This is a genomic window from Candidatus Allofournierella excrementavium, assembly GCF_048526665.1.
Lineage (GTDB): Bacteria > Bacillota > Clostridia > Oscillospirales > Ruminococcaceae > Allofournierella_A > Allofournierella_A excrementavium.
In genome coordinates, this window is record NZ_DBGFPE010000014.1 from 1 (window position 1) to 57167 (window position 57167).

At 61.2% G+C, this 57167-nt stretch carries 52 protein-coding genes and 1 tRNA gene (1 of these 53 running past the window's edge); 45 read left to right on the plus strand and 8 right to left on the minus strand.

Translation table 11 applies throughout. The features are described from left to right. Positions 1–127 precede the first annotated feature (127 nt). The 7 genes from ACMI1Q_RS03785 (at position 128) to ACMI1Q_RS03815 (ending at position 6940) form a co-directional block, all read left to right on the plus strand. On the plus strand, positions 128–1087 hold the full coding sequence (locus ACMI1Q_RS03785; RefSeq protein ID WP_052537615.1) for a helix-turn-helix transcriptional regulator: 960 nt from the start codon (positions 128–130) through the stop codon (positions 1085–1087). 77 nt (positions 1088–1164) lie between these two features. Continuing rightward, positions 1165–1779 carry a class I SAM-dependent methyltransferase gene (locus tag ACMI1Q_RS03790; protein WP_021658797.1) on the plus strand — a complete coding sequence of 205 codons (615 nt, stop codon included), beginning with the start codon at positions 1165–1167 and terminating at the stop codon, positions 1777–1779. A 454-nt stretch (positions 1780–2233) separates the two neighbouring features. Then, positions 2234–2896 (plus strand): response regulator transcription factor, encoded by a 663-nt coding sequence (locus tag ACMI1Q_RS03795; protein ID WP_419502862.1) that lies wholly within the window; start codon positions 2234–2236, stop codon positions 2894–2896. Next, a complete protein-coding gene (locus tag ACMI1Q_RS03800; RefSeq protein ID WP_419502863.1) occupies positions 2893–3933 on the plus strand; it encodes a sensor histidine kinase in 1041 nt (346 codons plus the stop codon). The genes ACMI1Q_RS03795 and ACMI1Q_RS03800 overlap by 4 nt, the downstream gene beginning before the upstream one ends. 20 nt (positions 3934–3953) lie before the next feature. Beyond that, positions 3954–4634 carry an ABC transporter ATP-binding protein gene (locus ACMI1Q_RS03805; RefSeq protein WP_419502864.1) on the plus strand — a complete coding sequence of 227 codons (681 nt, stop codon included), beginning with the start codon at positions 3954–3956 and terminating at the stop codon, positions 4632–4634. Beyond that, entirely contained in the window at positions 4631–6475 is a 1845-nt protein-coding gene (locus ACMI1Q_RS03810) for an FtsX-like permease family protein (protein WP_419502865.1), read from the plus strand. Before ACMI1Q_RS03805 ends, ACMI1Q_RS03810 begins: the two co-directional genes overlap by 4 nt. A gap of 153 nt (positions 6476–6628) precedes the next feature. Next, positions 6629–6940, plus strand: a complete 312-nt coding sequence (locus tag ACMI1Q_RS03815; RefSeq protein WP_330056474.1) for a YerC/YecD family TrpR-related protein — start codon at positions 6629–6631, stop codon at positions 6938–6940. Positions 6941–6999: 59 nt separating this feature from the next. On the opposite strand, the gene ACMI1Q_RS03820 is transcribed toward ACMI1Q_RS03815, so the two are convergent. Beyond that, complete coding sequence (locus ACMI1Q_RS03820; protein WP_419502866.1) at positions 7000–7581, minus strand: xanthine phosphoribosyltransferase; 582 nt, start codon at positions 7579–7581, stop codon at positions 7000–7002. 360 nt (positions 7582–7941) lie between these two features. On the opposite strand from ACMI1Q_RS03820, the gene ACMI1Q_RS03825 reads away from it, so the two are divergent. The 8 genes from ACMI1Q_RS03825 (at position 7942) to ACMI1Q_RS03860 (ending at position 14287) form a co-directional block, all read left to right on the plus strand. Further along, a complete protein-coding gene (locus ACMI1Q_RS03825) occupies positions 7942–9126 on the plus strand; it encodes an ABC transporter substrate-binding protein (RefSeq protein ID WP_394980890.1) in 1185 nt (394 codons plus the stop codon). Between the two features lie 201 nt (positions 9127–9327). Next, positions 9328–10215, plus strand: coding sequence for a branched-chain amino acid ABC transporter permease (locus ACMI1Q_RS03830; protein ID WP_330056480.1), 888 nt, complete (start codon positions 9328–9330; stop codon positions 10213–10215). Positions 10216–10225: 10 nt separating this feature from the next. Next, entirely contained in the window at positions 10226–11335 is a 1110-nt protein-coding gene (locus tag ACMI1Q_RS03835; RefSeq protein WP_330056481.1) for a branched-chain amino acid ABC transporter permease, read from the plus strand. Positions 11336–11338: 3 nt separating this feature from the next. Beyond that, positions 11339–12100, plus strand: a complete 762-nt coding sequence (locus ACMI1Q_RS03840; protein ID WP_177521120.1) for an ABC transporter ATP-binding protein — start codon at positions 11339–11341, stop codon at positions 12098–12100. Positions 12101–12103: 3 nt separating this feature from the next. Next, on the plus strand, positions 12104–12820 hold the full coding sequence (locus ACMI1Q_RS03845) for an ABC transporter ATP-binding protein (RefSeq protein ID WP_419502867.1): 717 nt from the start codon (positions 12104–12106) through the stop codon (positions 12818–12820). Positions 12821–12959: 139 nt separating this feature from the next. After that, the gene (locus ACMI1Q_RS03850) at positions 12960–13253 is read left to right on the plus strand and encodes a hypothetical protein (protein WP_419502868.1); all 294 of its coding nucleotides are present in this window, start codon (positions 12960–12962) and stop codon (positions 13251–13253) included. A gap of 107 nt (positions 13254–13360) precedes the next feature. Beyond that, positions 13361–13452 (plus strand) — tRNA-Ser (locus ACMI1Q_RS03855). A gap of 229 nt (positions 13453–13681) precedes the next feature. Beyond that, a complete protein-coding gene (locus ACMI1Q_RS03860) occupies positions 13682–14287 on the plus strand; it encodes a GH25 family lysozyme (RefSeq protein ID WP_419502869.1) in 606 nt (201 codons plus the stop codon). Between the two features lie 44 nt (positions 14288–14331). Here the strand turns inward: ACMI1Q_RS03860 and pyk are convergent, their stop codons facing one another. Further along, positions 14332–16074: a pyruvate kinase gene (gene pyk, locus ACMI1Q_RS03865; protein WP_419502922.1), complete on the minus strand. Its 1743-nt coding sequence runs from the start codon at positions 16072–16074 to the stop codon at positions 14332–14334. 229 nt (positions 16075–16303) lie between these two features. On the opposite strand from pyk, the gene ACMI1Q_RS03870 reads away from it, so the two are divergent. The 15 genes from ACMI1Q_RS03870 to ACMI1Q_RS03940 all read left to right on the plus strand — a co-directional run bounded on the left by ACMI1Q_RS03870 (position 16304) and on the right by ACMI1Q_RS03940 (position 33710). Further along, a complete protein-coding gene (locus ACMI1Q_RS03870) occupies positions 16304–17479 on the plus strand; it encodes a phosphopentomutase (RefSeq protein WP_419502870.1) in 1176 nt (391 codons plus the stop codon). Between the two features lie 117 nt (positions 17480–17596). Then, on the plus strand, positions 17597–18391 hold the full coding sequence (locus tag ACMI1Q_RS03875; protein ID WP_419502871.1) for a YdcF family protein: 795 nt from the start codon (positions 17597–17599) through the stop codon (positions 18389–18391). A gap of 39 nt (positions 18392–18430) precedes the next feature. Further along, on the plus strand, positions 18431–19234 hold the full coding sequence (locus tag ACMI1Q_RS03880; RefSeq protein ID WP_394981269.1) for an ABC transporter ATP-binding protein: 804 nt from the start codon (positions 18431–18433) through the stop codon (positions 19232–19234). 14 nt (positions 19235–19248) lie between these two features. Beyond that, a complete protein-coding gene (locus ACMI1Q_RS03885; RefSeq protein WP_419502872.1) occupies positions 19249–20682 on the plus strand; it encodes a hypothetical protein in 1434 nt (477 codons plus the stop codon). Next, positions 20669–22129, plus strand: coding sequence for an ABC transporter permease (locus ACMI1Q_RS03890; protein WP_394981267.1), 1461 nt, complete (start codon positions 20669–20671; stop codon positions 22127–22129). The genes ACMI1Q_RS03885 and ACMI1Q_RS03890 overlap by 14 nt, the downstream gene beginning before the upstream one ends. 124 nt (positions 22130–22253) lie before the next feature. After that, a complete protein-coding gene (locus ACMI1Q_RS03895) occupies positions 22254–23672 on the plus strand; it encodes an alanine/glycine:cation symporter family protein (protein ID WP_419502873.1) in 1419 nt (472 codons plus the stop codon). Between the two features lie 121 nt (positions 23673–23793). Then, positions 23794–24801 carry an ABC transporter substrate-binding protein gene (locus ACMI1Q_RS03900; protein ID WP_419502874.1) on the plus strand — a complete coding sequence of 336 codons (1008 nt, stop codon included), beginning with the start codon at positions 23794–23796 and terminating at the stop codon, positions 24799–24801. Positions 24802–24920: 119 nt separating this feature from the next. After that, on the plus strand, positions 24921–25868 hold the full coding sequence (locus ACMI1Q_RS03905) for an ABC transporter permease (RefSeq protein ID WP_419502875.1): 948 nt from the start codon (positions 24921–24923) through the stop codon (positions 25866–25868). Then, positions 25861–26655: an ABC transporter ATP-binding protein gene (locus ACMI1Q_RS03910; RefSeq protein WP_419502876.1), complete on the plus strand. Its 795-nt coding sequence runs from the start codon at positions 25861–25863 to the stop codon at positions 26653–26655. The genes ACMI1Q_RS03905 and ACMI1Q_RS03910 overlap by 8 nt, the downstream gene beginning before the upstream one ends. A 263-nt stretch (positions 26656–26918) precedes the next feature. After that, the gene (locus ACMI1Q_RS03915; protein WP_419502877.1) at positions 26919–27560 is read left to right on the plus strand and encodes an HAD hydrolase-like protein; all 642 of its coding nucleotides are present in this window, start codon (positions 26919–26921) and stop codon (positions 27558–27560) included. 14 nt (positions 27561–27574) lie between these two features. Beyond that, positions 27575–29365 carry an SGNH/GDSL hydrolase family protein gene (locus tag ACMI1Q_RS03920; RefSeq protein WP_419502878.1) on the plus strand — a complete coding sequence of 597 codons (1791 nt, stop codon included), beginning with the start codon at positions 27575–27577 and terminating at the stop codon, positions 29363–29365. Between the two features lie 75 nt (positions 29366–29440). Continuing rightward, a complete protein-coding gene (locus tag ACMI1Q_RS03925) occupies positions 29441–30403 on the plus strand; it encodes an NAD(P)H-dependent glycerol-3-phosphate dehydrogenase (RefSeq protein ID WP_419502879.1) in 963 nt (320 codons plus the stop codon). A 71-nt stretch (positions 30404–30474) separates the two neighbouring features. Beyond that, positions 30475–30882 (plus strand): hypothetical protein, encoded by a 408-nt coding sequence (locus ACMI1Q_RS03930; RefSeq protein ID WP_419502880.1) that lies wholly within the window; start codon positions 30475–30477, stop codon positions 30880–30882. Between the two features lie 156 nt (positions 30883–31038). Continuing rightward, positions 31039–31788: a YjjG family noncanonical pyrimidine nucleotidase gene (locus tag ACMI1Q_RS03935; RefSeq protein ID WP_419502881.1), complete on the plus strand. Its 750-nt coding sequence runs from the start codon at positions 31039–31041 to the stop codon at positions 31786–31788. A gap of 71 nt (positions 31789–31859) precedes the next feature. Further along, the gene (locus tag ACMI1Q_RS03940; protein ID WP_419502882.1) at positions 31860–33710 is read left to right on the plus strand and encodes an ABC-F family ATP-binding cassette domain-containing protein; all 1851 of its coding nucleotides are present in this window, start codon (positions 31860–31862) and stop codon (positions 33708–33710) included. Positions 33711–33768: 58 nt separating this feature from the next. Here ACMI1Q_RS03940 and ACMI1Q_RS03945 read toward each other — a convergent pair whose 3' ends face one another. The 6 genes from ACMI1Q_RS03945 to ACMI1Q_RS03970 form a co-directional block, all read right to left on the minus strand. Then, a complete protein-coding gene (locus tag ACMI1Q_RS03945; RefSeq protein WP_419502883.1) occupies positions 33769–35439 on the minus strand; it encodes an ATP-binding protein in 1671 nt (556 codons plus the stop codon). Then, on the minus strand, positions 35436–36113 hold the full coding sequence (locus tag ACMI1Q_RS03950) for a response regulator transcription factor (RefSeq protein ID WP_177521253.1): 678 nt from the start codon (positions 36111–36113) through the stop codon (positions 35436–35438). The genes ACMI1Q_RS03945 and ACMI1Q_RS03950 overlap by 4 nt, the downstream gene beginning before the upstream one ends. A gap of 222 nt (positions 36114–36335) precedes the next feature. Further along, positions 36336–37508 carry a DHHW family protein gene (locus tag ACMI1Q_RS03955; protein WP_419502884.1) on the minus strand — a complete coding sequence of 391 codons (1173 nt, stop codon included), beginning with the start codon at positions 37506–37508 and terminating at the stop codon, positions 36336–36338. A 15-nt stretch (positions 37509–37523) separates the two neighbouring features. Beyond that, positions 37524–38948, minus strand: coding sequence for an MBOAT family O-acyltransferase (locus tag ACMI1Q_RS03960; protein ID WP_394963804.1), 1425 nt, complete (start codon positions 38946–38948; stop codon positions 37524–37526). 85 nt (positions 38949–39033) lie between these two features. Next, the gene (locus tag ACMI1Q_RS03965; RefSeq protein ID WP_419502885.1) at positions 39034–39516 is read right to left on the minus strand and encodes a DUF4358 domain-containing protein; all 483 of its coding nucleotides are present in this window, start codon (positions 39514–39516) and stop codon (positions 39034–39036) included. 97 nt (positions 39517–39613) lie between these two features. Next, complete coding sequence (locus tag ACMI1Q_RS03970) at positions 39614–40081, minus strand: FMN-binding protein (RefSeq protein WP_419502886.1); 468 nt, start codon at positions 40079–40081, stop codon at positions 39614–39616. Between the two features lie 163 nt (positions 40082–40244). Here ACMI1Q_RS03970 and ACMI1Q_RS03975 point away from each other — a divergent pair, with 163 nt between their 5' ends. The 15 genes from ACMI1Q_RS03975 to holA form a co-directional block, all read left to right on the plus strand. Then, complete coding sequence (locus tag ACMI1Q_RS03975; protein ID WP_419502887.1) at positions 40245–40784, plus strand: Gx transporter family protein; 540 nt, start codon at positions 40245–40247, stop codon at positions 40782–40784. A 128-nt stretch (positions 40785–40912) separates the two neighbouring features. Next, positions 40913–41452 carry an NADH peroxidase gene (locus ACMI1Q_RS03980; RefSeq protein WP_177521245.1) on the plus strand — a complete coding sequence of 180 codons (540 nt, stop codon included), beginning with the start codon at positions 40913–40915 and terminating at the stop codon, positions 41450–41452. A 148-nt stretch (positions 41453–41600) separates the two neighbouring features. Next, positions 41601–42455, plus strand: a complete 855-nt coding sequence (locus tag ACMI1Q_RS03985; RefSeq protein WP_419502888.1) for a TraX family protein — start codon at positions 41601–41603, stop codon at positions 42453–42455. Between the two features lie 11 nt (positions 42456–42466). Next, positions 42467–43132, plus strand: a complete 666-nt coding sequence (locus ACMI1Q_RS03990) for a response regulator transcription factor (protein WP_330057154.1) — start codon at positions 42467–42469, stop codon at positions 43130–43132. Next, positions 43117–44493, plus strand: coding sequence for a sensor histidine kinase (locus tag ACMI1Q_RS03995; RefSeq protein WP_419502889.1), 1377 nt, complete (start codon positions 43117–43119; stop codon positions 44491–44493). Before ACMI1Q_RS03990 ends, ACMI1Q_RS03995 begins: the two co-directional genes overlap by 16 nt. Positions 44494–44616: 123 nt before the next feature. Next, the gene (locus tag ACMI1Q_RS04000) at positions 44617–45882 is read left to right on the plus strand and encodes an aminopeptidase P N-terminal domain-containing protein (protein WP_419502890.1); all 1266 of its coding nucleotides are present in this window, start codon (positions 44617–44619) and stop codon (positions 45880–45882) included. A 36-nt stretch (positions 45883–45918) separates the two neighbouring features. Beyond that, positions 45919–46842, plus strand: a complete 924-nt coding sequence (locus ACMI1Q_RS04005) for a diacylglycerol/lipid kinase family protein (RefSeq protein WP_330057148.1) — start codon at positions 45919–45921, stop codon at positions 46840–46842. A gap of 252 nt (positions 46843–47094) precedes the next feature. Next, a complete protein-coding gene (locus tag ACMI1Q_RS04010; RefSeq protein WP_177521251.1) occupies positions 47095–47382 on the plus strand; it encodes a co-chaperone GroES in 288 nt (95 codons plus the stop codon). Between the two features lie 39 nt (positions 47383–47421). Then, complete coding sequence (gene groL, locus ACMI1Q_RS04015; RefSeq protein ID WP_419502891.1) at positions 47422–49053, plus strand: chaperonin GroEL; 1632 nt, start codon at positions 47422–47424, stop codon at positions 49051–49053. A 170-nt stretch (positions 49054–49223) separates the two neighbouring features. Next, a complete protein-coding gene (locus ACMI1Q_RS04020) occupies positions 49224–50897 on the plus strand; it encodes a peptidoglycan D,D-transpeptidase FtsI family protein (protein ID WP_419502892.1) in 1674 nt (557 codons plus the stop codon). A gap of 308 nt (positions 50898–51205) precedes the next feature. Continuing rightward, positions 51206–53875: an alanine--tRNA ligase gene (alaS, locus tag ACMI1Q_RS04025; protein ID WP_419502893.1), complete on the plus strand. Its 2670-nt coding sequence runs from the start codon at positions 51206–51208 to the stop codon at positions 53873–53875. A gap of 71 nt (positions 53876–53946) precedes the next feature. Then, entirely contained in the window at positions 53947–54288 is a 342-nt protein-coding gene (locus ACMI1Q_RS04030) for a histidine triad nucleotide-binding protein (RefSeq protein ID WP_177521302.1), read from the plus strand. Between the two features lie 46 nt (positions 54289–54334). After that, a complete protein-coding gene (locus tag ACMI1Q_RS04035) occupies positions 54335–54877 on the plus strand; it encodes a phosphoribosyltransferase family protein (RefSeq protein ID WP_177521301.1) in 543 nt (180 codons plus the stop codon). Positions 54878–55035: 158 nt separating this feature from the next. Further along, positions 55036–56979, plus strand: a complete 1944-nt coding sequence (locus tag ACMI1Q_RS04040) for a ComEC/Rec2 family competence protein (RefSeq protein ID WP_419502894.1) — start codon at positions 55036–55038, stop codon at positions 56977–56979. Next, positions 56951–57167, plus strand: partial view of a DNA polymerase III subunit delta gene (holA, locus tag ACMI1Q_RS04045; RefSeq protein ID WP_419502895.1) — the beginning only. It continues 818 nt past the right edge of the window; only the first 217 of its 1035 coding nucleotides appear in the window; it begins with the start codon at positions 56951–56953; its stop codon lies off the right edge, out of view. The genes ACMI1Q_RS04040 and holA overlap by 29 nt, the downstream gene beginning before the upstream one ends.

Genomic DNA, 57167 nt, shown 5'->3' on the forward strand with positions numbered 1-57167 from the left:
AGAAGCCCAAGGAGTGAGTGGTCAGCCAGTTGCTCCTCTCATTGTAGCTTAGGCACGAGATGGAGGAAAAGCCGGACTGGCTGCCCGGCTTTCCTGTCCAAATTTATTGTAATAGGAGTTTGGCAGTATGCTTTTACAATGGTCCGCCCCCGAATATATGCCTCACTCTTTTCAGGTTTCCGGCCTTTCGGGTACCGTAGGGCATAAACAAACCGGCAACTGCTTTGATCTCACAAAACAGGTTGCCGATGGTTTTGTGGGTATGCAGGAGTTATCAAAAGGGCTGTTTTTGGTTCAGTCTGAAATGGCCTTTAAGCGGGAAACGGAATTGTACGAAGAATATCCAGAGCGCAAGGTCTTTCAGCTTTCCTTCTGTATGAATGGAATCTGCGAATGGGATTATCGCCAAAAGCAAGGCGAGCACTACCAGCTTTCCCCAACACAGTGCAGTTTGCAATGTGGGACGTTTTCACAGTGCGTAAGCCATTTCGGTTCCGAGCAGCCTTACCATACCTTGAGCATTTCGCTGGAGGAAGGACGTTTTTCCTCACTGACAGAAGATTTAGAAGCAGCGCATTTAATTCGGCGGGATGATAAGATTTGTACCCATGTATTTTCCACCACACCGGAGATACGCCTTGTTTTACAGCAGTTGTTGGACTGCCCGCCCGAGCGGAAGCTGCGCAAGTTGTATCTGGAAGGAAAGGTTTTAGAACTGCTGTCTTTGTTTTGTGATGAAGCGATTGGCAAGCAGAAAAATACCAAAGATATTTCCAGAGAAGATTACCGATGCTTGATGAAAGCGAGGGAAATTATCGACAATCATTTCCTCCATCCTTTGACAATCGCACAGATTGCCGAACAATGTTTTTTGAGCGAAACCAAATTGAAACAGGGGTTCAAAATCTGTTTTAATTGCACGGTTTATGAATACATCGTGGAAAAACGAATGGAGATGGCCTACCGCCTGCTGCAAAGCGGAAAGTACAAGGTAAAAGACGTGGTATGGATGGTAGGATATACCAACGCAAGCCATTTTATCGACACTTTTAAAAAAAGATATGGCGTTACGCCCGGAGAAATTTAAGTTCCTACTCTGCGGGAAAACTTTGGAGAATCGGCACTTGCCAATCTTTCGCATCATGTTAAATTAGGAGAAAAAATATGTCTTTCTTTCAAAACACCTGCAAACCAAAAGGATTCGCCGGGAAGATCATGGTCAATATGATGAACACCGGTCATGCCGCACTTGCAGAATGGGGCTTGACGCACATAAAAATCCGCGACGATGATTTCTGTCTGGATATTGGCTGCGGTGGAGGGGCTAACCTCAAACGCCTTTTGGGAAAAAGTTCAAATGGACACATAACTGGTGTTGACTACTCCGAAGTTAGTGTTCAGAAGTCGAAAAAACTCAATCGGGCAGCAATTCAGGAAGGCCGATGCGAGGTTTTGCAAGGCAATGTTATGAATCTGCCGTTTTCAGAAAACAGTTTCCACTTGATAACTGCCTTTGAAACGATCTACTTTTGGCCTGATATTCAAGTTGCTTTTCAGCAAGTATATCGTGTGCTTAAAAATAGCGGGACTTTCCTGATCTGCAATGAAGCCAATGGGAAAAATACAAAGGACGAAAAATGGACAGATATAATCCACGGCATGACAATTTATACTTCCGAACAGATTGAAAGAGCATTGGAAAATGCCGGGTTTTCAAAAATTCAAGTAGAGCAAAATGAGAAAGGTTGGCTCTGTGCGATTTGCAAAAGAGATAATTGAAAATATGATTATACAAAAAAGGTACGTCAGCATACTACGCTAACGTACCTTTTCATTTTTCCTCAACTTTATTATTTTCACAGATTGGCAAGCAATGCAAACATATACATGTTTTGCGATTTTGGCCGGATTGCACCGGCCAAAATGCTTGTTGAGGGATTCCCCCCAAGCCCCCAAGATCGTCCCCATTCGGTGACGGCTGCGCGTCCTGCGGACGCTGAAAAATTTTAAGAAGCAAAAGAAAACCTCTATGCAAATGGTTCGTCCATTCACATAGAGGTTTCATATTTCCCGTTCACTTGGCATAGGTTAGTATTTTTGCAATACTTCTTTATGCTCCTCTGCCTTTTGCTCACTCTCTTTTTTTGCGTTGCCGCCGTGTGAGTGACAATTCCGTCACCCGCGCAGGGGAAAAATAAGGTATACTGAAAAAGAGAAGAGGAGGATATGCGCCATGAACGTTTTGCTTGTGGAAGACGAAGAGGCAATCGCCCGCCCGCTGGCGACGCTTCTGCGCGCGGAGGGGTGGACCATCGAGACAGCTGCCACCGCCGCCCGTGCCCGGGAGTTGGCGGCCTCCCGTGCCTTTGACGCCGCGCTCATCGACCTGGGCCTGCCGGACGGCAGCGGCTATGAGGTCTGCCGCGCCGTGCGGGCAGCGGGGGACGCGGCGGTCATCATCCTTACCGCCCGCAGCGATGAGGACAGCGTGGTGCGGGCGCTGGAGGAAGGGGCAGACGACTATGTCGCCAAGCCCTTCCGCGCCCGGGAACTGGTCAGCCGCCTGCGGGCAGTGCTTCGGCGGCGTGGCCCAAAACAGGTGTATTCCTTCGGTGACCTCACGCTGGACGCCCGCTCCGCCCAGGTCACGGTGAACGGCGTGCCGGTGGCTCTCACCGCCCAGGAATACCGCCTTTTGCTGCTGCTGACTTCCCAGGCCGGGCGTGTTTGGGAGCGCGGGCAGCTTTTGCAGGCGCTTTGGGATGACGGCGGCGCCTTTGTGGAGGACAACACCCTCACGGTCACCGTCAAGCGCCTGCGGGAAAAACTGGGTGCCGAGGGCCGCCGCATCACCACGGTGCGGGGCATCGGCTATCGATGGGAGGAAAAGCCATGAGAAGCCGGGAGGCAAAGAAGTTTCTGGTGGGCCTGCTGCTGGCGAGCGCCGTGTTTGCGGCGGCGGGCGCGCTTGCTTTCGGCGCCGGCGCGGCCCTCACTGCCGCCCTGTGCGGCGGGACCTGCCTTGCGCTGGCCGCCGGGTTCTGTGTCTGCCGTGCCCGGGAGATCGACCGGCTCTCGGAGTATCTCGCCAGCGTCTACACCGGCGGCGAGATACTGGACATCCGCACCCAGCGGGAAGGGGAGCTGAACGCCCTGCGGGACGATATTTACAAGATAACCACTATCCTGGGCGAGCAAAAGGCAGCGCTGGAAGAAGACAAGCGCCTGCTGGCTGATTTTCTGGGGGACGTTGCTCACCAGCTGAAAACCCCCATCGCGGCCATCCTGCTCCAGACGGAACTCTGGGAGGACGAAGCGGTTCCGGCAGAAGAAAAGGACCAGTGTGCATGCCGTGTGTCCCAGGCCGCAGAGCGGATGGGCTGGCTGGTGGAGCAGCTGCTCAAGCTTTGCCGGCTGGACGCGGCGGTGGTCCGGTTCGAGCGTAAGCAAAACGACGCGCTGGAGCTGCTGCGCGCCGCCGCGCAGTCGGTCCAGCCGCTGTGCGCGGACCGGGGCGTGGCCGTGGAGTGGGCCGGGCCGCCGGTCAGCTGTTTGTGCGACAGGGCATGGACGCTGGAAGCACTGACCAACCTGGCCAAAAACGCCGCCGAGCACACGGATGCCGGCGGCAGGGTCACGCTTTCCTGTGAGGGCAATGCACTTTACACGGAGTTCGCGGTGGAGAACGACGGCCCGCCCATCCCGGAAGAGGAATTCCCGCATCTGTTCGAGCGATTCTGGCGGGGCAAGAACGCCGCTCCCGGCAGCGCGGGCATCGGCCTCGCGCTGGCAAAGGCCATCGCCCAGGGGCAGGGCGGAACGGTCCGGGCGGAAAACGGCCTCCGGGGCCCCCGCTTCACTCTGCGTTTTTACGCGGGTGACGAAGCTGTCACTGTACTGTCACCGGGCGGTCACCCGGACGCGGTATCCTGAAAACGAAAGGAAGGGATACCATGGCTTTTTTACAGGTAGAACAACTCACAAAGATATACGGTTCAGGCGACGCGGCGGTCCGCGCGCTGGACGGCGTTTCCCTCACTGTGGAGCGGGGCGAATTTGTGGCCGTGATGGGGGCCTCCGGCTCGGGCAAGTCCACGCTGCTGCATCTGCTGGGCGGAGTGGATAAGCCCACTTCCGGGCGCATCACGCTGGACGGCGTCTCCCTCTACGACCAGAAAGAGGAGGAGCTGACGGTGTTCCGCCGCCGGCAGATCGGCCTTGTGTACCAGTTTTACAATCTGGTGCCGCTGCTCACAGTGGAGGAGAACCTCACGCTGCCCCTGCTTCTGGACGGGCGCACCGCCGATCCGGCCCGGGTGCTGGATCTGCTGGCCCGTCTGGGCCTGGAGGGCAAGCGGCGGGCTTTTCCCGCCCAGCTTTCGGGCGGGCAGCAGCAGCGGGTGGCCATCGCCCGCGCCCTCATCACCCACCCGGCACTGCTTTTGGCGGACGAGCCCACCGGCAACCTGGACTCGGCGGCCAGTGAGAGTGTGATGCGCATGCTGGTGCAGCTCAACGAGACCACCGGCCAGACCATTGTGATGATCACCCACGACGAAGCGCTGGCCCTGCAGGCCAAGCGCATCCTCCGCCTGCGGGACGGCCGCATCGTGAAAGACGAGGTGCGGGCATGAAAGCGATGTTCCTCGTCACCTGGCGGCAGTGGCTGCGGGGCGGTGCGCGCACCTGGTTCGTGGCCTTCTCGGCCCTCGTGTGTTCCACGATGCTCGCGGCGGTGCAGTTCGGCGGCTTCTCGCTGGCGGATTCTTTTAAAATGGTGTCTGCCTTTTCTCAAATCGTGCTGGCGGCATCCCAGCTGGTGGTCGCGCTGCTGGTGGTGTTTCTCGCTGTGCTGCTGCGGGGAGCCTTTTCCATGTCGCTGGCTCAGCGCACCCGCATGCTTGGCCAGCTGGCCAGTGTGGGGGCGACCCGCCGCCAGCTTCGGCAGAGCGTGTGGCTGGACGCGCTGTTCCTGTCGGCGTTTGCCGCCCCGCTGGGCGTTTTGTGCGCCGCAGGGGGCCTTGCCGTCACATTCCGGCTTCTGCGGCCTTTCATGGACGCGCTTGCGGCGCGGGGAGTGCGGGAAATCCATCTGGTCATAACGCCCGGCGCGGTGCTGCTGGCGCTGGCCTGCCCGGTGGTCACCCTTTTGCTGGCCGCCAGCGGAACGGCACGGCGGGCGGCGCGCCTTGCGCCCATCGAGGCGGTGCGGGGCATGGCGGAAACGCCGCCCCGACGCGTTCGCCGGCGGGAGCCCCGGCAGGCCCCCGCGCTGCTGGCCAGCCGCAGCGTGCGGCGCGCGGGCGGGCGCTTTCGCACCCAGGTCAGCGTCATCGTGGTGTGCGCGTTGCTCGTTTGCATGGTGAACGGCTTTTCCCGCGGCCTTCTGGCGGGATACTCCAGTCAGTTCGCCACCTACACCTACCGGGTCTATCTCTGGGCGGTGAACACCGACACGCAGCAGCTGCTCGGCCGGCTGAAAGACACAGCCCAACAGACCACCGGCGCCGACGTCTGGGCCACCGAGCGCACCGGCTGGCGCGTATGGGAGAGCCCGGCCCGCAGCTCGGTCCTCATCACCCTGGACGATGAAAGCTTTGCCCGGTGGTATGGCGGTCCGCTGCCCGAAGTGCAGGGCGGCCTTGCCTGTGTATACGCGCCGCCGGAGGAAGGCGTGATGGCATTCGCAGCCGGTGAGCTGCTGAACCAGGGGACGGAACAGGCGCTTGCGGTGGCGGACGTCTGCACCGCGCCGCTGCCCGACGGGGTGCTCTGGCAGGACACCTATATGGCCATGTACCCCAATGGCGTGCTCATCACCAGCCAGAGCGCCTTCGATGCATTGCGGGGCACCGAGGTCACCGGCGAGGACAAGCGGGAATTCGAGTTTTTTGTGGACGCGGAGGATTCCTCCCGGCTCACCCCCGCCCTGATACAGACCCTGACGGAGCTGGGGGCCAGCGAGCGCTACGCCGGCGGCCAGACGAACACCGGGTGGCAGATCGAGGACCTCACCCCCACATCGCCCACCCGGATCTATCAAAAGGCGGTGCGGGTGCTGCTGAACGTCTTTGCGGGTGGTTTTGAAGTGCTGACGGCGCTGGGCTGCGGCGCGGCCCTGCTCGGCTCCATCGGGGCGGAGACCCAGCTGCGCCGCCGGGAGTTCGCCCTGCTGCGCAGTGCCGGCATGACCAGGGGCGATGTGGCGGCCATGCTGCGGCGGGAAACGCTGCTGCGCTGTGCCTGGGGCCTGGGTCTCGGGCTGCCGGCGGGGGCGGCCCTCTGGCTGGGCACCGCCCGGTGGCTGCTGGGCCGCTATATGTTCAGCCAGACGCGCACCACACTTTTGCTGTCCGTGCTGGGCTGCGCCGGGGCCATCGCGCTGGTAACGCTGCTGCTCTGCCTTGCGGCGGAGCGGGCGGCGCTGAAGGCGGCTCTGCACAGCGATATTCGCAGCGACCTTATGCGGGAGTGACCCAGCGTTTGAAAAAGAAGGGGAGAGGCCCTTGTTTTCGTGCACCTGCCACAAAAGGGGACGGTTTGTTTTTTCGTTCGATGCCTTGCAATCTGCAAGAGATTGTGATAGACTTTAGTTGAGTAAAAGTCTGAAGGATGTGCGAGGTGTATCATGGTCGAGAAAGCTCGTCTAAAAAATCAAACCACCAAAGCCCTGTTTGAAGCGATCCTTTCGCTGGAGAATATGGAAGAGTGCGATACCTTCTTCGAGGACCTGTGCACGATGAAGGAACTCGCTGACATGGCGCAGCGGCTGGAGGCCGCCAAAATGCTGCTGGACGGCAAGACCTACGAACAAATCGTCCGGGAGGTGGAGATCAGCACCGCCACCATTAGCCGCATCAACCGATGCATCCAGTACGGCAACGGAGGATACGCGTTGATCATCAACCGGCTCAAGGAAAAGGAAAAAGAGCAGGCCTGAGGCAAAAAAATCGGCCAGCCGCCCGAAAGCGGCTGGCCGTATTTTTTTGTTTGTTCCGTTTATTGCTGAGAACGGAAGCGCAGGTTGCCCTCGTCGTCCATGTAGTCCACGATGGCAAGGCTGGTCAGCTTGTAGCCCTGGCTGCGCAGGGTCTCGCCGCCGGGCTGGAAGCCCTTCTCAATGGCGATGCCGATGCCGCCCACCGTGGCGCCCGCCTGCTTGCACACGTCCAGCAGGCCGTGCATGGCTTTGCCCACCGCCAGGAAATCGTCCACGATGAGCACCTTGTCCTCGGGCCCGAGGAACTTCTTGGAGAGGGTGATGTCGTAGTCCTTGCCGTAGGTGAAGGAGTGAACGGTGGAGGTGTACACATCCCCGTCGATGTTCTTGCTCTTCGCCTTCTTGGCGAACACCACGGGCACGCCGAAGTGCCACGCGGTCATGCAGGCGATGGCGATGCCGGACGCCTCGATGGTAAGGATCTTGTTGATGCCGTCGTTCTTGTAGACCTCGTAGAAGACTTTGCCGATCTCGTCCAGCAGGGCAATGTCCAGCTGGTGATTCAGAAAACAGTCTACCTTTAAAACATTACCGGGGCGCACCTGACCATCCTGAAGGATCCGCTCTTCCAGCAACTGCATGTTATCCATCTCCTACTTCTGTATTGTACCATTGAAATAATATCCCTATTATGACAAAAAACGCTCTCTTTTTCAATGCCCTTTGGCAAGAAAAACGTCTTTTTCAAAAACCTGACGGACTTATACAATCAAAAACGTGCTTTGAAAGCCCCGCTTTGGCCGTGATGATCAATAATCGGGGAAAAAGCACTGTGAATTTATGCAAAGTATCCACTATGACGCTTTACAACGTTAAAAAGTATGTAAAAATAGCGAATTGTATCTTGCGGCGAATGTGTTTATAATTTTAGGAAACAAAAGACCCGGAAAGGCGGCGGAGGAGAGCCTGCCTCCCGGGTCGCACAACAGGAGGGAACATCTATGAAAAAGTTTTTGAGTGCCGCTCTTGCGGCTGCCATGGCGTTCAGCCTGGTCGCCTGCGGCTCCACTCCTTCGTCCACCGCTGGTTCTGACCCCGCTTCTGCGGGCACTTCCACCGCGGGCTCCACTGCCGGCGTGTTCAAGATCGGCGGCATCGGCCCCACTACCGGCGGCGCCGCCACCTACGGCAACGCTGTGAAGAACGGCGCCCAGATCGCCGTGGACGAGATCAATGCCCTGGGCGGCGTTCAGTTCGAGCTGAACTTCCAGGACGACGAGAACGACGTTGAGAAGGCGATGAACGCCTACAACAACCTGAAGGACTGGGGCATGCAGGTCCTGCTGGGCACCGTTACCACCCAGCCCTGCCTGACCGTTGCCCCCGAGACCGCGGCGGACAACCTGTTCCTGCTGACCCCGTCCGCTTCCAACCCGGACGTCATCGCTGAGGACAATGCTTTCCAGGTTTGCTTCACCGACCCCAACCAGGGCATCGCCTCCGCTGACTACATTGCCGACAACGGTCTGGCCACCAAGATCGCCATCATCTACGACAGCTCCGACGCCTACTCCACCGGCATCCGCGACAAGTTCGTGGAAGAGGCCGCCAACAAGGGCCTGGAGATCGTGACCAACGAGGCCTTCACTGCCGACAGCAAGACCGACTTCTCCGTGCAGGTCCAGAAGGCCAAGGACGCCGGCGCCGAGCTGGTGTTCCTGCCCATCTACTACGCCGAGGCCAACCTGATCATCCAGGAGATGGATAAGCAGGGCTTTGACGCGCTGATCTTCGGCTGCGACGGTCTGGACGGCCTGCTGACCATCGAAGGCGCTGACCTGTCCCTGTTCGAGGGCGTTATGCTGCTGACCCCCTTCGTTGCGGACGCTGACGACGAGGCCACTCAGGCTTTCGTTTCCAAGTACCAGGAGAAGTACGGCGAGATCCCCAACCAGTTCGCCGCTGACGCCTACGACGGCATCTACACCATCCTGGCTGCCATCGAGCAGTCCGGCGCCACCCCCGACATGGACGCTTCCACCCTGTGCGACGCTCTGAAGGCTGCCATGACCGAGATCACCGTGGACGGCCTGACCGGCGAAGGCATGCAGTGGGAGGCCACCGGCGAGGTGAACAAGGCTCCCCGCGCCATGAAGATCGAGAACGGCGCTTACACCGCGATGTAATTGCGGCGTTTCCCAATGCACCAAAGGGGGTGCCGGCCAGATGTGCCGGCACCCTCTTTTTGACAAAAAGGCGGTTTTCCCGCAAAGTTTTTCTTGTGTGCACTTTAGAACAGTGCTATAATGAGTAGGATATTTGCGGGTCGGGCTCGCCGCCGCCGAAGGGCGGGGGAGAGGCCGGCTTAAGGAAAAGGGGAATTGGGCATGGAGTTTATATCCTATCTGATCAATGGCATCAGCCTCGGCAGCGTGTATGCCATTATCGCCCTGGGCTACACCATGGTCTACGGCATCGCCAAGATGCTAAACTTTGCTCACGGTGACGTTATCATGGTGGGCAGCTACATCGTGTTCATCGCGGTCAACCAGATGGGGATCCCGCCGTTGGTGGCGATCCTGATCTCTATGGCGCTGTGCACGGTGCTGGGTCTGGCCATCGAGCGCTTCGCATACAAGCCGCTGCGCGGCGCCTCTTCGCTGGCGGTGCTGATCACGGCCATCGGCGTGAGCTATCTGTTGCAGAATCTGGCGCTGCTGATCTGGGGCTCCGACCCGAAGAACTTCACCTCCGTGGTGTCCATCCCTGCGCTGGACCTGCATCTGGCGGGCGGCAAGATTGTTATCTCCTCCGAGACGGTGATCACCATTGTTTCGGCGGCGGTCATCATGGTGGGCCTGAGCCTTTTCGTCAACCACACCAAGCTTGGCCATGCGATGCTGGCGGTCTCCGAAGACAAGGGCGCGGCCCAGCTGATGGGCGTGAACGTGAACTCCACCATCGCCCTCACCTTTGCCATCGGCTCTGCGCTGGCTGCTGTGGCCGGTGTGCTGCTGTGCTCGGCGTATCCCTCGCTGACCCCTACCACCGGCGCGATGCCCGGCATCAAGGCCTTCACGGCTGCGGTGTTCGGCGGCATCGGCTCCATTCCCGGCGCGATGCTGGGCGGCGTGCTGCTGGGCATCATCGAGATCATGAGCAAGGCGTATGTGTCCACCCAGCTGGCGGATGCCATTGTGTTCGCCGTGCTGATCATCGTGCTGCTGGTGCGGCCCACGGGTCTTTTGGGCAAGCCCATGAACGAGAAGGTGTGAGGTGGCTGTGATGAACGCATTGAAAAACATGAAAAAGACCACGCGCAGCAATCTGATCACCTACGGCATCGTCGTGGTATTCTATATCGTCGTGCAGGCGCTGACCGTGGGCGGCGTGCTGAACAACTCCATGAAGGGCATGCTGGTGCCCATCTGCACCTATGTGGTGCTTGCTATCTCGCTGAACCTCACCGTGGGCATCCTGGGCGAGCTGAGCCTGGGCCATGCGGGCTTTATGAGCGTGGGCGCTTTCTCCGGCGCGGTGTTCTGGGTCGTCACCGGCTCTGAAATGCCCTCTGTGCTGGGCTTTGCGCTCTCCATGCTCATCGGCGGTGTGGTGGCCGGCGTGTTCGGCTTCCTCATCGGCATCCCGGTGCTGCGTCTGCGAGGCGACTATCTCGCCATCGTGACCCTGGCTTTCGGCGAGATCATCAAGAACGTGCTGAACACCGTGTATCTGGGCCTTGATTCGAACGGCTTCCACTTCTCCATCAAGGACTCCGCCTCCATGGGCCTTGCGGCGGACGGCGACGTTATCATCAACGGCGCCATCGGCATCAGCGGCATGAAGAAGGCGTCCACCTTCCTGGCGGGCATCATCCTCATCCTCATCACCCTGTTCGTGATTTTGAACCTCATCAACTCCCGCGCGGGCCGGGCCATCATGTCCATCCGCGACAACCGCATCGCCGCCGAGGCCACCGGCATCAACGTGACCAAGTACAAGCTGATGGCCTTCATCATCTCCGCGGTGTTCGCGGGCATGGCCGGCGTTCTGTATGCGCTGAACTTCTCCGCGCTGGCGGCCAAGAAGTTTGACTACAACACCTCCATCCTGGTGCTGGTGTTCGTGGTGCTGGGCGGCATCGGCAACATCCGCGGTTCCATGATCGCGGCCACCGTGCTCTACGTTCTGCCTGAGCTGCTGCGCGGCGTGGCGGACTACCGCATGCTGGTGTACGCCATCGTGCTGATCGTGATGATGATCTTCAACCAGAGCCCCCAGATCGTGGCCTGGCGCGCGCAGATGGCCGACAGGATCGCTGCAAACCCGAAATTCCGCAAACTGGCGGCCCGCTTCCAAAAGAACGGCCCGCAGGGCAAGAAAGAGGAGGCGTGAGGCATGGCACTGCTTGAAGTAACCAACCTGGGCATCGCCTTCGGCGGTCTGCAGGCTGTGGCCCAGCTGGACATGAAGATGGAAAAAGGCCAGCTCTACGGCCTCATCGGTCCCAACGGCGCCGGCAAGACCACGGTGTTCAACATGCTCACCGGCGTGTATCGTCCCACCGAGGGTGACATCATCCTGGACGGCAAGAACATCACCGGCCAGCAGCCGGCCAAGATCAACCAGGAGGGCATCGCCCGTACCTTCCAGAACATCCGTCTGTTCGACCAGATGAGCGTTCTGGACAACGTGAAGATCGGCCTGCACAATCAGGTGAAATATTCCATGTGGACCGGCATCTTCCGCCTGCCCGGCTTCCGTGAGAAGGAACGCCAGATGAACAAGCAGGCGATGCAGCTGCTCAAAATCTTCGACTTGGACAAAGAGGCCGACCTGCCCGCTTCCAGCCTGCCCTACGGCAAGCAGCGCAAGCTGGAGATTGCCCGCGCACTGGCCACCAACCCAAAGCTGCTGCTGCTGGATGAGCCCGCCGCCGGCATGAACCCCAACGAGACCGAAGAGCTGATGAACACCATCAAGGCGGTGCGCGACCGCTTCGATCTGGCTATCCTGCTCATCGAGCACGACATGAACTTTGTCATGGGCATCTGCGAGTACATCTATGTGCTGGACTATGGCCGTGTCATCGCCCAGGGCACGGGCGAATCCATCCGCAATAACCCCAAGGTCATTGCAGCGTATCTGGGAGGTGATTGAGCCATGGGTGAAATGCTTCGTGTACAGGACATCAACGTGTTTTACGGCTCCATCCATGCCATCCGGGATATTTCCTTCCATGTGGATGAGGGCGAGATCGTCACCCTGATCGGCGCCAACGGCGCCGGCAAGACCACCACCATGCACGCTATCTCCGGCCTGCTCAAACTCAAGGGCGGCGAGATCGACTTCATGGGCCAGAAGATCAGCCAGATGGAGGCCCACAAGATCATCCGCCTGCGCCTGGCTCAGGTGCCGGAAGGCCGCCGTGTGTTCAGCCACCTGTCGGTGCAGGAGAACCTGGAGATGGGCGCCTTCACCCGCAAGGACTCCAAGGACGCCATTGCCGACGATTTGGAAATGGTGTTCGAGCGGCTGCCCCGCCTGAAAGAGCGGCGCAAGCAGCAGGCGGGCACCCTGTCCGGCGGCGAGCAGCAGATGCTGGCCATCGGCCGCGCGCTGATGTGCAAGCCCAAGATGCTGCTTCTGGACGAACCCAGCATGGGCCTGTCGCCTCTTCTGGTGAAGGAGATCTTCCACATCATCGAGGACGTGAACCGGGACGGCGTGACCGTTCTTCTGGTGGAACAGAACGCCAAGATGGCGCTGGAAATCGCCGACCGTGCCTATGTGCTGGAGACCGGCACCATCAAGATGGAAGGCCCTGCCGACGAGCTGGCCAACAACATCGAGGTGCGCAAAGCCTATCTGGGCTGCTGAAAAACAAAGAGCAGGGGAGAAACATGCCCCTGCTCTTTTTCCTTTTCCGGGTGCGCGGAACAAAACACAGACGGCGGCATATAGTGGGATAGTCAGCACGAACGTGTTGCAACACACCATTTTTCAGGAGGTATGCCTTATGTCCATGCCCGTTATTTCCATGCATCCCAATCCCATCACCATGTGCCAGGCGGTCACCGACCTGCTGGAGAGCATCGCGCTGGAGGAGACGGCTCTCAGCCACATCCTCAACGCTGAGGGCGAGAAGCTGCAGTGCGTCATCGGTATGGAGGACGTGAACTTCTGCCAGCTGATGGAGGTCAACGAGTCCGTGGCCAACATGGTCAACGTCGTGGCCACCATGGAGCAGGCGCTGAAGGATAAGCTGGAGTTCATCAGCAACAACCTGTATTATCCCGCCCGCGTGGAGTGAAACAAAAAAATGCCTGCTGAAAGCAGGCATTTTTGCATTTTGGGGCTTGACAGGAAGCCCTCTTTTCGGTATTATATATAAGCGGCTTTGAGGGCCGCAGAGAGAATGGAAAGATGGCTGAGCTGGTCTAAGGCGCACGACTGGAAATCGTGTGTGGGCTATAAACCCACCGAGGGTTCGAATCCCTCTCTTTCCGCCATAACCGGGCAGACGCCGTGCGTCTGCCCGGTTTTGTTTGTGAGGTGAGCCCGATGAAGCTGTTTCCTGCGTTCAGGCGCCAGCCCCACGGCGCGGCAAGGCGCATTGCCGGAGCCTGTCTTTTTGCGGGCATCGTCCTGGCGGCCGCCGCGGCGGTCGTGCTCTTAAATGACGGACCGCCTCGTCTGAACGCGCCCTCCCGAAACCGGTATCCAGTGCGCGGCGTGGATGTGTCTGTCTATCAGGGCGAGATCGACTGGCAGGCGCTGGCGCGGCAGGGCGTTTCCTTCGCGTTCATCAAGGCAACGGAGGGCAGCGGCTCACAGGACCCGAACTTCCGGCAGAACTGGCAGCAGGCGCGCCAGAGTGGTCTGCGGGCCGGGGCCTATCACTTTTTCAGTTTTGAAAGCGGGGGAGACACCCAGGCGGAAAATTTCATCCGGGCAGTGGAACCGTTCGACGGGATGCTGCCGCCCGTGGTGGATGTGGAGCTCTATGGCAGCAAGAAGCTGCATCCGCCCGCCCGAGAGGAAGTGACCGAGCAGCTCACGCTGCTTTTGAAGCGGCTGGAGGAGCATTATGGCATGCGCCCGGTGCTCTACGCCACCGGCAGCGCCTATGGCCGGTATCTGGCGGGGGGTTACGAAGGATACGATATCTGGATACGGAACGTCTATTTCACCCCTCGCCTCAAAGACGGCCGGGACTGGACCTTCTGGCAGTACACCGACCGCGGGCAGCTGGACGGATACGCCGGCGAAGAGCCTTATATCGACCTGAACGTGTTCAACGGCACAGAAGAATTCGCGGCCTATCCTGAAAGCCAAACGAGATAAAGCAAGCCCCGGGAACACTCCCGGGGCTTGCTTAATTTGCGCGTTCAGTCCGCCATGCTCTGCACGATGCCGCGGCCGCAGTCCACCGAGACCATCGCGCCGTCTTTCAAAACGCGGGTGGCGCCGGAAGCGCCCACCAGGACCGCCTTGCCCAGCGTCAGGCCCACGATGGCGGCGTGGCTGTTCAGGCCGGCCTCCTCCACCACAATGGCGCTGGCGTCACGCATGGCGTCCAGCATCTCATTGTTGGTGTAGGGGACCACCAGCACGTCGCCCTTGCGGAACTTGGTTGTTACGTCGTGGTTGCTGCGGCAGATGCACACAGGGCCTTTGGCGTTGTGGTCGCCGATGCCCACACCGTTCAGCAGGGAGTCGCCCACCATGTGCACCTTGAGCATGTTGGTGGTGCCGGAGATGCCCACCGGCACGCCGGCGGTCACCACAACCAGGTCGCCGGTGTGCACAAGGCCGGCCTCCTCGGCGGTCTTGACCGAAAGGTCGATGAGTTCATCGGTGTTGTGGGCGTAGGGCATCAGCAGGGGAGTGACGCCCCAGGACAGGGACAGATGCCGCTGCACCCAGTCGTCCACCACGCAGGCGATGACCGGGGTGGAGGGGCGGCCCTTGCTCACCAGGCGGGCGGTCTCCCCGCTCTTGCTCACGGTGATGATGGCGGCGGCCTTCACGTCGGCAGCGGTGGTGCCCGCCGCATGGGCGGTGGCGCCCACGATGCTCATGCGGGAGTCCACAGGGGCTTTGCGCATGCGGCTGAAGTAGCTGGCGTCATTTTCGGTGCGCTCGGCAATGGCCGCCATGGTGCGCACGGCCTCCACAGGGTACTTGCCGGCGGCGGTCTCACCGCTGAGCATGATGGCGCTGGTGCCGTCGTAGATGGCGTTGGCCACGTCGGTGATCTCGGCACGGGTGGGCCGGGGATTTTCGATCATGCTCTCCAGCATCTGGGTGGCGGTGATGACCGGCTTGCCGCTGGAGAAGCTGTGGTAGATGATCTCCTTCTGAATGACCGGGATCTCGGTGAAGTCGATCTCCACACCCATGTCGCCGCGGGCCACCATCACCGCGTCGGCGGCGGTCAGGATCTCGTCGATGTTGTCCACGCCCTCGCGGTTCTCGATCTTGGCGATGATGCGGATGTGGGAGTTGTGGCTGTTCAGCAGGCGGCGCACTTCCTGAATGTCCTGGGCGCTGCGGGTGAAGCTGGCGGCGATGAAGTCAAAGCCCTGCTCGATGCCGAAGAGGATGTCGTCCTTGTCCCGCTGGCTCATGTAGGGCATGGACAGGGAAACGCCGGGCACGTTCACGCCCTTGTTGTTGCTGATGGGGCCGCCGTTCTCCACCTTGCAGGTGATGTCTGTGTCGGTGAGCTTGGTGACGGTCAGGCTGATGAGGCCGTCCGCCAGCAGCACGGTGCCGCCCACAGAAAGGTCGCCGGGCAGGTCCTTGTAGGTGATGGAGCAGATCTCGCTGGTGCCCTCCACATCCCGGGTGGTGAGGGTGAAGGTTTGGCCGGCCTTCAGCTCGGTCTTGCCGCCGGCGAATTGCTTCAAACGAATTTCAGGACCCTTGGTGTCCAGCAGGGCGGCCACAGGCTGATTCAGCTCTTCGCGCAGGCGCTTGAGGGTGTCCAGCCGGCGCTTGTGCTCTTCATGAGTGCCGTGAGAAAAATTGAAGCGGGCGACGTTCATGCCGCTCAGGATCATATCCCGAAGCACATCCTCCCGGTCCGTGGAAGGGCCCAGGGTGCACACGATCTTGGTTTTACGCATTCTGTTCATAAGGAACCTCCTGAAATGATAGAACCTCGAATTTTTACCAGCATATATTATACACCTGAATGCAAGCGCGTCAAAGGCCCAAAAGCAATTTTTAAAAGTTTTAACATCCCTGTGCAAACGAGGGGAGAAAACTTCTCTCTCCGGCTTAACTTCCTGTGGGGAATATTGTATAATGGAATCACTCTTAGACATAAGACCATTCCAAGGAGGGAATATCACCATGACAAAGCGCGTTTTTCTGATCGTGCTGGACAGCTTCGGCATCGGCTACGAGCCGGATGCGGATAAATTCGGCGACGTGGGGGCCAACACCCTTGCCTCCATCGCAAAGGACCCTGGTTTTGCGGCGCCCAACATGGCCTCTCTGGGCCTGTTCAATCTGGACGGCGTGCAGTGCGGCGCGCCGGTGCATCCTGTGGCGGGCAGCTGCGTGCGCCTGCAGGAGGCCAGCAACGGCAAGGACACCACCATCGGCCACTGGGAGATCGCCGGCGTGGAAAGCGAGCGGGCGCTGCCCACCTATCCCGACGGCTTCCCCCCCGAGGTGATCGAGCAGTACGAAAAGCTCACCGGGCGCAAGGTGCTGTGCAACAAGCCTTATTCCGGCACCGAGGTGCTGAAGGACTACGGCGAGGAGCACATGCGCACCGGCGCGCTCATCGTGTACACCTCGGCGGACAGCGTGTTCCAGGTGGCCGCCCACGAAGAGGTGGTGCCGCTGGAGCAGCTGTATGAATACTGCCAGATGGCCCGGGATATGCTCAAAGGCGAGCACGGCGTGGGCCGCGTGATCGCGCGCCCCTTCGTGGGCAGCTGCGCGGCGGATTTCAAGCGCACTTCCAACCGCCACGACTACTCCCTCAAGCCCCCCGCAAAGACCATGCTGGACCATCTCAAGGCCGCCGGCAAGGACGTGATCGGCGTGGGCAAAATCTACGATATTTTCGACGGCGAAGGCCTGACCGAGAAGATCCGCACCAGCGGCAACACCGACGGCATCCGGGTGATGCTGGAGCTGGCGGACCGGGACTTCGAGGGCCTTGCCTTCATCAATCTGGTGGATTTCGACATGATCTACGGCCACCGGCGCAACATCCCCGGCTATGCGGCGGCGGCGTCCGAGTTTGACCGGGGCCTGGGCGTGCTGCTTCAGAAGCTGCGCCCGGGCGACGTGGTGATGATCACCGGCGACCACGGCTGTGACCCCGGCTTCACCAAGACCACCGACCACACCCGCGAGTATGTGCCGCTGCTGGTGGCAGGCCCCGAGGTGAAGAAGGACAATAACCTTGGCACTGTGCTGGGCTTCGGCGCCATCGGCAAGACCATCTGCACGGTGCTGGGCGTGGATGCAAAACTGGACGGCCAGGACCTGGCCGCGAAAATTTTCGACTGAACTCTCACGACGGGTGAAATAAAATTCACGCCCGATTCGTTTACGCTGTGAGACTCTTTTGAATCGGGACCGCCGGCCCGCAGCGGAAAGTGAGAAATTCCATTGAAAAGGAACAAAATGCAGATCAAAATCATCATCGTGTGGGTGCTGGCAGTCGTCCTTTTGGCCGATAGCGTGCTGCGCAGTTTTCGCTCCAACTTCAACTTCGGCCTTCTCCTGATGTATCTCCTCACGGCGGCGCTTTGGGCCTATGCCGTGTTCCACCGCCCCATCGACGCTTTCTGTGCGGACGGTGTGGGCCGCTGGCTGAAGATCCTGTTCTTCTGCGGTGTGGGCGTTTTCTGCCTGCTGCTGGGCTTTGTGGCTGTCAGCGGCTACGCAGGCGCGGCCTCCGGGCAGGAAAAGGCCATCGTGGTGCTGGGTGCGGGCCTGCGAAAGGACGTGCCTTCCGACCTGCTGCGCCGCCGCCTGGACGCGGCTTATGCCTATTACCTGGAAAATCCCGAAGTGGTGATCGCGGTCACCGGCGGGCAGGGCAACGGCGAGACCATCCCGGAAGGGGTGGCGATGGCCCGTTATCTTGAGGAGAAGGGCGTGCCGGAGGAGCAGATCGTGGTGGAGCAGAAGAGCACCTCCACCGAAGAGAATCTGCTGTTTGCAAAAGAATTGCTGGAAGAGCGGGGCATCGGCGCGGACGAACCCATGGCCGTGGTGACCAACGCCTTCCACTGCTACCGCGCCCGCTGCTACGCCCGGTTGGTGGGCTTTGAACAGGTGAGTTCCATCCCCGCGAGCATCGGCCTCAACTCGGTGCTGCCCTGTTACATGCGGGAGGTCTTTGCCGTGCTTTACTACTGGGTGTTCAAAACGAGCCAGAGCGGCTGGATCAGCCCGCTTGTGGGTATTTTATGAAAACGGCGGCCCGAAAGGCCGCAGCGAAGAGGTGAAAGAATGGCGCCAATCATCTGCGTGGAACATCTGCGCAAGGTGTACCGGGTGGGCAAGGAAAAGGTCATCGCCCTGAACGACGTGAACCTTGCCATCGAACCCGGTGAGATCTGCTGCATCGTGGGCCCTTCGGGCAGCGGCAAATCCACCCTGCTCAATCAGCTTGCGGGGCTGGAAAAGCCAACAAAGGGCAGTGTGTACATAGGCAAGCACGAGATCAGCGCGATGAACGAAAACCAGCTGGCGAAATTCCGTCAGGCGCATCTGGGATTCATCTTCCAAAGCTACAACCTGCTGCCCAACCTCACCGCCGCCGAGAACGTGGCGCTTCCGCTGATGTTCAAGGGTGTGCCCCGCAAAAAGCGGCTGGAAATGGCCAAGGCGGAGCTCAAGCGCATGGGTCTGGGCAAACGTGCGAACCACAAGCCCACCGAGATGAGCGGCGGCCAGCAGCAGCGCGTGGGCATTGCCCGCGCGTTCGTGGCAAAGCCCAAGGTCATCTTCGCCGACGAGCCCACCGGAAACCTGGACTCGTCCACCACCCGTCAGGTGCTCTACCGCATGCTCACCATGGCGAAGGAGAACAACATCACCTTCGTGATGGTCACCCACGAGCGTGACCTAGCCGATGTGGCGGACCGGGTCATCACCATCCGGGACGGCATGGTGGAGAGCAACATCCTTCTGGACGAACAGGAAAAGGCGAAAAAGCAGGCCGAACTGTTCAAGGATATTCTGGAATCGAAACAAGAGGCGCCGCCGGAGCCTCAAACCACCGTACCGGCAGACAGTATCACCGACGAATGAGAGGAATCATATCCATGAAACAGATGAAGAACAAGATCATCAGCCTGTCCCTGGCGCTGGCTCTTGCGCTGGGCGTGTTTGCCGGCGCGCCGGTGTATGCGGAAGGCGAGGAGACTCAGCCCGACGGGCAGACTCCCGGTACCATCACAAATACAGACCAGACTGGCGGCGGTGAAGGGGGCGGTTCAACCTCAGAACCTTCCCCCACGGAGATTAGTATCGTGAACTACGACATTGGCGGCAGCTTCGGCGCCCATCTGCGTCCCGGTGAGAAGGCCAACATCAGCATCACCGTGTCCGATGAATGGGCCCAAGGCAAAAATGCTGGCCTTCGCGGCCGTATCAACACCAGCAGTTTTTCTGGCAAAGACGCCATTGCGGAAAAGCGCAGCGACGGTACATACAAATTTGTGTTTACGGATGTGACCTACAACGGCGGCAGCAACGAATTCAGCTTTGACGTGATCACCGAGGGTGGTGACGAGCCCCGCGAGGTCCAGCAGCTGACTCAGACCATCATCCAGTGCGCCGAGGCCATCGAGCCCACTCCCGCGCCCACTCCCGCGCCTGCCGAAGTGCCCAAGATCATGGTGAAGGACTTCACCTTCGGCGGCAACAGCGTGGAGGCCGGCAAGGAGTTCACCCTGGAGCTGACCCTGTTCACCACCAGCGGCAACACCAACCTGGAGGACGTGATGGTGGGCCTGACCTTCCCCACGGACTCCAAGAACGTCAGCCTCGCCAGCGGCAGCATGAACACCTATGTGGGCGCGATGGCTCCCAACGAGACCCGCACCATCAGCTACAAGATGGTCACCGACGCCACCATGGAGCCCGGCTCTGTGAACATCACCGTGCAGCTGACCAGCAAGAACGGCGAAGCCGCGACCTCTCCCATTTCCATCCCCGTGACCCAGCCCGAGCGCTTTGAGATCACCAATGTGGAAGCTCCCGAGACCATGATGATGGGCGAGGAGGGCTACCTCTCGGTCACCTTCGTCAACAAGGGCAAGAGCGCCATCAACAACCTCACCGCCGAGATCCAGGGCGAGAACCTGGCCAACCCCGGCCAGAGTCAGTTCCTGGGCAACGTGGCCGCCGGCACCGAGAACTCGGTGGATTTCAGCGTGATGGCTTCCGCCGAGGGCGTCATCAACGGCAAGGTCATCCTGAGCTATGAGAACTCCAAGGGCGAAGTGGCCACGCTGGAGAAGGAATTCTCCTGCACCGTGGAGGCTGCGCCTGTCATCGACGACCCGGGCATGATGGATCCCGGCATGATGGACCCCACCATGGGCGAGGATGTGAGCACCGGCATGCCCATCTGGGGCTGGGCCCTCATCGTTGTGGGTGTGGGCGCTGTTGTTGCGGTCGTCGTGGTGGTGATCCGCAAGAAGAAGGCTGCGAAGAAACTGGCAGAGCTGGAGGACGAAGATGAAGATATCTGATCTGCTGCGCCTCAGCACGGATAATCTTCGGCGGCGCAAAGGCCGCACAGCCCTGACCGTTATCGGCGTGGTGGTGGGCACCTTCGCCATCATCGTTATGATCAGCCTTGGCATCGCCAGCAATGCCCAGAACGAAGCCATGCTGCAAAGCTGGGGCGATCTGACCCAGATCCAGATCTATAACTATTCCTACGGCGCCGCAGGCGACGTTCCCAAGCTGGACGACGAAATGCTGGAAACATTCCGCAGCCACGAGCATGTGGTGGCGGCCACGCCGTTCTATTCCTCCAACTCCATGAACGGCAATGTCTACGCCGGCAAGGGCGACCGGTATGAAGCGTATCTGTGGGATTGTTACGGCGTGGACATGAACGCGTTGGAGGCCATGGAGTTTCAGCTGCAAAGCGGCAGCTGGATCGCCGATGACGTGAACCTGGGCAAAAAGAAGATCCCCGTGCTGGTAGGCGCCAATTTTGCCTATCAGTTCCAGGATACCCGAAAGAGCTACAACAGCGGCAAGCGCCAGCGCTGGGCGGGTCAGACCGACTCGCTGGGCAATCCCATCCCGCCCTTTGTAGACGTCAACAAGGACAAACTCACCCTGAAACTCACCGCTTATGACAACAATGGCAACGAGAAGACCAGTGAGTTCCAGCTGGTGGTGATGGGCACCTTTGTGTCAGACACGTCCAAGCACTATTTCACCGAATCGGGCATCGCCATGCGCGTGTCTGATATGAAGATGCTGGAGAAAGAGTATCAGCGCCTCAGCGGCAAGAAAAACAATTCCAGCGGTGGCGTGATGATCTCCAACGGCACGGTCATGCGTGAGCAGGACAACGGCTATCAGGAAGTCTACGTCAAGGTGGACGACGTGGAGAATGTGGGAGAAGTGGAAGAGTGGATCCACGATTTGGGCTATGAGCAGACCAACTCTCTGACACAGATCCGCGAGGAGATGCAGGCCAGTGTGGTGAAGAGCCAGATGATTCTGGGCGGCACTGCCGCCGTGGCTCTGCTGGTGGCGGCGCTGAACATCGCCAACACCATGATGATGTCCATCTACGAACGCACCAAAGAGATCGGTGTGATGAAAGTGCTGGGCTGTGAGGTGGGCAAGATCCGCAACATGTTCCTGGTGGAGGCGGGCGCCATCGGCCTGCTGGGCGGCATCATCGGCGTGGCCCTGAGCTATGCCGCGTCGGCCATCCTCAACAACATCAACACCATTGCTGCGCTGTTCGGCGGCGGAGGCATCGACCTGAGCGGCCTTTTGAACAGCATCGGCGGCATGTACGGCGGCATGGGCGGCCAGATCTCCATCATCCCCCCGTGGCTGGTGCTGCTGGGGCTTGGGTTCTCCACCCTGGTTGGCATCCTGTCCGGCCTGTGGCCGGCGGTGAAAGCCACCCGCATCAGCGCGCTGGAGGCCATCCGGCACGAATAAAAAATGTCTCAGCGAGGCTCCCTTGAACGGGAGCCTCACTTTTTTTGTTTTTCGGCGGGCACATCCCCGGGCCGGGCCGCCGCATATACATGTCCTGAAACTCTTTCAAAAAAGGAGAAGGAACATGGAGACTGTGGAACGGGCACTGGGGTTTGTGATGAAGGTGCTCCATCAGCTGGCCTGGGGGTCGGGCACCATCTGCCTGCTGGCATTGTGCGGCGTGGTATTCAGCACGGCCACAGGCTTTTTTCAGCTGCGCGGCGTGCGCTTCTGGCTGGGGCGGACACTGGGCGCGGCGTTCAAAGGAGGGAACAAACGGGGCGCGACCACCGCCTTCCAGTCTGCCTGCACGGCGCTGGCCGCCACTTTGGGCACAGGAAACATCGCCGGCGTGGCCACCGCGCTGGTGGCGGGAGGGCCGGGGGCGGTGTTCTGGATGTGGCTCTCGGCCCTGCTTGGCACCATGACCGCCTATGCCGAGAACGTCCTCGCCGCCCTCTACCGGGGCGCGGACCACAGAGGCGACCCGGTGGGCGGGGCGATGTTCTACATCGAAAAGGGCCTGCACAGCCGCCGCCTTGCGGCGGCGTTCAGCTTTTTCTGCCTGCTGGGATCATTGGGCATGGGCAACATGGCCCAGGCAAACTCCATCGCCGAGGGCCTGCGGGACGCTTTCAACATCCCGCCTCTGGCCACCGGGCTTGTGGTCGCGGGGGTCATAGGCCTCACCATCGCCGGGGGTGTCGCCCGGGTGGGACGGGTCACCGAAAAGATCGTGCCCTTCATGGCCCTGGCCTACACCGGCGGGGCGGTGCTCATCGTGCTGCTCAACATTCAGCGGCTGCCCGGTGTGCTGGCCATGATATTCCGGGAGGCCTTTTCTCTCCGGGCAGGCCTTGGCGGGGCGGCAGGCTACGGCCTTGCCAGAGCGCTGTCGGTGGGCGTAGCCCGCGGGGTCAGCTCCAACGAGGCGGGGCTGGGTTCCTCGGTGATGGCCAACTCCGCCGCCGGGTGCACGCCGGTGGAGCAGGGGATGTGGGGCATCATGGAAGTGGCGGTGGACACCCTTTTCATGTGCACTCTCACCGCTCTTGCCATTTTGTGCAGCGGAGCCTATGACCTGGAAGCCTATGCCGGGGCAGGGACCCGGGGGCTTTTGGAAACGCTGCCCAACGGCGCGGCCCTCACCGCCGATGCATTTCGCACTGCCTTTGGTCCCTGGGGCGGCGTGTTCCTGGCGGTCAGCCTGTCCCTGTTTGCCTTTTCGACCCTGCTGGGCTGGAGCTGCTACGGCGCGCAGGCGGCGGAATATCTGTGGGGCGGCCGGGCGGCCGGGGTCTACAAGGCGGTGTTCGTGGCGGTCATCGTGCTGGGCTGTGTGATCCGGCTGGAACTGGTGTGGGAGATCTCCGACACCTTCAACGGCTTCATGGCTCTGCCAAATCTGGCGGCGCTGCTCTGGCTCAGCCCGCAGGTCATCCGGGAGAGCCGCCGCAGCCTGCCCGCTCGAAAAAAGACGCGTTTTGAACAAACAGCGGCATAATGGAAGAAAACCCTTGCAAGGCGGGGGATTCGGTGGTATACTTTAGTGCAGTAACACATTGCGGCAATAAACTGGCCGCGGATGTGAAGGGCCGCTTGGCCCGAACAGGAGGGAATTGACCATGAAAAAGCTGATTTGTGCATGCACGGCGGCGCTGCTGGCCGTCTCCATGCTGGCGGGCTGCGGCGGCCAGACGTCCACCCCCGCTTCCGACGGCGGTTCCACGCCCGCTTCTCAGGGTGCTGACGGCGCCTATGTGGTGGGTGTGTGCCAGCTGGCCCCCCACGATGCGCTGGATGCCGCCACCCAGGGGTTCCAGGACGCCTTGAAAGAGGCCCTGGGCGACCAGGTGACCATCGAAGTGAAGAATGCCGCCGGTGATTCTCCCACCTGCGCCACCATCGTCAACGGCTTTGTTTCCTCGGGTGTCGACCTCATTATGGCAAATGCCACCGCCAGCCTGCAGGCTGCCGTGGCCGCCACCTCCGACATCCCCATCCTGGGCACCTCGGTCACCGAGTACGGCGTGGCCCTGGGCATTGAGAACTTCTCCGGCACCGTGGGCACCAATGTGTCCGGCACCTCTGACCTGGCCCCGCTGGACCAGCAGGCCGCCATGCTGCAGGAGTGGTTCCCCGACGCCAAGAATGTGGGCCTGCTCTATTGCTCGGCCGAGCCCAACAGCCAGTATCAGGTGGACGTCGTGCAGGCGGAACTGGAAAAGCTGGGCTACACCTGCACCCAGTACGCCTTCTCTGACACCAACGACATGGCTTCCGTCACCCAGAACGCCGCCGACAACAGCGATGTGATCTATGTGCCCACCGACAACACGGTGGCCAACAACACCGGCGTGGTGGATAACATCTGCCGTCCCGCGGGCGTGCCTGTCATCGCGGGTGAAGAGGGCATCTGCTCCGGCTGCGGCGTCGCCACCCTGTCCATCAGCTACTACGACCTGGGTGTTGCCACCGGCGAGATGGCGGTGAAGATCCTCACCGGCGAGGCCAACGTCTCCGAAATGCCCATCGAATATGCGCCCCAGTTCACCAAGAAATACAACGAAGCCATCGTGGCCGATCTGGGCCTGACCGCTCCGGAGGGCTACGAGCCGATCGCTGCCGAATGATTTGCTTTGATCGAGCGAAAAAAGCAGAGGAAAAGGCTTTCCTTTTCCTCTGCTTTTTGTTATAGTAGTAGGGTAAAGCATCACCGGGGTGAAGTTTCACCCCGCAGGAGGGAAGACTCATGGATTTTCTCAACGCGCTGCCGGGCGCCGTGTCCCAGGGGCTGATCTGGGGCATCATGGCCATCGGCGTGTACATCACGTTCCGCATCCTTGACATCGCGGACCTCACGGTGGACGGCTCTCTGTGCACCGGTGCGGCGGTGTTCGCGGTGCTGTTCACCGGCGGGGTCAACCTGTGGCTGGCCATGCTGGCGGCCACGCTGGCGGGCATGGCGGCGGGCCTTGTCACCGGCCTGCTGCAGACGGCCTGCGGCATCCCGGCCATTCTGGCGGGCATCCTGACCCAGCTGGGGCTGTATTCCATCAACATGGCCATCATGGGCATGAAGGCCACCGTGGCCATCAACGTGACCACCAACGAAATGCTGGACAAGCTGCTGGTCTCCCTGCGTTTCGTCACCGACGTGGCCAAGGGCACCCGCCCGTTCTGGCGGCATCCCATCTTTGTGGGCGGCCTGTTCACCCTGGCCATCATCGCCGTGCTCTACTGGTTCTTCGGCACCGAGCTGGGCTGCTCTCTGCGCGCCACCGGCGCCAACGCCAACATGGCCCGCGCCCAGGGCATCAACACCAACTTCGCCAAGGTGCTGGGGCTGGTGGTCTCCAACGGCTTGGTTGCCCTTTCCGGCGCGCTGCTGGCCCAATACAACAGTGCCAGCGAGATCAACATGGGCCGCGGCGCCATCGTCATCGGTCTGGCCGCCGTTATCATCGGTGAGGTCATTTTTGGAAAGGTGTTCATCAATTTCGCCCTCAAGCTGTTCGCAGTGGTGCTGGGCTCCATCATCTACTACATCGTGCTGCAGGCGGTGCTGGCGCTGGGCCTCAACGCCAACTACCTCAAGCTGCTGGCGGCGCTGGTGGTGGCGCTGTTCCTGTCGGTGCCCTACTGGAAGGACCGCCATTTCTCCAAATCGGTGAAGAAGGGAGGCGCCCGCAATGCTTGACGTCAAGAACATCTCCAAGACCTTCAACGCCGGGACCGTCAACGAAAAAGTGGCGCTGAACGGCCTGTCTCTGCATTTGGACGAGGGCGACTTCGTCACCGTCATCGGCGGCAACGGCGCGGGCAAAAGCACGCTGCTGAACGCGGTTGCGGGCGTGTGGCCGGTGGATTCCGGCACCATCATGATCGACGGCGTGGACATCACCCGCCTGCCGGAGCACAAGCGGGCAAAGTACATCGGCCGCGTGTTCCAGGACCCCATGATCGGCACCGCCGCCACCATGCAGATCGAAGAAAATCTGGCCCTGGCGGCCCGGCGCGGCCAGCGGCGCGGCCTTGGCCCCGGCATCACCCGGGAGGAACAGGAAGAGTACAAAGTGCAGCTCAAGATGCTGGGCCTGGGCCTTGAGAACCGGCTCACCAGCAAGGTGGGCCTGCTCAGCGGCGGCCAGCGTCAGGCGCTCACGCTGCTGATGGCGTCCCTCAAAAAGCCCAAACTGCTCCTTCTGGACGAGCACACCGCCGCGCTGGACCCCAAAACGGCGGCCAAGGTGCTGGAGCTCTCCGCAAAGATCGTGGCGGAGCACAACCTCACCACGCTGATGATCACCCACAACATGAAGGATGCCATCCAGTACGGCAACCGGCTCATCATGATGCACGAGGGCCGCGTCATCTACAACGTGAGCGGCGAAGAGAAGAAGAATCTGAAAGTGGCGGACCTGCTTCTGAAATTTGAACAGGCCAGCGGAAGCGAACTGGACAACGACCGGATGCTCCTTTCCTGAATATGCGATTTTTTGCCCGGCGCGGCGACGCGCCGGGCATTTTGCAATATTTGGGAGAAGCTTATCGTATTATAAGCGTGGTCTGGTGAAATTCCACACCTTTGCGTTGTGTCGGAACAGGAAAAATGGTATAATAACTGTGCCGGTGCCGCCCCGGGTCCTCCCGGTCTGTTCTTTGTGAACGGCAGGCGGCGCCTGCGGCGCGGCAGGAAAGCCGCGCCCAACACAGGAAAGGCGGTGCCAGCTTGGCTTGTTTTGACGCAGTGCTGTTTGATGTGGACGGCACATTGATCCATTCCAGTCCCGGTATCCTCGCGACCATGGAGTACACCTTCCGCACGGTGGGCATCGACCCTGCGGGGATCGACCTCACCCGTTACCTCGGGCCTCCGCTCCGGCGCAGCTTTGCCGAGCATATGCGCAGGGAAGAGGATGTGGAGCGCATGGTGCGCATCTATCGTGACCGCTATCACGAGGTGGGCCAGCATCTGTGCCAGGTGTTTCCCGGTGTGCCGGAAATGCTGCAGCGGCTGAAAAGCGCAGGCGTGAAGCTCTACACCGCCACCTCCAAACCCACTTCGGTGGTGACCCCTATCCTGCACGAACAGGGGCTGGCGCATTATTTCACCTTCATCGGCGGCGCCAGCGAAGACAAAAGCGTGGACACCAAAACCGCTGTGATGCGCACGGTGCTGGTGCGCCCGGAACTGCAGGGCGCGCGGGTGCTCATGGTGGGCGACCGGGCCGACGACATGCACGGCGCGGCCGACTGCGGCGTGCCGGTGGCGGCGGTGCTGTACGGATACGGAAGCAGGGAAGAGCTGCTCCCCTTCGAACCGTGCTTCGCGGCTCAGACCTGTGAACAGCTGGCTGATTTTATCCTCGGCCAGGGAGCAAATGATTAAAGGAGGGCAATCGAATGCCTCAGAACAGACGCAAGTCCCGTGGCGGCTCGGCGCCGCTCACCCCAAAGCAGAAGCAGGCAGCCATCGTGCTGGGCATCTGCGCTCTTGTGCTGATCATCACCATTGTGGTGGTGAGCGTCATCGTGTCCAAAGCCGGCGGCGGCAAGCCCGATTCGGGCAGCAGCAGCCAGACTTCCTCCAGCACCAGCCAGGTTGTGACGGGCGGCTTTGACGCCAGCAAGTACGGCGACGCAGTGCTGGGTGAGACCGAGGACGCCGGCAAGACCTACATTGACGAAACCATCTTTGTGGGCGACTCCAACACTTACCGCTACTACCAGTACGGCCTGCTGGAGCTGGATCAGGTGGTTGCCGTGGAGGGCCTGGGCATCCAGAACTTCACCACCGACAAGTCCATCTATTTCAAGAACGACGACAACGGCTATTCCATCCCCGATGCGCTGGCCAAGATGAAGCCCCGCCGCATCATCGTGATGATGGGCACCAACAATGCCGACGGCACCATGAGCGCCTCTGACTTCGCCTCCAACTACCGCACCGCGCTGGAGGCCATCAAGACGGCCTATCCCTACACCGACATCATTGTCTCTGCCGTGCCGCCCATCCCTGAAGATCACTCCAGCTATCCCAACATGAGCATGGAGACGATCAACGAGTTCAACGATGCGCTGGCCCAGATGTGTGTTGACAACGGCTATAAGTTCCTGAATGTCAACGATGTGCTGGTGGGCGACGACGGCTACGGCAAGTCTCAGTACTTCCTGTCCGGCGACATCCATCTGAAAAAGGATGCGCTGACTGCCATCATGGAGTACGCCCGCACCCACGCCTACCTGGGTACCGAGGACCGCCGGCCCGACACCGACAACATTCCCGAGCGCCGCAAGACCGGCTCCACCGGCACGGTGACCTCCACCCCGACCCCCTCGCCGGATGAAAAGACCTACACCGCCCAGTACAATGTGGACAAGAACGTGGGCGGCACCCTTACCAGCGGCGACAAGAAGGGCGTCACCAGCCTGAGCTTCAAGGACCTGACCAGCAAGAGCAGCGTTTCGGTGACCGCCGTGCCTGCCGACGGCTATGAGTTCCTCAAATGGAGCGACGGCAACACCAGCGCCACCCGCACCGACAAGGACTTCAAGCAGAACGTCAACGTGACCGCCATGTTCGGAGCGAAACTTGTGGTGAGCATCAAGGAGGGCAGCTCCGGCACCACTACAGTTGGGCAGAGCGTCACCCTGCACGCAAGCGTGAGCGACCGTTCCAGCATCAATGTGGACAACGACATTTACTGGACCGTCAACGGAACCGAGTTCCGCCGCGGCATCAGCGCCGGTTACACTCCGGACAAAGAGGGCACCTATGAGATCAAGGCGAACGTGACGCTGAACGGCAAGACTTACAGCGCCACCTACACCCTGACCGCAAAGGCGGCAGCTGCCACGCCCGCGCCCTCGCCGTCTCCCACGCCTCACGAACACAAATACGTGGAGGAGAGCCGCGTGGAGGCGACCTGCACCGAGGCGGGCAAGATCATCTACAAGTGCAGCTGCGGTGAGCGCAAAGAAGAGGCCATCGCTGCGCTGGGCCACAGCTGGGGCGAGTGGTCCACTGTGACCGAGGCCGGCCCCGGCACGGAAGGCCTGAAAAAGAGAGTTTGCTCTCGCTGCAAGCTGGAACAGACCGAAGTCATCCCCGCTTTGCCGGTGAGCTCCACCACGCCTCCGGCGTCGTCCACCGTGCAGACGCAGAACACCACCGGAAAATCCGGCGACGAATAAATCCGAATAGCCAAAAGGCCGCCCTGTTCGGCAGGGCGGCCTTTTCACGAATCAAAACAGCAAGGAGAACGCACCATGAAACTTTCCGTCCTGGGCTGCGGCCGTTGGGGCACTTTTCTGGCCTCCTATCATTGCGCAAAGAACGAGGTCCTGCTGTGGGGCCGCCCCGGTTCCCGCGGGCTTGCCCAGCTGCGGGCCGAGCGCAGAAACGAATATCAGACTCTGCCGGATTCTCTTCTTTTGAGGGATGATCTGGCCGCCGCGCTGGCCTTTGGGCCGGTGGTGGTCATTTCCATCAGCGCCCAGCAGCTGCGGCAGCTGGCGGCGCAGATCCAGCAGTTTGATGTGAAGGGAAAGACCTTTATCCTTTGCATGAAGGGCATCGAGGTAGCCACCGGCAAGCGCCTGACCCAGGTATTCCGCGAAGAGGTTACCCAGCCGGTGAATGTTGCGGTGTGGGTGGGGCCCGGCCATGTGCAGGATTTCTCTGCCGGGGTGCCCAACTGCATGGTGGTGGATTCGGACGACCGCGCCACCACCGACTTCATCGTGGATAACCTCAGCAGCGACCTCATTCGCCTGTACAAAGGGCGCGACCTCATCGGCACCGAGGTGGGCGCCGCCGCCAAAAACGTGATCGGCATCGCCGCCGGCATGCTGGACGGGGCGGGTTACACCAGCCTTAAGGGCGCGCTGATGGCCCGGGGCGCCCGCGAGATCGCCCGGCTCATCCGCGCCATGGGCGGCAACGAGCTCTCGGCCTATGGCCTGTGCCACCTGGGCGACTATCAGGCAACCCTCTTTTCTTCCCACAGCCACAACCGGCAGTTCGGCGAGAGCTTCATCAAAGGCGAGCCCTTTGACCGCTTGGCCGAAGGCGCTTCCACGGTGCAGGCGCTGGTGCGGCTGGGTGAGGAATACAAGGTGGACCTGCCCATCTGCCAGACGGTGAACGATCTGCTGTACAACGGCCTTTCCGCCAACGAAGTCATTCCGCGCCTGTTCAGCCGCTCGGTGAAGGGCGAATTCGACTACTGAGCGCACTGCCTGCCTCCCGCGCACACCCCTTGATGGGGCTGCATACATTGGGGCAAGGGAGGCGTTCAACAATGACTGATACAAGCAAGTGCCTGAGAGCATACGCCGTGGGTGACGAAGACGTGATCAACGGCAGTGTGGAGAACTACGATTTCGACTGGGGCGAGCCGGTGACCACACCGGACTGCAGATGCACCGAATGTTCCGGCTGCGGCAGCCGCTGCTCCTGCAATTGCGGGAACTCCTGCGGCTGTCAGAACCGCTGTGGCTGCCAGGGAAGCTGCGGGTGCGGCGCCTGCGGCTGCCAGAACCGCTGCGGGAATTGCTGCGGCTGCCGGAACTGCTGCAACTGCGGGGACGCCTGCGTCTGCACGCCGGAGCCCGAGCCGGAACCTGATCCCGACCCTGTGGAATGCACCAGCAGCCGTTGTAGCTGTACGGCGTCGGACGAAGGCACTTATCCCATCATCGACCTGTGAGCACGGCGGCACCCGGACAGCGGCTTCGGCCTGTCCGGGTGCCGCTGCGTCTGCGTGCCGCTTCCCTTGACGAACGGGGCGGAATAAGCGATAATAGACAAGGTACACGCCGCCGGAAAGGGCGGCAAAGGATAATCAAGAGGGAGAGATTGACCCATGGCATATTATCATTGCCTCTTGCTGGATGTGGACGGCACCATGATGGACTTTTCCGCCGCCGAGCACAAGGCGTTTCACGAGACGATGAGCGAGTTCGGCCTGCCCGCCACCGACGAGGTGGAGCACACCTACCACACCATCAACAAGGGCCTTTGGGCCGCGTTGGAAAAGGGCCAGATCAAGCGGGAGAAACTGGTGGTCCGCCGCTTTGAGGAACTGCTGGCGGCGCTGGGAGCCACCGGCGACGCGGCGCGGATGAATGCCTTCTATCTGGACCGCCTGAGCGAGCACCCCGACCTGATGCCCGGCACACTGGAGGCGGTGAAGGAACTGTCGGAGGTGGCCACGTTGGCGGTGGTCACCAACGGCGTGGAACATGTGCAGGAAAAGCGCCTGAAAGAGTCCGGCCTGGGCGAGTATATGGACGGGGTGTTCATCTCCGAGTGCATCGGCGTGGAAAAGCCCAATCGCCGCTTTTTCGAGACGGCCCTGCGCAGCCTGGGCATCGAGAACCGGGACAAAGTGCTGGTGGTGGGCGACAGCCTCACCGCCGACGTGAAGGGCGGCCAGAACGCCGGGCTGGATACCTGCTGGTTCAACTGGGAAGGCAAGGAAGCTCCCGCCGAAAACGGGCCGACCCACACCGTGCGCAGCTGGGAGGAACTATACGCCATCGTCATGGAGCCGGATGAGCTGGAAAATGTGGGCCAGACCCGGCGCAAACATCAGTTTGAGCAGGGCGGCTGAGACGGCTCTGCCAAAGAAACGGAACGAACATGGTACTATCCTTACAAAACATCGGAAAAAGCTTTGGCGAAATGGTGGTCCTTGAGGGCATCAACGCCACGGTGGAGCAGGGGGAGCGCATCGGCATCGTGGGTGAAAACGGCGCCGGCAAGACCACTCTGCTCAAGATCCTCTGCGGCGAGTATCAGCCCGACGAGGGGGAAATGCAGCTGACCCGGGGCGTGACCCTTGGGTATCTGGAACAGAACAGCAAGCTGGACCCTCAGCAGGACGTTTACGGCGAGATGCGCAATGCCTTTGCGCCGGTGCTGGAAGCGATGAACCGCATGCATCTGCTGGAGAAAAAGCTGGAAAAGGACCCCCACGACCAAGAGGTCCTGGCGGAGCACGCCAAGCTCTCGGCGGTCATTGACGCGGCCGACGGCTACAACATGGACGTGAATATCAAAAAGGTGCTCAGCGGCATGAGCTTCGGGCCGGAGACCTATCAGAAGAGCGTGGCGGTGCTCTCCGGCGGCGAGCACACCCGTCTGTGCCTTGCGCGGCTGCTGCTCCAGCGCCCGGATGTCCTGATTTTGGACGAGCCCACCAACCATCTGGACTTCATCACCATGGAATGGCTGGAAAATTATCTGAAAGGCTATTCCGGCGCGGTGCTGGTGGTCAGCCACGATCGCTATTTTCTGGATGAGGTGTGCACCCGCATCTGGGAGGTGGAGGGCCACGGCCTGACCAGCTACAAAGGCAATTACTCCGCATTTCTGCCTCAGAAAGAGGCGGCGGTGGCCTTGCAGCAGAAACAGCACGACGCCGATGTGGCCAAGGCTCAGAAGCTGGAGGACTACATCGCCCGCAATCTGGTGCGCGCTTCCACCACAAAAATGGCTCAGAGCCGCCGCAAGCAGCTGGAAAAGCTGGAGATCACCGAAAAGCCCTCCAGCGGCCCCCAGCAGCTGAAATTCCGCTTTGAGTTCGACGTCACGCCTTACAACGAGCTGCTCACTCTCAAGAACCTCTGCGTCAAAATAGAGGGCCGCACGCTGCTGGAGCCCTTCGATTTACAGGTGCTGCGGGGCGAGCGGCTGGTCATCGCCGGCCCCAACGGCGCGGGCAAATCCACCCTGATGCAGGTGCTGGCCGGGCGGCGCAAACCCAGCGGGGGAATGGTGCGGCTGGGCGCCGGGGCAAAGGCAAGCGTCTTCGAGCAGCAGCAGCTTCGCCGCGGCGGCCGCGTCATCGACGCGATCTGGGACAAGTGGCCCCGCATGACCGAGCTGGAAGTGCGCAGCCATCTGGCCCGCTTCGGCTTCAAGGGCGAGGACGTGTTCAAACCCTGCAGCGCTCTTTCCGGCGGCGAGCTTGCGCGCCTGCGCCTTTCCGAGATCGTGCTGGAACGGCCCAACCTGCTGTTCATGGACGAGCCGACGAACCACTTGGACATCTACACCCGCGACAGCCTGACCGAGGCCCTCACAGCCTACGAGGGCACTCTGCTGCTCATCACCCACGACCGCTATCTGATGAACAGCCTGGCCTGCCCCATCCTCTACATCGAGAACGGCAAGGCCACCCTGTATGAAAGCTACGAAAAGATGATGGGCCGCGGCCAGACGGCTCCCGAGCCGACCCCCGCCGCCCAGAACGCCACTGGAGGCAAAGCCTCCTACGGCAAGGAGCAGCGCCGCCGCCGCGCGGAGCTTCGCGCCCGCATCAAGGCGGTGGAGGATGAGATAGAGGCCATCGGCGCCCGGGTGGTGGAGCTGGAAAACTCCATCAATGACCCGGAGGTGCTGCGGGACCACATCCTCTTGCGGGACACCTGCGACGAGCTGGAGGACACCCGCTTCCACCAACAGGAGCTTTTCGACGAGTGGGAAAAGCTGCTGGAAGAGCAGGAACAGTACGAACAGGAAGAAGAGTAAAACAAACCCCTGACAAGTCGTTTGACTTGCCAGGGGCTTTTTCGCATGAACGGGGGCTTCAGAAGGAAGCGTTTTTCGGGAAGATGATGCGCACAGTGGTGCCTTTGTCCAGCGCGCTCTCCAGTTCCACCTGGGCATGGTGGAAGGCCGCGCCGTGCTTTACGATGGAAAGGCCCAGGCCGGTGCCGCCGATCTCTTTCGAGTGGCTCTTGTCCACCCGGTAGAACCGTTCAAACACCCGGCTGTGATGCTCCGGGGCGATGCCGATGCCGGTGTCCGCCACTTCCAGAGTGACGTGGGCGGCGTCCGAGCGCACGGTCACGGTGACGCTGCCGCCGGGTTTGTTGTACTTCACCGCGTTTTCGCAGAGATTATAAACCATTTCATCCAGGATGGCGGGCACCGCCTGGATGACCGCCTCCTCGCCCTCCAGAAGCAGGGTGACGTCGGCGGCGTCGGCGGCGCTTTCCAGCAGGCTGAGGTTGCGGGCGGCGCACTTTTTCAGTTCCACCGGCACCGGGGTGTCGTGGATATTGTTCTCGTCCAGCTGGGAGATGCGGATGATGTCCCGCACAAGCTGGATGAGGCGCTGGGATTCATCGTAAATTTTGCCGGCAAAGTGGGGGACGTCCGCGGGGGCGATCATGCCGCTCTTCATAATTTCGGCGATGCCGGCGATGGAGGTGAGGGGAGTCTTGAGCTCGTGGGACACATTGGCGCTGAACTCCCGCCGCAGACCCTCCCGTTCCTGCTGTTCGGTCACGTCCAGCAGCACCAGCACGATGCCGGTGAGGGTGCTTTCCTGATAGACGGGGTTGGCAAACAGCTGGCAGATGCGCCCGTGCAGGGGAACAAGGCTCTCCACATGCTCGCCCTCCTGGGCGCCGTGCAGGCTCTCCAGAAAATCGGGCTCGTCGGTCAGTTCTCGGATGTTGCGGCCGTCCAGCGGCTTTTCCGGCTGCAAAAGGCGGGTGGCGCTGGAATTGTAGGAGAGCACCAGCCCGTCGGCGTCCAGCACCAGAAACCCCTCCCGCATGTTGTCGGTGATGGCGGTGAACTGGCGTTTTTGGGCCTGCAGCTGCTGGATCTGCTCGCGTATCTGCCGGTTCTGGTGGTGCAGGCGGCGCAGAAGGGGCTTGAGCTCATCGTAGGGCGCCTGATTCACCTGGGGATGCTCCAGGTCGATTTCGTTGAGGGGCTTTGTGAGCCGCTGGCTCAATTTGTAGGCGATGGTCACCGCCACCAGAGCCGCAAAGATCAGCACCAGCAGCAGGGAAGGCGTGAGGCTTGCCAGCAGCGCCATGCTGGAATACTGGGTGCTGGAGATGCGAAGCACCTGGCCGTTTTCCAGCAGTATGGCGCAGTTGATGGTTTTTTCGGTCAGCGTTTCGGAATAACGGCTGCTTTCGCCGGCGCCCTCGGCAATGGCCTGGATGACTTCCGGCCGGTCGGCGTGGTTTTCCATCTGCGTGGGGTCGGCGTCGCTGTCAAAGAGAACGGTGCCGTCGGCGTCGATGAGGGTCAGCCGGTTCTGCCCGTCGCCCAGGCGCTCCAGATAGCCAAGGCCGTCCCGTTCCACATTGGGGGCAAGGTATTCCAGCTCGTTCCTCAACTCGTCGGAAAGCTGCGTTTCAAAATAGGGAAACAGGATGGCGATGAACAAAGCCATGCACACGAGCAGGGTGGTGAGAGTCACCGCCATCATCGCTTTGAAAATACGTTTGCTCATTGTTCGTTCTCCCGGATGCGGTAGCCGGAGCCCCGCACCGTTTCGATGCAGCTTCCGCACTCGCCCAGCTTCTGGCGCAGGGTGCGCACATGCACGTCCAGAGTGCGGCTCTCGGCGTCAAAGGTATAGCCCCAGACCTCCCGGAGAAGCTGCTCCCGGGTGAACACGATGCCGGGCGACTGGATGAGCAGGCTCAGCAGCTCGAATTCCTTGTGAGTCAGGGTGACGGGGCGGCCGTTCGCCAGCACCTGATGCCGGGCGGGGCAGACGGAAAGACCGCCCGCCTTGTACTCCATGACCTGCTCGCCGGGAGCGGTGCGGCGCAGCAGCGCGTTGACGCGGGCCACAAGCTCCATCATACCGAAGGGCTTGGGGATGTAATCGTCGGCGCCGCTGTCCAGCCCCAGCACTCGGTCGTATTCACTGCCCTTGGCGGTGAGCATGATGACCGGCAGCTTGCGGGTGGCGGGCTCCGCCCGCAGCTGTTTCAAAATTTCGATGCCGTCCTGCTCGGGCAGCATGATATCCAGCAAAAGCAGGTCGGGCGCGGCTTTTGCCATCTGCGCCCAGAACTGGCTGGGCAGCCCGAATCCCTGGGCATCGTGGCCGGAGTGGTTCAGCGTGTACACCACCAACTCGCGGATGCTGTTGTCATCTTCCAAAACATAGATCACGGACATGGATGCTCTCCCTTCAAATCGGTCCGCGCCCGGGCTGCCGGCCCTGCCTCGAAAAGGCGGGGCCGCGGCGGGGGCCGCGCGGATCTCATTCGATTCAAGTATAAAGCATTTGCGCCGGTTTTCCCACCCCGAAATGTAAAATGTCCGTAAAAAGTGGGCTTGTCAGGGGAAAAATCAACGCCCCTGCACAAACCGTGCAGGGGCGTTGGAAAGGCTTCAGCCCTCGCCGGCCGAGGCGGCAAGGTAGCTGGAGATATTCGTGGTGGAATAGGTCTGGAAACTGAACAGCAGCAGGACCTGATCGAACTGCTCCCGCTGCATCAGCGCGTCGATGCTGTTGCGGTAGCTGCGGGGGTCGATGACGCAGATCTCGGCGTAGTTCTCGATGAGGTAGGGGACCAAGCTGTTGGCATAGCTGTCTTTCACCACCAGCACACGGCCCTCGCCGCGGCCTTCGATGGTGACGTAGCCCTGGTTGCCGTAAAGGAACATGGAGTACTTGTCGGCGGTCCCGGCCTTTTCCATCTCATACAGGCCGCTGGTGAACTGCGGTTCGGTGGCCTCGCCCCTGGCGTTGGTTTTCCAAACGGTCATCTGATCGGGAATGTCCAGGTAGGAGATGGTGTCCGGCGTCTGATCCCACCGCAGGCACTTGGAGTAGGTGGTGCCATAGAAGTCCGGCACCTGGCCAAAGTCCCCGGCGCTCACTTCCATGGGGGTCAGGCCCAAAGAGCGGCAGTATTCCTGATAGGCCAGATACGCGCCGCCGTCGGTGGTCCAATGGTGGTCGGTCTTGTAGTAGAGCTGGGTATCCTCCGCGGCAGCACTGAAAGCTTCCCGCAGATCGATGCAGTTGGCGCCCTCGTGCATAGAGAAAATGGTGTCCAGCAGCGCGTTTTCATCCAGCAGGGGGGCGTTGGCGGGCAGTTTGTCGGGATAGATCACGCTCGCGGAAGGCGTGATCATCAGGGTGACCTTGCCGGGGTAGCGCAGCGCGAACGAAGAACTCTGCTGGATGTTGCTTTTCAGGATGCGCTCCTCGGTGGGCTTGAGGGCCAGCGTCTGGGCGAAGAGCATCTCGTCATCGCCCAGCAGCGCGCCGCCGATCTCCTGCTTTTGGAACAGCAGGCTCTCGCTGCGGCTCTGCAGGCGCAGCCACATGTCGCGGCCCACCACCTGGTCTTTGGTGTAGTTGTCGTACTCGCTGGTCCACACATTTTCAAAGAGTTTTGTCAGGCTGAATTCCGGCACCTGGGCCAGGTCCCGGCGCTCCAGGTCGCTGTATCCCCGCTTGGGCCAGGCCATGTCCAGAAACATGAACCCGAACAGGAACACGAAAAACAGCACCAGCAGGGGATACTTTTTCAGTTCATTCCATTTTTCCTTCATCAGTCTCGCACCCCCTTAGAACCGGAAATAGAGGAACGGCGTGTTGGTGGACGCCACGATATACGCGATGCACAAGACCAGCAGCAGCCCCACCAGCGCAATGCGCATGAAGGTGTTCTCCTTGATCCTGTCGTAAATTTTCAGCGGCAGGGGAGTGCAGCAGGCGATGCATACCGCCAGCAGCACGCCGTAATTGCGCAGGAAATACAAACAGCCAACGCCGCCGCTGGGGATGAACAGCTTCTGGAACAAAAGCGAAAGGCCCACGCCGCTCTCGTTGCCCACGAACAGCGCCCAGCCCACCGCCACCAGGAACAGGGTGTAGACATGGGGCCAGACCTTGCCCTTTTTCAGCTTGTCCAGCAAAAAGACCTTTTCAATGGTCAGCAGCACGAAGTAGTAGACGCCCCAGAGCATGAAGTTCCAGTCGGCGCCGTGCCAGATGCCGGTGAGGGACCAGACCACAAACATGTTGAAGATCTGGCGCTTGATGCCGCGGCGGTTGCCGCCCAGGGGGATGTACACATACTCCTTGAACCAGCTGGAAAGGGTCATGTGCCACCGGCGCCAGAAGTCGGTGATGCTGCCGGCAATGTAGGGCAGATTGAAGTTCATGGGGAAGTCGAAGCCCAGCATCTTGCCCATGCCGATGCCCATCAGGGAGTAGCCGGAGAAGTCGAAATACAGCTGCAGGCTGTAGGCCAGAAGCCCCAGCCACGCAAGGGGCGTGCTGGCGTTTTCCAGGCCGACGCCGGCGATCTCCAGCGTCCCGCCGGACCACTGGCCGATGATGTCGTACCACAGCTGGCTGATCATGTCCGCCAGCAGGACTTTTTTGGCCAGGCCGAACACGAACAGGCAGATGCCGTCCTGTATCTGGGAAAGGCGGTAGCGGTTTTTATACACATGCAGCTGGGCGGCCACGTCCCGGTATTTCACGATGGGGCCGGCGATCAGCTGGGGGAACATGACCACATAGGCGCCAAAGTCGATGATGCTGTGTTCGGCGGGCACATCCCGGCGGTAAACGTCGATGGAATAGCTCATGGTCTGGAAGGTATAGAAGCTGATGCCAAGCGGCAGCACCGTGGCCGCCTCGATGAGCCCGATGGACAGCCCGAACAGGCTGTTTACAGTGCCGATGAGGAAGTTTGAGTATTTGAAGAACACCAGCATGGACAGACTGCCCACGATGGATGCCACCAGCAGCACCCGCCGTGCCCTGACGCTGTGGTCAAACTTTTCCATCAACAGGCCGCAAGTATAGTTGATGAGGATAAGCACCACCATCACCGGGAAGAATTTGACCTCGCCCCAGGAATAGAACACAAGGCTGCACAAAAACAGCGCCAGATTCTTCAGTTTTGCCGGGGCAAGATAATAAAGCGCCAGCGTGATGGGCAGAAAACGGAACAGAAACAAAATCGTGCTGAAGATCAAAAAACGGCCCTCCCTTTCACACAAAAGGCCGGTACCTGGAAAACGCAGGTATCGGCCTCATTTTCAAAGCTCAGCGCGGTGTGCCTTATTTCAGAGCCTCGTCCAGCGCGGTGTCGATTTCAGTGTAGTCGGCGCCCTCGGTATTGGCGACCACCATCACCAGATAATCTCCCTTCGCAATGATGCGGGCGTCGGCGGCCATGGCCTCCTTGTCCGCAAATTCAGCGTACAGGCCGCCGGTGGAGATGCTGGTTTTGTAGGCGTTCAGCTCTTCCTCCACGGCGGAAGCCTTGCCCTCCACCGCCTTGATGGCCACGATCAGCGCGCTGTTGCTCTGGTCGCTGCTCACCTTGCCGGCGTACTCCTCGATGTTTTCAGGAGTGAGCAGCATATCCAGCTGGATGAAATTGTCGTCCACATCGCGGGAGTTGCTCACCGAATTGGCCTTTTCCACGGTGGCGACGATGTCGTCCAGGTTATACGAGGCGGTCTCAGACCCGCCGCCGCAGCCGGCCAGGGCAAGCGCACAAAGGGAAACTGCCATGAGCAGCGAAACGATCTTTTTCATTTGTCGTACTCTCCTTTTTGAAAGCCTTATGGGAATTCTACACTATATCCCGGTGGAATGCAAGCCTCAGTGCAAGTGTGTGCCAAATTTTAACACATTATTCACCGATGCCTTCCTCCGGCGAAAATTCCGGGATGTCCGCCACCACCACGGGCGAGATCTCGCCTTTTTTCATGGGCGATTGCAGCGCCTGCCACAGCGCTTCAAAGTGCTGCGCCGACACCGTCGCGCCGCTGACGCCGTCGGCCTCCAGATCCTTTGGGTCATCCAGGCCGGTCAGGGCGTCGCTGTAATATTGGCGTATCCCGGCCGGGTCGGTGCCGCAGAGGGGGCGCATCCGACCGGCGTAGGCTTCATCCTCGCTTTTCAGGCCGCCCGATTCGTTCACCCCGTCAAACTGCGCGGCGGTGATGACGCCGTCCTCCACGGTGATCTGGAGCCGGTCCTTGTATCCCAGGCTGTCAAAGCTTTGAAATTCGGCTGTGTATGTTCCGTCCTTGAAGCCGCAGCCGACCAGCAAAAGGGCAAAGCCGCAGCAAACCGCTGCCAGAAGCGCGCGGCGCATGAGACCACCTCCGTTGCGTCGCTACCCAAGCGGGGAGCGCGTTTGCACCTATTATAAAAGATATTGCGAAGAAGGTCAATTCCGGCGCTTTTTTCTTGACAGATGGGGCAAAGCGGCTTAGACTGATAACCAGCCAAAACCTTATTACTAAGGAGAGAACGCCATGCGAAACAACAAAACCCGCCAGGTGGCGCTGTCCGGCCTGCTGTTTGCGCTGGCCATGGCGCTGTCTTTCATGGAGAGCGCCATCACGCCGCTGCTGGGGCTCATCCCCGGCGTGAAAATAGGCCTGGCGAACATCGTGGTCATGTATGCGCTGTTTTTCATGGGCTTCCCCCAGGCGCTCACCTTAACCGTGCTCAAGGCCTTTTTTGTCGCGCTGACCCGGGGCGCCACCGCGGGGCTTTTATCCCTCAGCGGGGGCCTTGTTTCGGTGCTGGTGATGTGGCTGCTCTACAAACTGCCCCGCCGCCCCACCTACTTTATCCTGTCGGTGTGCGGCGCGCTGGGCCACAACATCGGCCAGCTCATCGCCGCCAGCTTTCTGCTCAGCAGCGCGCTGGCCCTCACCTACGCCCCCATCATGATCGTCTGCGGCCTTGGCATGGGCCTTGTGACCAGCTCCAGCCTGGCCGCCCTGCTGCCGGCGCTGGGCAAAATGGGCTTTTCCACCCAGCCGCAGGACCAGCGCAAAAATTCATAGGTTTTTCATGATTTTTCTGTTGACGAAACCTTTTTGTTGTGCTATACTGTGAACATAACAGAGAATGATTCCTATTTACAGGGACCGCTTCAATGCAAAACTTTTAAAACGATTTGGAGGAAGAGAAAATGTCTAAGTTCGTTTGCACCGTTTGTGGTTACATCGCCGAGGGCGCTGCCCCTGAGTTCTGCCCCGTCTGCAAGGCTCCCAAGGACAAGTTCGTGGAGAAGACCGAGAACACCTACGTCACCGAGCATGTGGTGGGCATCGCCAAGGAGGGCGTGCCTGAGGACATCATTGAGGGCCTGCGCATGAACTTCAACGGCGAGTGCAGCGAGGTGGGCATGTACCTGGCCATGAGCCGCGTGGCCGACCGCGAGGGCTACCCCGAGATCGCCGAGGCCTGGAAGCGTTATGCATTTGAGGAGGCCGAGCACGCCGCCAAGTTCGCCGAGCTGCTGGGCGAGGTTCTGACCGACAGCACCAAGAAGAACCTGCAGATGCGTGTGGACGCCGAGTGCGGCGCCTGCAGCGGCAAGATGGATATCGCCAAGCGCGCCAAGGAGCTGGGCCTGGACGCCATCCACGACACCGTTCACGAGATGGCCAAGGACGAGGCCCGTCATGGCCGCGGCATGCAGGGCCTGCTGGAGCGTTACTTCGGCTGAGCCGCTCAAAACACCCCCATACAGTAAGCACAAAGCCCTCCGGGTCCGCCCGGGGGGCTTTCCCTTTGAGAAAATGCCCGCGCCCTTATACTTTCCTTAGAAATGGTTGTTACCATGGCAAAAGAAACCTTGAGAGGAGCGTTTTGCAATGGAAACAACAGAATTGATCCCCAAGCGGGGCATCACGGAGACAGGGCTGAAATGGATCGCCCTTGTGACGATGGTGCTGGACCACATCCATTACTTTTTCGGTTTCACCGGCGTTATCCCGGAGTGGTTCAGCATGGCGGGACGGATCAGCGCGCCGCTGTTTTTGTTCTGCCTGGTGGAGGGCTTCACCCACACCCGCAGCAGGAAAAAGTATTTTTTGAAAGTCTATGCCATCTCTGCGGCAATGTCGCTGCTGTATTATCTCATGGCCTTCGGCGGCCTGCCGGTCCGGCCGGACGGCTTTTTCCCCGCAAACGGCATGATGACCACCTTTGTGATCCTGATGGTGGTCTGGCAGGGCATCGACTGGCTGGGGCAAAAGCGGCTTTTGCCCGGCCTTGCGGCGGTGCTTCTGCCCCTGGCCTGGCCCTTCGCGGCCACCTTGCTGGTGGCGGTGTTCCCGGCGCTTTCCGGCCTGCCGGGCTTTGTCTGCTATTCGGTGGTGCCGCTCTGGGGCATGACGGGCGACAGCAGCTGGCCGGTGCTGGTAATGGGGCTGGTGCTCTATCTTTTCCGCAAGCGCAGGGGTGTGCAGGTGGCTGCCTTTACAGTCTATTATCTTCTGTACGGCGTGGTCTATATGGGCCTTATGGTCTCCAATATGCCGGGCTTTGTGTGGACCCAGCTCTTCACTGTATACTACGAGATCTACGGCGTTCTGGCGGTGCCCCTGATGCTGTGGTATAATGGCCAGCGGGGCAGGGGACACAAGGCGCTTTTCTATGTCTTTTATCCCGCCCATGTCTATGTTTTCTACGCCCTTTCCTGGGGGCTGTATCTCCTTTTGAACTGAGGTGACGGCAAATGGCACACATCCTGGTAGTGGATGATGACGGGGACCTGTGCGCCCTGCTCAAGACCGCCCTGGAGCGGGATGGCCATCAGGTCTCGGCCTGCCGGGACGGGCGGCGGGTGGACGAGGCGGCCTGCCGCTGGGCGGACTGCATCCTGCTGGATGTGATGATGCCCGGCGAGGACGGCTTTGCCCTCTGCCGCCGCATCCGCGATCTGGCGGACTGCCCCATCCTGTTCCTCACCGCAAAAACGCAGGAGGCAGACGTGCTCACCGGTCTGGGTGTGGGCGGGGACGACTATCTGACAAAGCCCTTCCGCATCGCGGAACTGCGGGCGCGGGTGGCGGCCCATCTGCGCAGGCAGCAGCGCCCGCCCCACAGCCTTCTGCGCCGGGGCGGGCTGGACTTTGACCTGCGCCAGCGGGCGGTGCTGTGGCAGGGGCAGCCTCTGCGGCTCACCAAAAGCGAGTATGCCATCTGCGAGCATCTGGCCATGCATCCGGGGCAGACCTTTTCCAAAGAGCAGCTTTATGAGGCCGCCTTTGGGTTCGACGGCACCGCGGATGCCGCCGCCGTGACCGAGCACATCAAAAACATCCGGGCCAAGCTGCGGGCGGCACAGGCAGACCCGATCGAGACCGTGTGGGGAGTGGGCTACAAATGGAAAAGCGAATGAAGCGCCGCCCCGGCCTTGCGGCCCTGTTCTGGCGGTATCTGCTCACCACAGGCACAGTGATGGTCCTTCTTGCCGTTCTTTGGTGGGGGGCGTTGACCTGGCTCATGCGCTGTGGTTTTGTCTACCCGGCCTCCACCGCCGCAAACGGCCTGGAAGTGGTCGTGCCTGCGCTGGAAAACGGTTCCCTTGCCCCGGAGCAGCTTCCGCATTATTACCGCTGGGCCGTTTTTGACGAAGGCGGGGAACTGCTGCGCTCCGGGCCGATGAGCGAGCGCCGCCTGGAATACGCCCGGCAGGCCCTGACGGGCGACCTTTCGCCCAAAGGCGTTTTTTATGCCCAGTATCACAAGGTGGCGCGCCTGCCCGACGGGACCGACTGCGTTCTCCAATATGACTATTCCATGCCCTACGGCACGGCGGGACTCCAGCGGCGCATGCCGGAGTTCCAGACCTGCGCCTCCCTGCTTCTTGTGGCAGCCTGGCTCGTCGCGGGGGCGGCGGCAACCCGCCATTTCGCGGGTCTTCTTCGGCGGGACGCCGCCTTGCTCACCGATGCGGCCCGCACCATCACCGACCGGCGGCTGGACCTGCCCTTCGCCGCCCACGCCCGCGTGCGGGAGTTCGACGAGACCCTGCAGGCGATGGAGACCCTGCGTGCCAGCCTTGCCGAATCGCTGAAAGAGCAGTGGGCCATGGAACAGCAGCGAAGCCTGGAACTGGCCGCCCTGACCCATGACCTGAAAACGCCTCTCAGCATCGTCAGCGGCAATGCGGAACTTCTGGCGGAGGACGCGCTCACCGCCGCCCAGCGGCAGAATGTCGAGGCCATCCTCCGGGGTTCGCAGCGGCTGGAAGACTACGTGGCGCAGCTGCGGACGATGACCGCCTCCGGGACGGAGAGCGAAGGGGCGAATGAAGCGGTGGAGATACGGCAGCTGGCGGAAGGTTGGCAGAGCGCCGGCCGTGGCCTTTGCGCCGCAAAGCAGATCGCCTTTCGGTGCGGAGATGTGCCTGCGGGCAGCGTGACGGTGCACCGCGTCAGCCTTGACCGGGCGGTGGGCAATCTGCTGGACAACGCGGTGCGCTACACGCCCCACGGAGGCGAAATATCCCTGACGCTCCATGCCGCCGACGGGTGCCTTTCCGTCGCGGTGGAGGATTCCGGCCCCGGCTTTTCCGCCGAGGCGCTGGCCAAAGGCGACCAGCCCTTTTTCACCAGCGACGCCAGCCGCCCCCAAAGCGGCCACCTGGGGCTCGGCCTTTATTTCGCCGCCCGGGCCGCCCGCAGCTGCGGCGGGGAACTGCGCCTTTCCAACACCGGCCGCGGCGGCAGGGCGGAACTTCTCCTGCCCCTCGGCTGAAACACATGGCTCAAACGGCCCAGCCGCTCCCGCAAAGGGAGGGGGCGGGGCCGTTTTTGTGTTGGAATGCGCGGGCATCTATGGTAAAATAAGCCCATAAAGACCGCAAGGGAGGAAAACCGCATGGTCAGCAAGGAGTTCCACGCATCCCGCCGCAGGCTGTATGCCGAATTGATGGAGGATGATTCCGTCGCCTTTGTCTTTGCCGAAAACGAGCTGCCGGACAAAGGGGATGAATTCCACCCCTTCACCCCGTATGCGAACTTTTATTATCTCACCGGGTTCGACGAGCCGAAAGCGGTGCTGAAAATGACCAAGCGCGGCGGCCGGGTGCAGGAAGTGCTGTACATCCGGCGCACGGACGAGCGCATGAAGCGCTGGCTGGGCGTGTTCAGCACCAAAGAGAGCGTGCAGGCCCAGACGGGCATCGAGTGCGTGGAGTATCTGGACTGCTTCCGCGACGAGGTGACCCTCTTCGGATGGCCGGGAAGCATCAAATGCGTCTATGTGGACATGGCCAACTGGAGCGGTGAGGACCACCTGACCCAGGCGCAGAAGTTCGCGGCGGAGATACGCATGAAATACCCGGACATCCCCATCCGCAACACCTTCAATGACCTGGCACTCATCCGGCAGGTCAAGACCGATGAGGAGATCGCGTTCCATCGCAGGGCCTGCGATGTGACCGCCGAAGGCGTAAAGTGCATGCTGGCCCACCTGCGGCCGGGCATGTATGAATACGAGGCGCAGGCGTATTTTGACTTCGTGCTCAAAAAGGCCAACGCCGGCCATGCCTTTGCCACCATCGCGGCCAGCGGCGCCAACGCCTGTGTGATGCACTACACTGCCAACGACCGCCAGATGCAGGACGGCGAGATGATCTTGTTCGACCTGGGCGCGGAGTGCGGCTATTACGCGGCGGACGTGAGCCGCACCTACCCTGTGAACGGCAGGTTCACCGAACAGCAGAAGGCGCTGTACAACGTGGTGCTCAAGGGCCTGGAGGCCGCCATCGCCGCCGCCCGCCCCGGCCAGCCGAAGAACGAGCTTGCCGGCATCAGCAAGGACGTGATGGCCCGGGAGCTGGTGCGCCTTGGCATGATAGAACGCCCGGAGGAGATTTCCAAATACTATTTCCACGGCTCCGGGCACTACATCGGCCTTTACACCCACGATGTGGGCAACGACGACGCGCCCCTGGAGGAGAACATGATGTTCACTCTGGAGCCGGGGCTCTACTTTGACGAACTGCAGCTGGGGATACGCATTGAGGATACCCTTCTTGTGACCCGCGACGGCTGCGAGGTGCTGACGGCCTCCATCCCCAAAACGGTGGAGGAGATAGAAGCCTTTATGCAGGCGAACGGCAAAGCCTGCGCCATGCCCTGACGGGCCGAAAATACTGTGAGATAAGGGGCGCTGAAAATGCGGCATGTGTTCATCGTCAACCCCGTTTCCGGCAAGGCAGACGCCAGCGGCACGCTGGTGCCGCAGATCATCGACGCGGCAAAAAAGCTTGGCGCGGACTATGAGATACTGCTCACCGAATACCCCGGCCATGCTGTGGAACTGGCCGCCGAACAGGCCGAAGCGGGGGAGGAGGTGCGGCTGTATGCCTGCGGAGGCGACGGCACCTTCAACGAGGTGCTTCGGGGCGTCCGGGGCCGCGCCAATGCGGCGGTGGGCTGCATCCCCTGCGGCAGCGGCAACGATTTTGTGCGCAACTTCGGCGGCAGAGAGCCGTTCCTCGACCTTGAGCGCATGATGCGCGGCCCCGCCGTGAACATCGACTTGATACAGACCGAAAAGGGCATCGCCACCACCATCTGTTCCGCCGGGCTGGACGCCCAGGTGGCCTACGGCATCCCCAAGTTCCGCCGGCTGCCCTTCTGCGGCGGCACGATGGCCTATAACCTTTCCATCGTGCAGTCCATCTGCGGCCCGCTGGGCCATCACCTGCGGGTGCAGGCGGACGACGAGGTCATCACCGGCGACTTCCTGATGCTGGCCATCTGCAACGGCAGGGCCTACGGCGGCGGCTATGTGGCCGCGCCTGAGGCGGATATGCAGGACGGCCTGCTGGATCTTGTTCTCATTCGGAAAATAGGCCGCGTCGCCGTTGCGCGGGTCATCGGCGGCTACAAAAAAGGGGCGCATATCCAAAACGGACAGGTCACGCCGCCCTACCAGAACATAGCGCTGTTCCGCCGGGTGCGCCGGGTGGAGGTGGAAGTGCTGGACGGGCGGCCCATCGTCGTCACCGAGGACGGCGAATGTGAGGAGCGCATGGGTCTGTCGGCCCATGTCTGCCCCCTTGACGCTCGCATCCTTCTGCCTGCCAAAAACTGACATGTTCCGCCCGGCCCGGCGCCGGGCGCACAGGGCCGCTCCCAATACGGGGGCGGCTCTGCTTTTTGCCCTGAAACACCGCGCCGCGGCGGGGGAGAAGCTATGGGAAACTGTTCACAAAAATTTTTTAATTTACCCTCTTGATTTTTGGAAGGCAAGTGGATAAAATATATATTAGCACTCGGGAGCAAAGAGTGCTAAACAAATCGCGACAATGCAATTTATTTTATAGTTCGAACAGGAGGCATTCTTATGCAGATCAAACCCTTGGCTGACCGCGTTGTGATCAAGACCGTGGAAGCCGAAGAAACCACCAAGAGCGGCATCATTCTGGCGGGTTCCGCCAAAGAGAAGCCCCAGGTCGCCGTTGTGCTGGCTGTCGGCCCCGGCGGCATGGTGGACGGCAAGGAAGTGGAGATGCTCGTCAAGGTGGGCGACAAGGTCCTCACCAGCAAGTACTCCGGCACCGAAGTCAAGGTGGACGGCGAGGAATGCACCATCGTGCGTCAGAGCGACATTCTTGCCATCGTCGAAGAATAAGCTTTCTTTTGAAACCAGATAAAAAGGAGATAGAGCATTATGGCTAAACAGATCCTGCATGGTGAAGCGGCCCGCAAGGCCCTGAGCGCCGGCATTGACACCCTGGCGGATACCGTCAAGATCACCCTGGGCCCCAAAGGCCGCAACGTGGTGCTGGGCAAGAAGTTCGGCAGCCCCGTCATCACCAACGACGGCGTGACCATCGCCAAGGAGATCGAGCTGAAGGACGCCTTTGAGAACATGGGCGCGCAGCTGGTGCGCGAAGTTGCCACCAAGACCAACGACGCTGCGGGCGATGGCACCACCACCGCCACCGTGCTGGCCCAGGCTCTGGTGAGCGAGGGCATGAAGAACGTTGCCGCCGGCGCCAACCCCATGGACGTGAAGCGCGGCATGCAGAAGGCCGTGAAGGCCGCTGTGGAGGCGTTTGCCGCCAACAGCCAGAAGGTCAACGGCTCCAAGGACATCGCCCGCGTGGCCACCGTGTCCGCCGGCGACGCCACCGTGGGTGAGCTGATCGCCGAGGCCATGGAGAAGGTGAGCGCCGACGGCGTCATCACCATCGAGGAGAGCAAGACCGCCGAGACCTACTCCGAGGTCGTGGAAGGCATGCAGTTCGACCGCGGCTACATCACCCCCTACATGGTCACCGACACCGAGAAGATGGAGGCTGTCATCGACGACGCCTACATCCTGATCACCGACAAGAAGATCAGCGTCATTCAGGACCTGCTGCCCCTGCTGGAGCAGATCGTCCAGAGCGGCAAGAAGCTGGTCATCATCGCTGAGGACATCGAGGGCGAGGCTCTGTCCACCCTGATCGTCAACCGTCTGCGCGGTACCTTCACCTGCGTGGCTGTCAAGGCTCCCGGCTTTGGCGACCGCCGCAAGGAGATGCTGCAGGACATCGCCATCCTCACCGGCGGCCAGGTCATTAGCGAGGAGCTGGGCTATGAGCTGAAGGACGCCACCGTGGACATGCTGGGCCGCGCCCGTCAGGTGAAGGTCACCAAGGAGACCACCACCATCGTGGACGGCAGCGGCGACAAGAACGCCATCAAGGACCGCGTGGCTCAGATCCGCGCTCAGATGGAAGTCTCCACCAGCGATTTCGACAAGGAGAAGCTGCAGGAGCGTCTGGCCAAGCTGGCCGGCGGCGTGGCCGTCATCAAGGTCGGTGCTGCCACCGAAGTTGAGATGAAGGACAAGAAGCTGCGCATCGAGGACGCTCTGAACGCCACCAAGGCTGCCGTGGAAGAGGGCATCGTGGCCGGCGGCGGCACCGCCCCCATCAACGCCGTTCCCGCGGTCAGCAAGGTCTGCGAGAGCCTGGAGGGCGACGAGCGCACCGGCGCCAAGATCGTGCTGAAGGCTCTGGAGGCTCCCCTGCGCCAGATCGCCAAGAACGCCGGTCTGGAGGGCAGCGTCATCATTGACAAGATCCTCAGCGCTGGCAAGATGAACTACGGCTTTGATGCCCAGAACGAAGTCTACTGCGACATGATCGAGGCCGGCATCGTGGATCCCACCAAGGTGACCCGTTCCGCCCTGGAGAACGCCGCCAGCGTGGCCAGCATGGTGCTGACCACCGAGAGCCTCGTGGCCGACGAGCCGGAGCAGCCCGCTCCCGCCGCCCCCGCAGGCGACATGGGCATGGGCGGCATGTACTAAGCACCGCTCCCCAAATCAGCAAGCATTACCCGGGCCCGCCTGGAATTCCAGGCGGGCCCGGGTTTTTCTATTGCACAAGCGCGCTGTTTGAGCTTTTGCATCCGGGCCCATACTGCTTTCAAAGGCACGCCGCACACCGCGGCGGCTGGACGCAAAGGAGGCGCTGCTTTTTGACGACACGGCGCATCGTTGCCCTGTTCGGGGCGTTTCTTACCGCCTTCGCTGTGGTGATGGGCCGGCTGTTCCTGCTGGCCCGCAATCAGGATTTTGCCGACACCGCCCAGGCCCAGACGGTCACCACCCTGCCGCTGGATTACTCCCGGGGTGACCTCTACGACTGTAAGGGCCGCAATCTCACGGCCTACGGGGTGGAGTATTACGCCCTGTCCATCCCCGGCGAGAGCAGCTATGCCCAGCTGTTCGACCACGTGCCCTATGCCCAGCAGTCGCTGCTTTACAGCCGGCGCAATTCCCACGAACCCTTTCTGGTGCAGGTGGACCAGGATCTCTCCTCCCTGGGCATCTACACCTACGCGGTGCCCAGCCGCTATTTCCCGGTGGCCGTGGCGCCCCATCTGGTGGGGTATGTGAACGGCGAGGGGGAAGGGGTCAGCGGACTGGAACTCGCTTTTGAAGAGGTGCTGGGCAGCCAGCGCACGCTGGAAAGCGTCCAGTGCGTCACCACCGCCCAGGGAGACCTTGTTGGCGGCAGTGAGCCGCAGCTCATCACCCAACAGGGCCAGTCCACGGGGGTGATGCTCACCCTGGACGAGACCATCCAGCGCGCCTGCGAAGGGGTGGCCCAGAAAAACATGACCCAGGGCTGCGTGCTGGTGCTGGAGGTGGACTCTGCCCGGGTGCGGGCCAGCGTCAGCCTGCCGGAGTTCGACCCCCGCGCCGTGGAGAAGAGCATCGAAGCCCAGGACACGTCGCTGCTCAACCGGGTGCTCTGCCAATACAATGTGGGCTCGGTGTTCAAGCCGGTGCTGGCGGCCGCCGCACTGGAAAAGACCTGGGACTGGTACACCTATGACTGCGAAGGCTCGGTGGACCTGAACGGGCACGTCTACCGCTGCGCCCTCAGCCGCGCCCACGGGCAGATGAACCTGACCAGCGCTTTGGAAAAAAGCTGCAACTGCTTTTTCATCGAGCTGGGCCTCAAGCTGGGCGGCGAAGCGGTGAGCCAGGCCGCGGAGGACTTCGGCTTTGGGGACGCTGTGTATCTGGCGGGCGGCCTGCAAAGCGCCGCGGGCAATCTGCCAAACGCCCAGCGCCTGCAGGACCTGGGCCAGCTGGCCGGCGTCAGCTTCGGCCAGGGCGAATTGCTGGCCACGCCGGTGCAGGTGGCGGGCGCTTTCAATGCCATCGCGGCAAAGGGCGTCTGGCGCACCCCCAGCTTTCTGGAGGCGGTGATCGACGAGGACAGCGGCGAAACGGTCCAGTCCCTCTACGCACCCGAGAGCCGCCGGGTGATGTCAGAGGAGAATGCCGTCCTTCTGCAGGAAATGCTGGCCAGCGTGGTGGAGCGGGGCCTGGGCAAGGATGCCCAGCCGCTCCTTGGCAGCGCGGCAGGCAAAACAGGCACCGCCCAGACCGGCACCTACAATGAGGCGGGGGAGGAGCTGATGAACTATTGGTTCGCCGGCTTCTGGCCCGCGGAGGCCCCCCAGTACACCATCGTGGTCATGCAGGACGGCACCCCCGAGCCTGCCGTGAGCTGCGGGGAGATATTCGCTCAGGTTTGCGAGGCGCTTTACTGGCTGGACCCGGGCGGCTACACCGGGCTCAAAACCGCTGACGAGGCGGCTTCCCAGGCCGAAAACAGTGTTGACAACGGCGCTTGAGGGCGGTATAATTGCAACGTAAAAAATAATAAAATGGCTGTGATAGGGCCAACAGCGTGCGGGGCATGCAGAGAGGGGACCGGCTGGTGAAAGGTCTCTGCCAAAAGCGCGCTGCAGCCACCCTTGAGCCCCCGGTGATGAACCGGGCGTAGGCACGGCGTTAACGGGCGCAAAAGCGGCGGTCCTTTCGGGCCGCAATCTGGGTGGTACCACGGAGCATTTTCAGCCTTCGTCCCTGCAAAGGGGGACGAAGGCTGTTTTTTTGGGCCGTGCCGCCTAAATCCATCAAACAAGAGGAGATTTGAACGATGCAATGGACCGGTCTGAATGAACTGCGAGAGAAATATCTCTCCTTCTTCGAGAGCAAGGGCCACCTGCGGCTGGGCAGCTTCCCGCTGGTGCCCAAGAATGACAACAGTCTGCTGCTCATCAACAGCGGCATGGCCCCCATGAAAAAATGGTTCCTGGGCCAGGAGGAGCCGCCCCGTCACCGGGTGACCACCTGCCAGAAGTGCATCCGCACCCCGGACATCGAGCGCGTGGGCATCACCGCCCGCCACGGCACCTACTTTGAGATGCTGGGCAACTTCAGCTTCCAGGATTACTTCAAGACTGAGGCCATCAGCTGGGCCTGGGAATTTTTGACCAAGGTGCTGGAGATCCCCGCCGACCTGCTGTACATCTCTGTCTATGAGGACGACGACGAGGCCTGGGACATCTGGACCAAGCAGGTGGGCATCCCCGAGGACCACATGGTCCGCTTCGGCAAGGAGGACAACTTCTGGGAGCACGGCTCCGGCCCCTGCGGCCCCTGCAGCGAAATTTACTTCGACCGCGGCCCCGAGCACGGCTGCGGCAAGCCTGACTGTAAGGTGGGCTGCGACTGCGACCGCTACATGGAGGTCTGGAACCTGGTGTTCAGCCAGTTCGACTCCGACGGCAAGGGCACCTACACCCGGCTGGAGAAGCCCAACATCGACACCGGCATGGGCCTGGAGCGTCTGGCCTGCGTGATGCAGAACGTGGGCAACCTCTTCGAGGTGGACACCGTGCGCGCCATCCTGAACCATGTGGAGCGCATCAGCGGCCACATCTACGGCCAGGACGAGAAGACCGACATCTCCATCCGCGTCATCACCGACCACATCCGCTCCACCACCTTCATGGTCAGCGACGGCATCCTGCCCTCCAACGAGGGCCGCGGCTACGTGCTGCGCCGCCTGCTGCGCCGCGCCGCCCGCCACGGCCGGATGCTGGGCATCGACCGCCCCTTCCTCACCGAGCTGGTGGACACCGTCATCCATGAGAACAAGGCCGGCTATCCCGAGCTGGAGGAGCACGCCGACTACATCAAGAAGGTCATCGGCACCGAGGAAGAGCGCTTCTACAAGACCATCGACCAGGGCCTGAACATCCTGAACGGCCTGATCGACAACATCACCAAGGCGGCGCTTTCCGGCAAGGAGAAGATCCTCTCCGGCATCGACGCTTTCAAGCTGAACGACACCTTCGGCTTCCCCCTGGACCTCACCCGTGAGATCGCCGCTGAGGCGGGCATCACCGTGGACGAGGAGAACTTCCAGGCGGAGATGAAAAAGCAGAAGGAGAAGGCCCGTCAGGACCGCCTCTCCCGCGACATTTCCGGCTGGAGCGCCGACCTGTTCGGCGAGCTGAACGCCGAGCCCACCGTGTTCACCGGCTATGACGTGCTGGAGGACAAGGGCACCGTGCTGGCCCTCTCAGACGGCGAGGAGCTGCTGGAGGCTGTTTCCACCGACGACGGCGCCAAGGAAGGCGTGCTGGTGGTTCTGGACCGCACCCCCTTCTATGCCGAGAGCGGCGGTCAGGTGGCGGACACCGGCACCATCGTCACCGCCTCCGGCGCACGCCTGGAGGTCAAGGCTGTCAAGAAGACCCCGAAGGGCTACTTCGTCCACACCTGCACCCTGACCGAGGGCACCGCCATCGTGGGCGAGACCGCCACCGCCAGCGTGTCCAAGGGCCGCCGGCGCGCCATCGCCCGCAACCACACCAGCGCCCATCTGCTGCAGAAGGCGCTGCGCGAGGTGCTGGGCAGCCATGTGCATCAGGCCGGTTCCTATGAGGACGACGAGCGGGTGCGCTTCGACTTCACCCATTTCAGCGCGGTGACTCCCGAGGAGCTGGCGCTGGTGGAGCACATCGTCAACCAGAAGATTTTTGAGGCGCTGGACGTCACCGTGCAGAACATGCCCCTGGCTGAGGCCAAGAAGATGGGCGCCATGGCCCTGTTTGGCGAGAAGTACGGCGAGATCGTGCGCGTGGTGGACATCAACGGCTGGTCCACCGAGTTCTGCGGCGGCACCCACGTGAGCAACACCGCTCAGCTGGGCTGCTTCAAGATCCTCAGCGAGTCCAGCGTGGCCGCCGGCGTGCGCCGCATCGAGGGCACCACCGGCTTCGGCGTGCTGCGCCTGCTGGACGAGCGCACCGAGATGCTGCACAAGGTGGCCGGCAGCCTGAAGGTGAACAACCTGAAAGACCTGCCCCTGCGCGCCGAGGGCATGGCTGCGGAGGTCAAGAGCCTGACCAAAGAACTGGAGCAGGTCAAGGCCGAAGTGGCCGCCAGCAAGATCGACGGCCTGTTTGAGAACGCCGCCGAGGTCAACGGCATCCACATCGTCACCGCTTATCTCTCCGGCACCGCCCCCGAGGCGCTGCGCGGCATGTGCGAGAAGATCCGCGACAAGGCTCCCAACGTGGTCAGCGCGCTGGTGGGCAGCACCGACGGCAAGATCTCGCTGGTGGTCTGCTGCGGCAAGGGCGCGCAGGATGCCGGCCTCAAGGCGGGCGTTCTGGTCAAGCAGATCGCGGCCATCGCCGGCGGCAACGGCGGCGGCAAGCCGGACCTTGCCATGGCCGGTTTGAAGGACGCCACCAAGATCGACGAAGCCCTGAACGCTGTGCCCGGCATCGTTGCGGGCATCCTGCAGGCTTAAAAAGTTTTTGCAAAGCGGTGCGCCGGGCAAAGGGTCTGGCGCACCGACCCTTGGAAAGGAGGAACCCACCGATGGACGATTGTCTGTTCTGCAAGATCGCGGCAGGTCAGATCCCCTCGAACAAGCTGTTTGAGGACGATAAGATCCTGGCGTTTTACGACATCGACCCCCAGGCCCCGGTCCACTTTTTGGTGATCCCCAAGACCCACATCGACTCCGCCGCAAAGCTGGGGGAGGAGGACGGCGCTCTGCTGGCCCATGTGTTCGCCACCATCGCCCGCCTGTGCGATGAGCTTGGGTGCGAAAAGGGCTACCGCGTGGTCACCAACGTGGGGGAGGACGGCGGTCAGAGCGTGCGCCATCTGCACTTCCACGTGCTGGCAAAGCGCAGCCTCGCCTGGCCTCCGGGCTGACAAAATGTGTTTCGCCTCTTCAAATGTGATACAGGAGGGATCTTGAATGTCTGAAAAAACTTATACGCTGCATGTGGCCGGGCTCACCCGCGAGCTGCCCATCTGCGCCATCAACGAGCACCTGGACATCGCCGCGTTCATCATGTTCAGCGACGTGGAGCTCACCGTGGCCTGCGCCGAGGAACTGCTCAAGCGCTGCCCGGAATTCGATGTGATCGTCACCGCTGAAGCCAAGGGCATCCCCCTGGCTTATGAGATGAGCCGTCAGAGCGGCAAGCTGTACATTCCTGCCCGCAAAGCCGAAAAGCTTTACATGAGCGAGCCGGTGATCGTGGAAGATGAATCCATCACCACCAACGGCAAGCAGAAGCTGGTCATCGACCGCAAGGACCTGGATGCCATGAACGGCAAACGGGTGCTCATTGTGGACGACGTGATCAGCACCGGCGGCTCTCTGCATGCGCTGGAAGGCCTTGTGGCCCGCAGCACCGGCACTGTTGTTGCCCGTGCCGCCGTTCTCGCGGAGGGTGATGCCGCCGACAGGACGGACATCGTGTATCTGGAAAAACTGCCCCTGTTCCCGCACTGATCGTCATGCGGCGCCCGGCAGCCGCCTTTGGCGGTGTATATGTTCTCACTCAGCTGGCTGCTGTCACTCTGCCGCCGGCGGCTTTTCTGCCGCTTGCGGCAGTTTTTGTTTGCGGCGGCATCATTGCCTGGGCAAGGGGAAAGCGCGGCCTTGCCCGTGTGCTGCCGCTGGCGATCCTGGCAGGATTTATTGTACAGTGCGCTGGCTTTACACTTCATGCCCGGCCGGCGTTTTCCCTCGCAGGCCGCCAAATGGATGTTTTGGCCGAAGTGGTGAGCGCGGAACCCGGCTTTGCCGAGAATACGATGCGGGTCCGGCTCAAACTGCTGGAAAACAGCGAAACAGGAGAACGCCTGCCGCACGTTCTTGTTTCGTTGCCGGTCTTTCCCGGTTGCCGGGAAGGGCAGCAGTTCCGCGTGTCCCTTGATCTTGAGTCACTGGAAAAGGACGAATATTTCTATTCCAGTCTGGCGGACGGGGTGTATCTGCAGGCGGAATACCGGGAAAGCCCTGAACTTGTGGGGGAGAGCAATAGTTTCCGGTATACCTTGAGCCGCTTCCAGGCGCAGTTCGCCTCGAATGTTGCCCGCTATCTGCCGGCCAATGAAGGGGCGGTGCTTGCGGCCATGGCCAGCGGCGACAAAAGCCGTCTGCCCGACAAAATCACCGATGGCTACCGGGATGCGGGCATTTCCCATCTGCTGGTGGTGTCAGGTCTGCACCTGAGTCTTGTGTGCGGCGTGTTTGCGACCCACACCGGCCGCTTCCGGCGGCTGAGGTCAGCGGCGGCCATTCTGCTCGTTCTGTTCATGATGGGGCTCACCGGCTTTTCGCCCTCGGTGCTCAGGGCAGGCATCGGCGCGCTGATCCTGCATCTGGGCAGTCTGTTCCTGCTTTCCGCCGATCCGCTCACCTCCATGGCCCTTGCGGCTGTTCTCATCAGCTTTCAAGGGCCTTATGCCGTGTGCGATTTGGCGTTTCAGCTGTCTTTTGCCGCTGCCCTCGGCGTGGTGCTTGGGGGCGAAGCGCTGAAAATGATGCAGGCAAAGCAGCCGGACGACATAAGGCCGCCGCTTTGCCGGTTGAAGGAAGGAGCGCTCTCTCTTTTGCTGCCCACGGTGTTCGCGGCGCTCTTCACCCTGCCGGTACAGTTGATGGGCGGTCTGTCGGTGAGCGGCGTGACCGTGCTCTCCAACCTGCTGTCCCTGCCCCTTGCGGGATATTGCGTGGTGTTCGGCATGCTGGCCGGTGGGTGCGGCTTCATTCCCGGGCTGGAGTTCGCCGCGCGGTCCTTTTCGCTGGTGGGCGGGCTTTTGGCAAAACTGCTCAACGCCGTGGCCGCGTTCTGCGCGGGGCTGCCTCTGGCCCGGCTGCCGCTGCCCCGGGACTATTCCCTCATCGTGCTTGCCGCATCGGCGTGCGCCGTGCTTTGCGCTTGGAGATTGGGGTTCAGGCGGTTTGCATGGCTGACCGCACTTCCGCTGGTGGCTTTGGGCGTCGTCTGGGCACTGGTGCTGGAACAGGGGACGGTGGAGCTGGCAGTCCTTGGCAGTGCGGCCAGCCCCTGTGTTGCCGCCGTGCAGGACGGGCACGCTCTCGTGGTGTTCCGCGGCGGCGAGACCAACGCCGGGCAGGTGCAGGAATATCTTCAAAGCAAAGGCATCGACCAAGCAGAATGGGTGATAGACCTGCGCACTGACGCATCCTCCGCCGCGCCCGATGCGGTACATACTCTTTCGGTGGAGGATTTTGCGGTGAATGAACCCCAAACCCTCTCGGTTTGTGATATAATGGCAACAGTCATCCGCCTGCGCGGCGGCAGTCTGGCGCTGCTGGATGTGGACGGATACAAAATCGCCGTGCCCGCCGGGACGGCGAATACCGGCACGCCGGTAAAGGCTGACCTTGCCGTGACCGGAAGCACGGAACCTTCCAGCCTGCAGGCTGAGACGCTGATCGTCTGCGCTGCCTACGAATGGCAGGCTCTGCAGGGCAGCGATGTGTACTTTGCGCCCCGCGGCGCGCGGGTGCTGATACGCCCGGGCCGGGCGGTGGCGCTGAAAGGAGGAAGCTATGCTTTACAACAAAACGCAGTGGCGTGAGGCGCTGGAAAAAGGCGCTTCTGCCTACTATTTCTATTCCTCCGATTCCTTCCTGGCCCGCACCGCCGCCGAAAAGACCCTGGCGGAACTGGCCGCCGCCACCGACGGGGAAGTCACCGTGCTGGACGGCCCCGCCCCCAGCGTGGAAGAGATGGTGATGGCCGCGGGCACCATCTCCTTTTTCGGCA

Excerpts from the sequence above, each read along its gene's own strand:
- ACMI1Q_RS03790 (WP_021658797.1), top strand. The coding sequence starts at position 1,165 with ATGTCTTTCTTTCAAAACACCTGCAAACCAAAAGGATTCGCCGGGAAG.
- ACMI1Q_RS03805 (WP_419502864.1), top strand. The coding sequence starts at position 3,954 with ATGGCTTTTTTACAGGTAGAACAACTCACAAAGATATACGGTTCAGGC.
- ACMI1Q_RS03840 (WP_177521120.1), top strand. The coding sequence starts at position 11,339 with ATGGCACTGCTTGAAGTAACCAACCTGGGCATCGCCTTCGGCGGTCTG.
- ACMI1Q_RS04030 (WP_177521302.1), top strand. The coding sequence starts at position 53,947 with ATGGACGATTGTCTGTTCTGCAAGATCGCGGCAGGTCAGATCCCCTCG.
- ACMI1Q_RS03900 (WP_419502874.1), top strand. The coding sequence starts at position 23,794 with ATGAAAAAGCTGATTTGTGCATGCACGGCGGCGCTGCTGGCCGTCTCC.
- ACMI1Q_RS03930 (WP_419502880.1), top strand. The coding sequence starts at position 30,475 with ATGACTGATACAAGCAAGTGCCTGAGAGCATACGCCGTGGGTGACGAA.
- ACMI1Q_RS03980 (WP_177521245.1), top strand. The coding sequence starts at position 40,913 with ATGTCTAAGTTCGTTTGCACCGTTTGTGGTTACATCGCCGAGGGCGCT.
- ACMI1Q_RS03965 (WP_419502885.1), bottom strand. The coding sequence starts at position 39,516 with ATGAAAAAGATCGTTTCGCTGCTCATGGCAGTTTCCCTTTGTGCGCTT.
- ACMI1Q_RS03820 (WP_419502866.1), bottom strand. The coding sequence starts at position 7,581 with ATGCAGTTGCTGGAAGAGCGGATCCTTCAGGATGGTCAGGTGCGCCCC.
- ACMI1Q_RS04035 (WP_177521301.1), top strand. The coding sequence starts at position 54,335 with ATGTCTGAAAAAACTTATACGCTGCATGTGGCCGGGCTCACCCGCGAG.
- ACMI1Q_RS03815 (WP_330056474.1), top strand. The coding sequence starts at position 6,629 with ATGGTCGAGAAAGCTCGTCTAAAAAATCAAACCACCAAAGCCCTGTTT.
- ACMI1Q_RS03800 (WP_419502863.1), top strand. The coding sequence starts at position 2,893 with ATGAGAAGCCGGGAGGCAAAGAAGTTTCTGGTGGGCCTGCTGCTGGCG.
- ACMI1Q_RS03975 (WP_419502887.1), top strand. The coding sequence starts at position 40,245 with ATGCGAAACAACAAAACCCGCCAGGTGGCGCTGTCCGGCCTGCTGTTT.
- ACMI1Q_RS03955 (WP_419502884.1), bottom strand. The coding sequence starts at position 37,508 with ATGAAGGAAAAATGGAATGAACTGAAAAAGTATCCCCTGCTGGTGCTG.
- ACMI1Q_RS03935 (WP_419502881.1), top strand. The coding sequence starts at position 31,039 with ATGGCATATTATCATTGCCTCTTGCTGGATGTGGACGGCACCATGATG.
- ACMI1Q_RS03945 (WP_419502883.1), bottom strand. The coding sequence starts at position 35,439 with ATGAGCAAACGTATTTTCAAAGCGATGATGGCGGTGACTCTCACCACC.
- ACMI1Q_RS03890 (WP_394981267.1), top strand. The coding sequence starts at position 20,669 with ATGAAGATATCTGATCTGCTGCGCCTCAGCACGGATAATCTTCGGCGG.
- ACMI1Q_RS03970 (WP_419502886.1), bottom strand. The coding sequence starts at position 40,081 with ATGCGCCGCGCGCTTCTGGCAGCGGTTTGCTGCGGCTTTGCCCTTTTG.
- ACMI1Q_RS03925 (WP_419502879.1), top strand. The coding sequence starts at position 29,441 with ATGAAACTTTCCGTCCTGGGCTGCGGCCGTTGGGGCACTTTTCTGGCC.
- ACMI1Q_RS03910 (WP_419502876.1), top strand. The coding sequence starts at position 25,861 with ATGCTTGACGTCAAGAACATCTCCAAGACCTTCAACGCCGGGACCGTC.
- ACMI1Q_RS03845 (WP_419502867.1), top strand. The coding sequence starts at position 12,104 with ATGGGTGAAATGCTTCGTGTACAGGACATCAACGTGTTTTACGGCTCC.
- ACMI1Q_RS03990 (WP_330057154.1), top strand. The coding sequence starts at position 42,467 with ATGGCACACATCCTGGTAGTGGATGATGACGGGGACCTGTGCGCCCTG.
- pyk (WP_419502922.1), bottom strand. The coding sequence starts at position 16,074 with ATGCGTAAAACCAAGATCGTGTGCACCCTGGGCCCTTCCACGGACCGG.
- alaS (WP_419502893.1), top strand. The coding sequence starts at position 51,206 with ATGCAATGGACCGGTCTGAATGAACTGCGAGAGAAATATCTCTCCTTC.
- ACMI1Q_RS04000 (WP_419502890.1), top strand. The coding sequence starts at position 44,617 with ATGGTCAGCAAGGAGTTCCACGCATCCCGCCGCAGGCTGTATGCCGAA.
- ACMI1Q_RS03870 (WP_419502870.1), top strand. The coding sequence starts at position 16,304 with ATGACAAAGCGCGTTTTTCTGATCGTGCTGGACAGCTTCGGCATCGGC.
- ACMI1Q_RS03850 (WP_419502868.1), top strand. The coding sequence starts at position 12,960 with ATGTCCATGCCCGTTATTTCCATGCATCCCAATCCCATCACCATGTGC.
- ACMI1Q_RS03795 (WP_419502862.1), top strand. The coding sequence starts at position 2,234 with ATGAACGTTTTGCTTGTGGAAGACGAAGAGGCAATCGCCCGCCCGCTG.
- ACMI1Q_RS04010 (WP_177521251.1), top strand. The coding sequence starts at position 47,095 with ATGCAGATCAAACCCTTGGCTGACCGCGTTGTGATCAAGACCGTGGAA.
- ACMI1Q_RS03895 (WP_419502873.1), top strand. The coding sequence starts at position 22,254 with ATGGAGACTGTGGAACGGGCACTGGGGTTTGTGATGAAGGTGCTCCAT.
- ACMI1Q_RS03905 (WP_419502875.1), top strand. The coding sequence starts at position 24,921 with ATGGATTTTCTCAACGCGCTGCCGGGCGCCGTGTCCCAGGGGCTGATC.
- ACMI1Q_RS03920 (WP_419502878.1), top strand. The coding sequence starts at position 27,575 with ATGCCTCAGAACAGACGCAAGTCCCGTGGCGGCTCGGCGCCGCTCACC.
- ACMI1Q_RS03880 (WP_394981269.1), top strand. The coding sequence starts at position 18,431 with ATGGCGCCAATCATCTGCGTGGAACATCTGCGCAAGGTGTACCGGGTG.
- ACMI1Q_RS03825 (WP_394980890.1), top strand. The coding sequence starts at position 7,942 with ATGAAAAAGTTTTTGAGTGCCGCTCTTGCGGCTGCCATGGCGTTCAGC.
- ACMI1Q_RS03835 (WP_330056481.1), top strand. The coding sequence starts at position 10,226 with ATGAACGCATTGAAAAACATGAAAAAGACCACGCGCAGCAATCTGATC.
- ACMI1Q_RS03830 (WP_330056480.1), top strand. The coding sequence starts at position 9,328 with ATGGAGTTTATATCCTATCTGATCAATGGCATCAGCCTCGGCAGCGTG.
- ACMI1Q_RS03995 (WP_419502889.1), top strand. The coding sequence starts at position 43,117 with ATGGAAAAGCGAATGAAGCGCCGCCCCGGCCTTGCGGCCCTGTTCTGG.
- groL (WP_419502891.1), top strand. The coding sequence starts at position 47,422 with ATGGCTAAACAGATCCTGCATGGTGAAGCGGCCCGCAAGGCCCTGAGC.
- ACMI1Q_RS03940 (WP_419502882.1), top strand. The coding sequence starts at position 31,860 with ATGGTGGTCCTTGAGGGCATCAACGCCACGGTGGAGCAGGGGGAGCGC.
- ACMI1Q_RS03985 (WP_419502888.1), top strand. The coding sequence starts at position 41,601 with ATGGAAACAACAGAATTGATCCCCAAGCGGGGCATCACGGAGACAGGG.
- ACMI1Q_RS04005 (WP_330057148.1), top strand. The coding sequence starts at position 45,919 with ATGCGGCATGTGTTCATCGTCAACCCCGTTTCCGGCAAGGCAGACGCC.
- ACMI1Q_RS03810 (WP_419502865.1), top strand. The coding sequence starts at position 4,631 with ATGAAAGCGATGTTCCTCGTCACCTGGCGGCAGTGGCTGCGGGGCGGT.
- ACMI1Q_RS03875 (WP_419502871.1), top strand. The coding sequence starts at position 17,597 with ATGCAGATCAAAATCATCATCGTGTGGGTGCTGGCAGTCGTCCTTTTG.
- ACMI1Q_RS03785 (WP_052537615.1), top strand. The coding sequence starts at position 128 with ATGCTTTTACAATGGTCCGCCCCCGAATATATGCCTCACTCTTTTCAG.
- ACMI1Q_RS03885 (WP_419502872.1), top strand. The coding sequence starts at position 19,249 with ATGAAACAGATGAAGAACAAGATCATCAGCCTGTCCCTGGCGCTGGCT.